The sequence below is a fragment of the Pigmentiphaga soli genome, from assembly GCF_039541095.1.
In the GTDB taxonomy this organism is placed as follows: Bacteria; Pseudomonadota; Gammaproteobacteria; order Burkholderiales; family Burkholderiaceae_B; genus Pigmentiphaga; species Pigmentiphaga soli.
Map to the genome: position 1 here is coordinate 113,694 of NZ_BAABFO010000004.1, position 54,660 is coordinate 168,353.

The window sequence follows — 54,660 nt, forward strand, 5'->3', positions numbered from 1 at the left end:
CGTTGCCGGCCATCGGCACGCCGAACCACCAGCGCGCGATCAGCACCACCAGCAGCGATTGCAACAAACCGATGGCGATCGCCGGCAGCGCCTTGCCGATCATGATCTGCCCGGGCGTGGCCGGCGTCACCAGCAGCAGGTCGAAAGTGCCCTGCTCGCGCTCGCGCGCCACCGACAGCGCCGCCAGCATCATCACCTGGATCATGCTCAGCGACGCGATCAGGCCGGGCATGATGTTCCAGCGGGTCTCCAGGTTGGGATTGAACCAGGCGCGCGCCTGCACCGTGACGGCGGGGCGCGCGGCAGCGGGCAATGCGGCATTGAAGTCGGCCACCACCGCGCGGACCTGCGCGGCGGCGTTGCCGGCAGTGGTGGAGTTGCGGCCGTCGAGCACCACCTGCAGCGGGGCGGCGCCGCCCGCGCCGAGCCGGGTCTCGAAGTCGGCCGCGAATTGCAGCACCAGCAAGGCGCGGCCCGAGTCGATCGCGCCGGCGATCTGGTCCGGCGACTGCAGCGTGGCCACGCGGTGGAACACGCCGGTGCCGTCGAGCCGCGCCAGCAGGCGCGCCGACTGCTCGCCGCGGCTCTGGTCCAGCACCGCATAGGGCACGTTGGTGAGGTCGAAGTTGGCGCCGTAGCCGAACAGCAGGCTTTGCAGGATCACCGGCACCACCAGGATCACGCGGTTGGCCGGGTCCTTCAGCACGGCCAGGAATTCCTTGCGGCACAGGTTGGCGAGCTGGCGCAGGTAGTCGAGCAGGATGTCCACGCTGGCAATCATAGTGCTACGCCCCACCCAATGCATGCCCCCAGACCGCCCCTCCAGGATGCGGCGGATCCGGCTCCGCCGGTCCGCCCGCATCGCCCCTTGAGGGGCGCGCGAAGCGCGTAGGGGTGGGCTTTCCCCCCGGGCGCGCGAAGCGCGTAGGGGTGGGCTTTCCCCCCGGGTGCGCGAAGCGCGTAGGGGTGGGCTCTCAATCCAGCCGCTTGCGGGTGACCGCCAGCGCCAGGGCCAGCAGGACCACCGCGTACAGCGCGAGTATCCCGCAGTCCTTGAGCACCAGCGGCCAGTAGGTGCCGGCCAGGAACAGCGTCCTGACCAGTTCCATGAAATACGTGGCCGGCAGCAGGTGGCCCACCGTCCGCACGGCCGGCGGCACGTTGCGCAGGTCGAACACGAAGCCCGACAACATCAGCGACGGCATGAAGCTGGCCAGGATGGCGATCTGGCTGGCCAGGAACTGGTTGCGGGTGAAGGCCGAGATCAGCAGGCCGATGCCGAGCGACACGATCATGTAGAGCATGCTGGCCGCCAGCAGCACCAGCAGCGAACCGTGGATCGGCACGGCGAACAGCAGCCGCGCCGCCACCAGGCACAGCGCCAGCCCGGCCAGGCCGACCAGGAAGTAGGGCACGATCTTGGCCAGCAGCACCTCCACCGGCCGCACCGGGGTCACGAACAGCGCTTCCAGCGTGCCGCGCTCCCATTCGCGCGCCATCACCAGCGCGGTCAGGAAGGTGCCGACCAGCGTCATGATGAGCACCACCAGGCCGGGCACCAGATACCAGGTGCTGGTGTTGGCGGCGTTGAACCACATGCGGTCCACCACCGTCACGCCGGCGCCGGCCGCCGGGCCGCCGGCGCGGTCCTGCCGCTTCTGCGCCCATATCGCCACCGCGCCTTCCACGTAGCCCTGGATGGCCGCCGAGCGGATCGGGTCGCTGCCTTGCAGCAGCAGCTGCACGCGGGCGTCGCCGGCGGCCAGCCGGCGGGCGAAATCGGCCGGCAGGTGGACGGCCGCGTCGGCCTCGTGCGTGTCCATCAGGCGGCGCGCCTGCGCCAGCGAACGCACGACGGTGGCAGACATGTAGGTCGAGCCGTCCAGGGCGGCGGCGATCTCGTGCGCCTCGGGCGAGCCGTCTTCCAGCGCCACGGCCAACCGGGCGTCGCGCACGTCCAGCGACAGGCCATAGCCGAATATCAGGATCAGCGCGATGGGCAGGCCGACGCCGATCAGCAGGTTGCTGCGGTCGCGCAGCAATTGGCGGAACTCCTTGCGCGCCAGCGCGCGCAGCCGCAGCCAGAAATGCCCGCGCTGGCTGCCGCCGGGGCGCTGCGTGGGCGCGCGGCGCCCGCGCATCAGGCCGTCCTCCGCGAGCCGTCCGCCGCGCGCGCGGCGCGGTTGCGTTCGACGATGCCGATGAAAGCCTGTTCCATGTCGAGCCGGCGCTCGGCGGTTTCGCCGGCCTGTCGGCGCACCTCTTCCGGCGTGCCCAGCGCCAGCAGGCGGCCGGCGTCCTGGATGACGATGCGGTCGCAGTATTCGGCCTCTTCCATGAAATGGGTGGTGATCACGATGGTGGTGCCGGCGGCCGCCAGCGCGGTGATGCGGCGCCAGAAACCGCGGCGCGCCAGCGCGTCGGCGCCGCTGGTGGGTTCGTCCAGGAACAGGATGTCGGGCTCGTGCAGCAGGCCCACGGCCATCGCCAGCCGCTGCTTGACGCCGCCCGGCAGCTGGCCGGCCGCCTGCTGCTGGTGGCCATGCAACTGGAACTGGCTTACGACTTCGGCCATGCGCGCCTGCAACCGCGCGCCGTGCAGGCCATAGGCGCCGCCGAAAAAGCGCAGGTTCTCGCGCACCGACAGATTGCCGTACAGCGCGAACTTCTGCGACACATAGCCGATGCGGCGGCGCGCCTGGGCGCTGGCGGTGCGCATGTCCAGCCCGGCCACCCGGGCCTGGCCGCCGCTGGGCGGCAGCAGGCCGCACAACATGCGGAAGGTGGTGGTCTTGCCGGCGCCGTTGGGGCCCAGCAGGCCGAAGATCTCGCCGCGACGGACACTGAAGGTGGTCTTGTCGACGGCGGTGAAATCGCCGAAGCGGCGGACGAGGTCTTTGACTTCGATGACGGCGGGAGCGTCGGCGGAGGCCGCGCCCGATCCGGCAGGGCCGGACGGCGCGGCGGCCGTTGCCGCCGGCGCCCCTTCGCTGCGGGCGCGCAGCAGCACCATGAAACCGTCTTCCAGCGCCTCGGCCACCGACCGCACGCGGTCGGCGGCCAGACCCAGCGCCGCGGCGTCGATGCCGGGCCGGCCGATGAAGTGCACCCGCCCGCCATGCGGCACGGCATCGATGACGGCCGCATCGTTGTCGAGCAATCGCGCCTGCAGCCTGCGCGCCGGCTCATCCGGCGGCGGATCGGCCTCGAAGCACAGGCCGCGCGCGCGGGCGGCGATCTCGCCGGGACTGCCGCCGGCCAGCAGGCGGCCTTCCTGCAGCACATAGACCCGGGCGCAGCGCGCGGCCTCGTCCAGGTAGGACGTGGCCAGCAGCACCGACAGCCGTTCCTCGGCGATCATCTGCTGCACGATCTCCCACAGCTCGCGGCGCGACAGCGGATCGACGCCGACCGTGGGTTCGTCCAGCAGCAGCAGGTCGGGCGAGCGCACCAGCGTGCAGGCCAGGCCCAGCTTCTGTTTCATGCCGCCCGACAGCTTGCCCGCCGGCCGCGACGTGAAGCGCGCCAGGTCGGTCATCTCCAGCAGGCGGGCGAAACGCTGGCCGCGCTCGGCCGCCGGCACCGCGTGCAGGTCGGCGTACAGGTCGAGGTTTTCCTGCACGCTCAGGTCTTCGTACAGGCCGAAGCGCTGCGGCATGTAGCCGATGCGGTCCTGCACCGCCTGCGGCTGGCGCGCGACGTCCATGCCCAGCACCGACAGGCTGCCGGACTGCGGGCGCATCAGCCCGGCCACCAGGCGCAGGAAGGTCGTCTTGCCGGCGCCGTCGGGGCCGACCAGCGCGGTCAGCTCGCCTTCGGCCGCCTGCACGCAAAGGCCGGCGAGCGCATCGACGGTGCGCCGGGTGGCGGCGTCGTGGAACTGCTTGCCGAGATCTTGGGCGTCCACGACCAGCGGCCGGGCGGCTCCGGTCATGAACGATCCTTGCCGTCCGCCGCCGGCGCCAGGTCGATGCGCACCGTGGCCGGCATGCCCAGGCGCAGCGTGTCGTCCGGATCGTCGACCAGGATGCGGATCTCGTAGACCAGGTCGGTGCGCAGATCTTCGGTCTGCACGGTCTTGGGCGTGAACTCGGCCACCGACGAGATGAAGCCGATGCGCCCGGCGATCGGCGAGCCGGGCGCGCTGTCGGTGGTGACCGACGCCGCCATGCCTTGCCGGATGCGGCTCAGGTGGGGTTCGTCGACATAGGCCCGGACCCACTTGGGATCGGTCAGCGCCAGGGTGTAGGCGGGCCGCTGCGGCGAGGCCATGTCGCCCGGCTCCAGCAGCCGCGCCCGCACCACGGCCGCCTGCGGCGCCTTCAGTTCGGCCAGGTCGATGCGATGCTGCAGCAGGGCCTGCTCGGCCCGCGCCGCTTCCAGCTGCGCTTCGGCGCGGGCGATGTCTTCGCGGCGCGGCCCGACCCGGGCCAGCCGCTCGGCCTGGCGCTGCGCCTGGAGCCGGGCCTGCGCCACCTGCATCTGGGCGCGGGCGTTGTCGAGCTCCACCCCGGCGACCGCCTGCCCGCCGGTGCTGGCGGCGGCTTGTTGCAAGCGGTCCAGCTGCAGGCGGCTGCGTTCGACCTCGGCCCGCGCGGCGGCGACCTCGGCGCTTGCCTGCCGGATCTCCTCCGGCCGGCTGCCATTGCGCAACGCCAGCAGCGACTGTTCCAGCACCGCCACCTGGGCCGCGGCCTGCGCCAGTTGCAGACGCGCGGTGCGCGTGTCCAGCACCGCCAGCACCTGGCCGGCCTGCACCCGGTCGCCCTCCTCCACCCGCATCTGCGCCACGCGGTCGCTGCCTTCGAACGCCAGGGAGATCTGGCGGATGTCGACGTTGCCGTACAGGGTAAGGCTGCCGTCGTCCGGCCGGGAGCCCCACAGAAACCAGACGGCGGCGATGCCGGCCGCCAGCAGCACCGCAAGGACAAGAAGCTTCTTGATCATGAAGAAAGGATCCAGGTATCCGTCAATCCGAATACTAATGGGCCAGACGCCCTCGCGGGCGGGCTGCCCCGCGGGAAGGCCGCATGCGGCGGAAGGCGGCGATAAGAATCAGGCGAAACGCATCGAGACGACATTGCCCTTTGCATCGCGCGCGGACTTCAATATATTAATGAGAACCATTCCCAGCCCAATGCACGGCAATCGTCCGGCCCTTGACGCCGATCAAGACCGGCCCGGACGCCCTGACTGACCATCCGGTACGCGCCGCGCAGCCCATCCGCGGCGGCCGCCGCCGGCCATACTCCTGAAAGAGGATCGAATCGACCCATGACGATGCCCGTCCAGCCCCTTCCTTCAGGCGAGCCGCTGCCGCCCCGGAAGATCCTGCGTTCCTGGCTGGAACCGCAATCCCGGCGCACGACGGCCCGGCCCATTGCCCTGCTGCTGCTGGATTACGTCCTGCTGGCCGGGCTGCTGGCGCTGGTCATATTCGCGCGCAGCACGGCGCTGAAACTGGCCGGCGCGCTGGCCGCGGGCTTCGTCATCGGGCGGCTTTTCATCATCGGCCACGATGCCTGCCACCAGAGCCTGACGCCGCACCGCGCCCTCAACAAATGGCTGGGCCGCCTCGCCTTCCTGCCGTCGCTGACGCCCTACAGCCTGTGGGAAGTCGGGCACAACGTGGTGCACCACGGCTACACGAACCTGAAGGGCGTCGATTTCATCTGGGCGCCGCTCAGCCTGGCGGAATTCCGCGCGCTGCCGCGGCCGCGCCAGTGGCTGGAACGCCTCTATCGAAGCGGGTGGGCGCCGGGCCTCTACTACATGGTGGAGATCTGGTGGCGCAAGATGTTCTTTCCGGGCAAGGCGGCGATGCCCAGCCGGCGGCCGGTATTCTTCAAGGACTGCTGGCTGGTGGCGCTGTTCGGCGCCGGCTGGCTGGGCGTGCTCGCATGGGCCGCCGTCGCCACCGGCCAGCCGGTGCATTGGCTGCTGGTATTCGGGTTTCTGGTGCCGTTCCTGTTCTGGTGCTCGATGATCGGCTTCGTGGTCTACGTTCACCATACCCACGAACGCGTGCGCTGGTACGACGACCGGTCGGCCTGGAGCCGCGCGCAGCCCTTCGTGACGACCACCGTGCACCTGACCTTCAGGTGGCGTGTAGGAGCGCTGCTGCATCACATCATGGAGCACACCGCCCATCACCTGGACATGGGCATTCCTCTGTACAAGCTGAAGGAAGCGCAGGCCCGGCTCGAAGAACTGCTGCCGCAGCGCATCGTGATCCAGCCTTTCTCGTGGCGCTGGTACTTCGCGACCGCCCGCCGCTGCAAGCTGTACGATTTCAAGGCCGAGCGGTGGACGGGGTTCGACGGCTCGCGGCCGCCAGCGCAGCAGCTCCGGCCCGAGTAGCGCCGCCATCACCTGCGCGGCCCTGCCCGACCTCGCTCGATGAAGTCCACGCTTATGAAAGGACAGATATGGCCAAGACATCGACTCTGCTCACTATCGGAATACTGGGACTTGCGGCTACGGCCATTGCCGCTTGCCAGAGCGTTACGGGGCAGGATGGCGCAGGGCCCGGCGTTTGCCGACGTGACGCCGCCACCTCCTTGAAGGGCAAGGATCGACTGACAGACGAGCAAGCCAGGCAGGCAACCGGCGCAACCATTGTTCGCCAGGTCACGCCCGGCCAAGCCGTAACGATGGACTATCGTCAAGAGCGTGTGACGATAGAAACCGATCCTGAAACGGGCAAGATCGTTCGCGCCATCTGCGGTTAGGGCAGGAAGTCGTTCTGGGCTGACGTGGATATCGAATCGTTCTGCCGACTCGGAGGCATCAGCCTCTGGCCGCGATCCATTCCTGGATCGCGGCCAGGGAATTTCGGTAGTAGTGCTCGAGATTTTCCATGTTCACGTAGCCCAGATGGGGGGTCAACGTGACATTGGGAAGGCTCCGCAGGCGGTCGTGGCGCGGCAGCGGCTCGACCGGGAAGACATCCAGGCCCGCTCCCCCGATGCGCCGCTCCCGCAGGGCAGCATACAAGGCCTCGTGATCGACCAGGCCGGCCCGCGAGGTATTTACCAGGAAAGCGCCCGGTTTCATCCATCCGATGGCCGTCGCGTCGACCAAATGGCGGGTGCTTTCCGCCAGCACCATGTGGATGCTGATGGCGTCGCAGGTGGAGAACAGCGTCTGCTTGTCCACCCATGCGAAGCCCGCATCGGCGGCACGCTGGACATCCAGGTTCGGACTCCATGCGACGACCTCCATGTCGAAGGCCTTGCCGACCCTTCCCACCGCCTTTCCCAGGGGGCCGAGGCCGACCACGCCTAGCCGCTTGCCAGCCAGCCTCACGGGTATGCCAGTCTGCCAATGGCCGCGCCGCATGGACGCGTCTTCGAGGGTGAGGTTCTTGAACAGCGCCAGAAGGTGGGCCCAGGCCAGCTCGGCCGTCGCATGGGCCGATACTGCATGCCCTAGCGCGAATTTCAGGGTCACGCCGTTGTCCGCGCATGCCTGGGCGTCGATGGCCAGGTTGCGCTTGCCCGTGCTGACGAGCAAGCGCAGCCTGGGCAGGGCCTCGATCACGGCACGCGGAAACCTCGTTCGCTCGCGCATGGCCACGATGACGTCGAACGGTTGCAGCTCTGCCACCAGGCCCGGGCCGTCGATATGCTCCGTAAAGACCTGTACTGACGTTGCGCTTCCGAGCACGGACCAGTCCACGAGCTGGCGCGACAGGCCGTGGTAGTCGTCAAGAATCGCTATATGCATTTCCCGCTCTCAGTACCGGGACGAGCCTGATCAATGCCATTCCGGACGCAAAGGCCGCCGTGCGCGCCTGGAATGAGCAGCGCTATTCGTTTGCGGTCAGGCCGGTTGCCTTGACGGCCGCCGCCCATTTGAGAAGTTCGTCGTGGATACGTTGGCCAAACGCTTCCGGCGTCGAACCGGCGGGTTCGAGTCCGTTGTTGCTTAGAACATTGATGAATTCGGGATCGCTTTTTAGCGCGCGGTTGATTTCATTGTTCAGCCGGGCCACGATTTGCTTGTCCATGCCCGCGGGGCCAAGCAGACCGTACCAGGTCGCTATGTCGTAGTCCTTGAAGCCGGACTCGATCATGGTCGGCACATCGGGGAGCGACGGCAGACGCGTCGCGGTGGTCACCGCCAACGGGCGCAGTTTGCCAGTGCGGATATTGGTTACGGACGACAGCATGTTGTTGAACATGAAGGAAACATGCCCGGCGATCAAATCGACGGTCGCTGGTGCTCCGCCCTTGTAGGGAATGGTGGTGAAGTTGACGCCGGATTCCGCCTTGAACATTTCGCCGGCCAAGTGCGGCAAACTGCCAAGATCCATTGCCGCATAACTGGGAGGAGCAGGCTGCTTCTTCGAGTAATCGATCAGTTCCTGCACCGAGTTGACTGGCAGAGCGGTCGGCACGACAAGCACGAAGCCACCCGTGGCGACCAGATTGATGGGCGTAAAGTCGCGCTCCGTATCGTATTTCATGTGCTTGTTCACGGCCGGACTGATCACGTGGGTCGCCGGTACCATCAGCAGCGTATAGCCGTCGGGTTTCGCGCGCGCGACGGCCTGAGCGGCGATCATGCCGGCCGCCCCGGGGCGATTCTCGACGATGAACGGCTGGCCGAGGGCCTCGTTAAGTTTCTTGGCAACGATTCTGGCCACGGCGTCGGTTGGGCCGGAGGCCGCATTACCTACCAGGATCTGCACGGGTCTTGCAGGGTATGCTTGCTCTTGAGCAAATGCGGAAGATCCCAGGACACCAAGGCCGCAGGCGGCAATAGTCGTTAAGACGCGTTTCATATCTCTTGTCTCCTTGATTATTCAATGGCTGCAATGCAAGGACGAGGAAAATCTTCAGATTTTCCAGCCACACCAGTGCGCAGCGGACTTTCCCATTATCCAATCCACGTCTTGCCGCGTGAGAAAGGCCAGTCCTTCTGTGAACAGCCGGATGTTTTGCTCGTACGGAACCGTCAACCGGGTGAAATCGCTGCCCCACAACATCCGCTGCGCGCCGAATGCCTCGTATATTTTCCGAATCGGCTCATGGAGAACGGGAAACGGGTAAGGCTGGCTTGAAAAACACGGAAGGGACGAAACCTTGACCGATACATTGGCGTAATCCGCGAGCGCCAGCGTGTCGTCCAGGTCGGCCCAGGCCGCCTCATCCTGCTGGCCGCGCGGGTCGCGTGCCGAATGATCCAGGATGATGCGCAGTCCGGGATGGCGGCCGAGGAGCGGATGGATATCCTTGCCCCGGCCGGCAAGGAATACCTTCAGTGGCATCTGCGTACGTTCGCATTCCGCCCAAAACCAGTCGTGGCGGGGGTCGTTGGCCAAGGCCAACCCCTTGTCGTCGTTCAGCATCATGCGGATGCCGAGCATGCCTGGCTCGTCGAGCCAGGATGCCAACCGTTGCCTGGCATCGGCCGCGGTGATGTCGAGCCGGCCTATGACGGCGAAGCGATCGGGGTGCTGCCTGGCGGCCTCAAGCGCATAGCTGTTGTCAAAACCGACCCAACTGGGCGGCACGAGTATCGCCCGGCTCACTTCATGCTCATCGAGCAGCGCGAGCGCCTGTTCAATCGAATAAGCTTCGCCTTGGCGGCTGATTGCTCCAGGCGGCCAGGGCCGGTCCGGCGTATTCGGCAGCCAGACGTGGATTTGAGAATCGATGAGTTGCATGTTGCTCCAGTATTGAATACTGTGGTGCCAGCTAACGCGTTTCGATATCCATTGAATAGGTAAAGCGGCTGGATACGCTGATGGTGTTGGAGATTTCTATCGGGTCACCGGAAGCATTCAAATAATGCCTAATGATCTGCAATACCGGAGCCCCCTTCTCCAGGCCAAGCAGCGACTCCATCTGCGCCGGCACCGGAACAGCGGAGATCGTTTGCTTGAGCGATGCAACCCGTTCGCCGTGCATTTCTTCGACCAAGGAATAAATTGGCCCCGAGCGCTTGCCGACACGGTCGGCAATGTCGGCGAACGCCGGATTTACGTGCAGTTGCACCAGTGAAATCGGATCCTTGCTCTTGGGCACCAAGCGCAAGCCCTCGAGCAGAAGCCATGGCTTGCCGAAATTGGGCAGCGGTATGTCCGCCTCCGAGGGCTCTATAAGGATTTTTCGCAAGATCTTGAAACCCGTGGACCGGGTGAACTGTGAAATCTCTGCCAGCGATCCCAGTGAAAGCAGCAGTCGCTCGGACATATGCGACCGTTCCACTCGAGTCCCGACCCCGTGTTCGGGCGAGACCAAGCCTTTCTGGTTCAAGCGGCTCAGTGCATTTCGCACCGTAAACCGGCTGACTTTGAACATGTCGCACAAGTCGGATTCCGTCGGCAAGCAACTGCCGACCTGATAAATACCGTTCTGGATTTGCTGCGCCAATTCGTCAGCGACTTGGATATAGCGCGGTGTGACCACAATGAACCCTGTCAAATGACCTGTCGGAAAGTCATTAAACCACCCGACGAACGTGCTTGGCGCGATCGAACGCGCTGAATACCTCCCCCGGGTCCTGGCCGGTAGCCAGCCGGCGGCCGATTTCGGCTTCGATATCGGCCAGCTGTTGCGCGTCTTCGGCAACCGTTTGCACGCAGGCCTCGGGGATGACGATGACACCGTCTCCGTCGGCCACGATGAAATCGCCCGGGTTCACGGTGACATACGACGAAGATTGGCCTTTGAGTTTCAAAGGGACTTCCAGCTCGGTCATCAGCCATTGGCCTCCCGAGCTCAAAGGGGTGGTGAAACGTCCGAAAACCGGCATTCCCAACCCGGCCATCGCTTCGCGGTCACGGATTCCGCCGTCGGTCACGATGCCGGCGCATTGCCTGACCGCGAACCCGTGCGCGATGTTGTCCCCGAACATCACCGCGTCTTCATAGCCGCCGCTTTCCACGACCACCACAGCGCCGGCCTGGACGCGACGGTACATCTCGAACCGCGGATTGGCTGACGAACGCTTGGGCACGCCGCCAAGGATTCGTTCACCGCGCACGCAGAACGCGGGGCCAACCACCATCGGGCCGGGGACCAGCTTTTGAATGCTGTGATGCAGCACCTGGTGCGGCGCGCCCGCGGTGCGCAGGACATCGCTGATCAACGCGGTAGAGACCCTGGAAAGCCTGCTCACCCACTCTTGGTGTGACATGTTTGCCGTCGTTCCTTGTTGTACGTACAACTCGGATGATATACAAACACAGTCATACGGACAACAAAAATTTCTACCCCTCAAGAACCGAGCACTTTCGGTGGTATCTATGTAGTCTCTCTACGTGGCGCATACAAAGCTTTGCGTTAGTTGTACGGACCTATATTGAAGTTTCTCTTTTAAGTTGTCCGTACCAGTGATATGCTGGCGGGCGATAACGGAGGAGACAATGAAGCCAGCGGTTGAAGCGGAAAGAATGAGAACGGCGATGACTCAAGCCGTCGGCCGGCTCGCGGCGCGATGCGGCGAATTGCTCAGCAGCTGGGGGCCGGTCGCAGTGGATCCCATTATCGTGGAACGGTTCCGGGAGGCAATAGGCTGGCCTGGCGACACGACGTCCACGGCAGTACCACCTACCATCCTCATACACCTGAAGGAAGTTCGGGTGAACGTACATCAGGATGAGCGCCCACGAGAGGTCATCGACGACACCTTGGTCAATCCCGTGAATGGCGGCACTCGCTATGAATGGATGCGGCTGATCGAAGTGGGCGAAACCATCAAGGGCCAGGTGCGGCTGCATGCCGCCACCATGCGCGAGGGCAGATCGGGGCCGTTGGCGATCATCGTTACCGAAACGCGCTATCTGGATGCCCGCGACCAAGTCGTTGCGCGCATGGAAAAGACGATGGTCTACCGGGGGGCGGCGTCATGAGCGACAAGCGCCTTGATCTGTCCGCAGCCCGGTCGCTCAAGGCCGGCGAGGTCATGCGCCGGCTGGCACTGCCTCCGGTGACGATGACGCAGATCGTCTATTACTGCGCGGCCGCGCGCATCACCGACCCCATCCACTTCGACCGTGACTACGCACGAACCCACGGCTTCCCGGATGCCATCGTCAACGGCTCGCTGCGCGTTGCGTGGCTGGCCCAGATTCTGTGCGACCTGGTGGCATCGCCCAACCGGCTGGCAGACCTGCGGTGCACGCACAGCGGTCTGTTGCGCCTGGGACAGCCCGCGCAGATCGAGGCCCGCGCAAGTGGCGGACTCGAGGCTTGCGAGGGAGGATGGCTGCTGCCATGCGAAGCGGAAACCACGGTCGACTCGAAAGTGCTGGATCGCGCCGAGGGAAAACTGTTCTTCAAACAAATCTGATCGCGAGACACCCATGAATGGACAAGAGGCCATGACCTGCCTGCCGTTTCAGTTCACCCCTGAACAGGTCGAATTCCAGCGCGAGGTTGCGGCGTATTTCCGGGACGAGGCCCGGCCCGAGTGGTACAGCCTGGATCCGGAGTCGGAAGCGTATCGCGCGCTAGGCCGGGAAATGGACCGCAAGCTGATCGAAAAGGGCTGGTACAACCTGCACTGGCCGAAGGAGTACGGCGGAGACGGCGACCCGTTCCGCTACGGCATCCTGCGCGAAATGAGCGGCTATTTTCGCGTCCCGACCCAGGGCGGACATGGCCGCTATATCGTCGGGCCGGCCATCATGGCCGTAGGCACCGAGGAGCAAAAGAAGCGTTACCTGCCGAAGCTGGCGAAGGGCGAACTGGTGATGTCTCTGGGCTTCACCGAGCCCAACGCCGGGAGCGACCTTGCCGCGCTGCAGACCAAGGCCGAGCTCGACGGCGACCACTACGTCGTCAACGGCAGCAAGCTCTATATCACCTACGGCACCTATGCCAACGCCATGTTCCTGGCCGCGCGCACCGACCTCTCGGCGCCACGCTACAAGAACATGAGCCTGTTTCTGCTGGACATGACCCTGCCAGGCATCACCAGCAGTCCGCTCGAATGCCTGAACGGCCATGTCGTCACCGAAGTGCATTTCGACAACGTCCGCATCCCGAAGGACTGCCTGATCGGGGAGCTCAACCGGGGCTTCTATCACATGGCGCTGGCGCTGAACTACGAGCGCGCCGGCGTCGATCGGCCTGCGCTGTACATGGCCCATCTCGAAGACCTTGCCGAGTACTGCCGGCAGAATGGACTGTGGGAACGGCCCCGCGTGCGCCAGCTCATAGGCGCGCTGGCCGCGCAGCTGCAAGCCTGGCGCATGGTTGGCTGGCGCGTCGTGTACCTGCAGTCGCAGGGCAGGATGCCGACCTGGGAAGCCTCGATGTCGCAGTTCTATCGCAAGGAGGTCAACCCGCCGTTCGGCCGCGCGATCCTGGAGATCCTCGGCCCTCGGGCCTTGATCGAGCGCGGCGATCCCGAGTCGGTGCTTTATGGCCGCTCGGAATGGTACCTGCGAGAAGGCTTCGACAACCACGGCCAGGGCGGCCGCTTCGTGACGCGCAACGTCATCGCGCGCCGAGGCCTGGACCTGCCGAAATAACCAATGAACAGAGTCTCCTGACCATGCATATTGAAATCAGCGATACCCAAGAGATGCTGCGCGATTCCGCGCGGGACTTCTTCCGCGGCAATCCCAAGCTCGTGTCCGCGGAAAGCCGCGCCGCGGCCTGGAAACAGTTCGCGGATCTGGGCTGGCTCGGCGTGGCGGTACCCGAGACGCTCGGCGGCGTCGGCGGCTCCCTGCTCGACGCCGGCGTGCTTGCCGCCGAAATGGGACGCGGCGGCGCGTTTTCCGGCTTTGCCGAGACCGTGGCGATCAGCTACGCGCTGGCCGAGCACGCCGATGAATTGAACGATGCCGGCAGGGCATTGTTCGCCGACGTGATCGAAGGCAAGGTCGGATTGGGGTTCCCGATGTCCTTGCAAGCCGAAGATCCTTTGTCGCACCAGGCATGGGGCCAGGCCGAGAGCAAGCGCCTGGTGTTCTCTTCGTTCGCACCGAAGACGCTGATCGCCTCGCTGGTCGACGGCAGATTCGTCTTGGCCGACGGCCGCGATGCCCAGGCGCGCGAAATCGCGACCACGGCCCGCGGCGACGTCCGGCTGTTGACCACGCTGACGCCCGGCGGGCTTTCTCCTCTGGCCGATGGCGTGGACGGCGCCCGCCTTTGGCGGCGCGCGCGACTGATCTATCAGTGCCTGGCCGGAATGCAGTTGGCAGGCGCGGGCCGGACCCTGGTGGATGTCGCGATCGATTATTCGCGGGTGCGGGCCCAGTTCGGCAAGCTCATCGGCAGTTTCCAGGCGGTGCAGCACGCGATCGTCGACGAATTCTCGGCGATCGATGGCGCGGAGCTCGCATTGTGCCGGGCGCTTTCCGCGATCGCGGAGCCGGGCGGCGACGCCCTGGCCGGGCCTGCCGCGGTGGCATTCGCGCGCGAGGCGGTCTGGACTGCGCTGATGAAATCCTACGACGTGCTCGGCGGCGTGGGTTTCATGGAGGAGCACCCCATCAGCAGATTCACCCGCGACATTCTTCCGGTATTGGCCAGCCTGGGCACGGCCGAGACCTGCGAATCCGCCGTGGCTCAAACCGTACGCAAAGGATGCTGGCTCTCATGAACGAACGGACCAAAATCGCCGATAAGCCTCCCTACAACAAGCCGCTGCCGACCCCCTCGGCGATGGCCAGGCCGTTCTGGGACGCGCTGCGCAATGGCGAACTGCGCCTGCAGCATTGCCCCGCGTGCGGGCACTTCAATCATCCGCCCAGGCTGCTGTGCTCGAAGTGCCACAACCGCGACCTGAAATGGGACAAGGTCGAACCCAGCGGAACGGTCTACAGCTACACCATCGTGCACCGCCCGCCCTTCCCCGTCTTCAAGGAAGACGTGCCCTACGCGGTGGGGCTCGTCGATATCGACGGCACCGATGTCCGCATGCTTGGCAGCCTGCTCGCGCCGCTCGACGCCATCTCGGTTGGCATGAGAGTCAAGGTGATCTTCGACGACGTGACCGACGATTTCACATTGTTCCGGTTCCAGTCCATGGACGCCACCGCGGGAGCGCAATCATGAATGCAATCGATACCTGCGCGGTTGACGTCGCCGATACCCGCCGCCTGTTGCGCAAGGCCGCGATCGCCGGCGTGTACACCACTGAAGTCGGCAACCTGACCGGGCGTACCGCCGACGACCTGATTCTGGAGGCCATCAGCGGCGCGGCGGCGGATTCGGGGCTGACCCTGCACGACATCGACGGCATCGTCGGCGGCCGCAGCCCGACTCCCAGCGCAGCTTCCGCCTTCCCCGGCTATTGGTCGGAGATGCTCGGGCATTCGATTCGCTATCACACGACGCCCGATGTCGCCTCGGGCGGCCATTGCGGAAATATCCTGCATGCCGCGCTGGCGGTCGCCTGCGGATTGGCGAACAACGTCGCCGTGATCGGTGGCGGCCATCGAGGCGGCGACCGCAAGGCTGCGGTGGAGAAAATGGCGTCGGCCCATGGCGAGTTCGACACCTCCTGGGGCACGCTCGTGCCGTCCTGGTTCGCCCTGGTGGCGCGCCGCCATATGCACGAATTCGGCACGACCTCGGAGCAGTTGGCCGAAATCGCGGTTTCCACGCGCAAGTGGGCCAGCATGCATCCGCAGGCGATGATGAAGGATCCCATCACCATCGACGACGTGATCAACTCGCGCATGATCTCCGACCCCTTGCATTTGCTGGATTGCTGCCTGTCCAGCGACGGCGCGGGCGCGATGATCATCTCGCGCGCCGCACAGGTGGCCGATGGTCCGAAGAAGCCTGTCTACGTGCTTGGCGGGGCCGAGGACTACAGCTTCCGCGGCTATGTCAGCGTCTGCCACGATTGGCTCAAGTCCGGCGCGCTCGAGACAGGGCGGCGTGCGATGGAAATGGCCGGCGTCAAGCATTCGGAATTCGACATGCTCGGCTTGTACGACTGCTTCACCATTACCGTACTGCGCACCCTGGAGGACCTGGGCTTCTGCAAGGTGGGCGAGGGGGGCGACTTCGTCAGCGGCGGCCGGCTCGCCCCGGGCGGCGCGTTGCCGACGAACACGCACGGTGGCGGGCTGTCCTGGGGGCACAACTATTCGGGTCTGGCCCACGCCATTGAAATCACGCGCCAGATGCGGGGCGAGGCCGGGCCTCGCCAGGTGAAGGACGTGGAACTCGCCCTGGCGCATAGCCAAGGCGGGCCGCTGGCCCTGCACAGCACCGTGGTGCTGTCCTCGGTGCTGTAACGGTAAACGGAAAGGCAGGCGACCAAATGGAATTGCTGAAAGGAATTCGCGTCCTCGATCTGAGCCGGTATGTGTCGGGGCCGAATTGCACGATGATTCTGGGCGATCTTGGCGCGGATGTGATCAAGATCGAACACCCCAAGACCGGCGACGGCACGCGGCGCTGGGGCATGGTGGGAATGGGGATGGACAACCCGTATTTCCTCTCGGTGAATCGCAGCAAGCGCTCCGTGGCGATCGACATGAAGCACCCGGAAGGCCGGAAACTTCTGAAAGAGCTGGCCAGCCACAGCGATGTCATGATCCATAACTCGAAGGCCGGATCGCTCGATGCGATCGGCCTGGGCTGGGACATTCTGCATGAGCTGAATCCACGCCTCGTGCTGTGCGAAATCACCGGCTATGGCGACACCGGTCCGAACCGCGATCGGCCCGCGTTCGACTTTCCCACGCAAGCCGAGTCAGGATTGATGAGCGTCATTGGCGAGCCCGACGGCACGCCGATGAAAGTCGGGGTGCCTATCCTGGACGTTGCAACGTCGCTGTTTGCCTGCAACGGCATCCAGGCGGCGCTGCTGCACCGGGAGCGCACCGGCCAGGGGACGCGCATCTCGACCTCTCTGCTGGAGTCGGCCCTTGCCTGCATGACCAACGTCATGAGCGACTACCTGGTCGGCGGCACGGAGCCCGTGCGCTGGGGCAACGGCCATCCAAACCTGGCGCCGTATGCGGCCTTCCGAGGCTCGGACGGCTGGTTCACCATCGGAGTGGCTACCGAAGGCCAATGGGCCAAGCTGTGCGACGTGATCGGGCGTCCGGATCTGGCCGTCGACGAGCGGTTCGCGGTCAATCAGTCCCGCTTGGCGCACCGCGATGCATTGAATTCGGTGCTGCAGCCGGAATTCGCCAAGGGCTCGCGCGAGCACTGGCTCGGCCGGATGAAAGCCAGCGGCATTCCCTGCGCGCCGATCAATACCGTGCCGCAGATCGTCGAGGATCCGCAGGTCCATGCGATTGGAATCATCGAAAAGACGGATCACCCTACCCTGGGCGGGATCCGCATGGTGCGATCGCCGATTTCGGTCAATCGAGAGGCTCTCCCGATCCGCCGCCCGCCGCCGACCTTCGGCCAGCACACCGAGGAAGTATTGACGGGCTTGCTCGGCTTGAGTCACGAACAGTTGGAGAATCTGCGCGCTGAAGGCGCGATCCGCTAACCCTTGGAGACAGGCATGACCCTCAGCCGGGATCTCATCCGAGTACTTTTGGAAAAGCGTGCGCACATCCCGTCGAAAATCCGCGCCAAAGGCTTGTTGCACATCATCGACAATCTGGGTATTGCGGTCGCTGCCTCGCGGCGCTCGAGCGTGGCGGCCCAGATGGTGAAGTCGCTCGGTTTTGGCGCCAATCGTGGCAACTGCCGTGTCTTCGGCCAACCGGATGGCGCCCCCCCGGTGCTGGCCGCCCTGGTGAATTCGGCCATGGCGCACAACCTTGACTACGACGACATCCACGATGTCGCGCGCATCCACCCGAGTTCGGTGACTTTGGCGGCATCGCTGGCGGCGGCGGAAATCGCACAATGCAAAGGGGATGCGGTCGTCGACGGCGTCATCCTGGGCAATGAACTGATGTGCCGGCTCGGGCGCACGATCACGCCTTTGGGAAAGGGGCCGGGCGCCGATTGGTTCCTGTCGCAGTTGTTCGGATATCTTGGCGCGGCGTTCGCGGCGGGGATGATTCTGGGCCTTTCCGAAGACGAGCTCGTTTCGGCGTTCGGCCTGGCCTATATGCAGATGGCAGGCGGCAAGGAGCCGGCCTTCACCATCGGCGCCAACTCGCGCGCCATCTATACCGGGTTCGCCGCGCAAGGCGGGCTGCAGGCTGCGATCCTGGCCAAGAGCGGCCTGCTGGGGCCGGCGTCGTCGCTCGATGGCGTGGCGGGCGTGTTTCCGCTCTACCTGGGCACCACTCCATCAGAGGAAGACATTCGCAAGTTGACGTCCCCCGAGGACTGGATATGGGAGGACACCGCGGTCAAGCCCTGGCCGTGCTGCCGCAGCGCGCATCCGTATGTCGCAGTCGCGCTGTCGCTGAAGAGGCGGATCGGCGACGTTCGCATCGGGCGCGCCTTGGTGGAGGTGAATGCCCGCGCAGGTTTCCTGTGCCGCCCACTGGATGAGCGGCGCCGCCCCACCACGCTGGCCGACGCCAAATACAGCATTCCATTCATGGTGGCTTTTGCGCTGGCCAAAGGACGGGTGGACATGCTGTCGCTGGAGGATGCGAGCATCGCGGACACGGCCGTTCTCGAGCTGGCCGAACGCGTCGAAATCGAGCAGTCTCTGCCCGACCTGCCTGGCCCGGCGCCGGCAAAGATCACGCTGACGCTGGCTGACGGTTCTATCGTCAGCGAACAGTTGAACGGAGGACTCGTGCTCGATCCGGAACAAGTACGCGAGAAATTCCTGAGTTGCATGGAATACGGCGGCTTGGGCCGGCACGCAGAAGCCTTGTGGGTCAGGCTGCAGAAACTGGACACCATGATGGCTTCGGAAATCGTGCCGGCCTTCGATTGATTTCCGTGGATCGGTGCTGTGGAGCGGGTGATGGGAACATCACGCCGCACTCAAATCGTTGATTGATAACGGGTTTATTCCGTTGGCGCTACGGATTCAGGCCAGATTATGTACCTGTAGCGAGCCCTCGGCAACTCGGCGTGCCCGCTACTGCCGCATTGGCCTACCCAGAGCCGTCAGACGCTGCCCTGTGCCAAATGCAAGAGCCCCCAGCCAATCCCAGGCTCATCCAGCCACCTCACGTCTCACGCAGGGGCAACGCCGTCCGGCAGGAAGCCACCATGTTCATCGTCATGCAGGCTGAGGTACTCAAGTCGCCATTGATCCACACGCCGAAGGTCGGCGAGGGTCATGTGTGTATCTGGGACTGGCTCGCAGGCGTCGAGGGCGATTTCCGTTGCCGCATCGGGAGGGCCGTACGCTTCGATGAAAAGCTCTCGCAATTGTTGTACTACGCTCTCGGCGGACTCACGCGCACCTGGCCCACCTTCGATGGCGTCATAGGCCACCGATATGGACAACGCATAGGGTTCACCATCAGAAGCCTCAATGCCCCGCTGCTCACCCAGATCGAAGAACAATCCCACCAGATGTCGGGCTTCGGGAGCGAGGATGCGGGCGATCCGGCTCTTGACGTCTCTCTTGCCGACACGCTTCGCAAGCCGGTTCTCGAAGGCGTTGGGGAACGCGGGCCGGCCATAGCGTGCCGCCAGCCATTGCTTCAGGGTGCGCTTCGATTCATCCGAAAGCGACGCCTCAAGAAACCGAGACGCACTCTGGCCAAACTCGACTCTCGGGATGGATCTCTTCTCTGCATGCCGCAACTCCAGCACCATCGAGCCTCCATCCGCCTTGTCATACGCAAGATGCAGCCGCCGGGGGTTCTTGGCATGGGACAGTTGCGGATCCCCACGGGCATCGCCGATCAAGTCCGCCACGATGACCTCAATGCAGGGTTCGTGCGGGTGGGGGATGTCACAGTCGTGGGAGATCACGACAGCGAAACGGCCATCCTCCAGTGACTCGACCAATCCCAGTTGCAGCGATCCATCGCTGGTCAGCAAATCTCCCTGCCGCCATGACGTCTCCCGGTCCAGCATCGCGCGATCCCCGAATCACTGCTCGGGATAGCCAGGAATGGAAGCAGCGGAACGCCAATCATCCGTTGGCGCGGCCTTGCTCTTGGCCAGTCCCGACCTTTCGTATGCCGCATCCATGGCCTGAGCCTCTGAGATCAGCGTTTGGACATGCTCCATGACAGTCTGGTTTGCAGCGATGAGATCCAGGAGAGACCTGCCGTCAAACGCCTTCATCTTCAGCATCATTGGCCCCCGTTTGACGCCTGCTTCGCGAAAGGCGTCGGCCACTTGGCTGAGTGCCTGTATCCGAGCGAAGTTGTCCGCTTCTGGCGTCGACTCTCCCCCCAGCCATTTGTAGATCGCTTGCCGGGAAACGCCAAAGGTCCCGGCGAGATCGGCGATTGCTGGATTGAGCACCTCACGGATGTTGGCCAGATGCTCCGAAGCGCTTCGCAGATCGGGACGAGCTGCCTCCTCGCCATCCACCTCGATTTCGACGTGAATGGGAGTCCGCGCCTCCACCAGCCTGCGCCATTCCCCCGCCCGGGTCACATCGAACACGCTGCCAGTACCGCCAACCAACTGCGTGATCCCCATCAGGGCGAAGGCGGCCGTGGCCGCGACCCGAACGGGCACGATCGACGGCGAAGTCCTGATTGTTGGAAACGTCTCGGTGTACATGCGGGTCTCCAGTGCTACGCCCATGCCCGGCGCGCATGATCCGTGATGGTTGCCTTGAACACGGACTTGATCGGGGCATGCAACGAGCGCAGTTGTTCTTCGAGCTTGCCGAGGTCGATAGGCATGCGACCTTCGCAAAAATGGTCGGTATCGAGCACACCATGCTCGCGTGGCGCGGTCATGGCGAAACGCGGATTCAGTGCCAGCCCGTTCGGCAACATATCGGGAGGAAAACCAAGCTGCGCCGTTGCCCTGTATACCCTTGCAACCAAGGTTCCGCCGGGAACGAGTGGACCAACATCGGTCGAGAATACGGATTCGCTCATTGCGTGCCGGCGAACCGCGTCGAATCCCACCCCATGGACGCCACCGACAAGGTACTGTTCGACGGACTCCCCGTCTGCCGGCACCACCGCATCCAGGTAGCGCAACCCAAGCCGACCCACATGGTCAAGGCTGACTGCTTCATGCACGGCATCCAACCCCCGCAGTAATTCCGGAATGAATGTCTTGTGGGTGTCGTAATGCGTCGTATGAAACGTGATTGTCGAAGGGGACAGGATAAAGCCCGCAGATCGATCGCTCCTGGTCAGGAGCCAGGATACCGTTTGCTGGATCTTTGGTTCGGCTTGTTGTGCCTGGCCTGGCCCGGACACGACCAAGTGAGTGACCTGCTGCGGCTCGAACAAGGGGTACCCTTCACGACGCAGTCGATCTTGTATTTGGTCGACATACTTGACCATGGCCGCCACCGGATTGAAATGCGCCTGTGCCAGCGCGTAGTACACCGGCGCATTGGACATTCGTTCGCTCACAGGCCGCTCCATCTTCTCGGTTGACACTTCAGTTGCCAGTTTACACCATGGTTGACATCCATTCCAGGGGACTTGCTCAATGCGGCTGGATCAGGGGGACGCAAGCCAAGGAGAAGGCGCCGTCAAAAGCCTTCCAGTACGTCGACACTCCCGCTCGCGTCACCATCGCCGGCTCCCGAAGTTCGCCCAGCCGGCTGCCCTTGCCAGCGGGAAACGCTGCGCACCCGCTGTGGCAACGATTCCCGCACCAGTTCCATGCCAAGGGCGTCCTTCTCCAGGGTCATCGCCCTTGACAGGTCATCGAGCCGGCCCAGCATGTGCAGCGCGCGCAGGAAGGTGTGCAGCGCGGTGCCGGGATAGCCGTCTTCCATGCGCCTGACGGTGCTCAGGGACGTGCCGATGCGCTGAGCAAGGTCTTCCTGGCTCAGGCGGCGCATGCGCCGTGCCGCCGAGATGTCCTGCCCCAGGCGATGCAGCGCACGCGCGACGGGCTGCGGCATGGCTACCTGGGCACCGGAGCGCTTCTGACCGGAAGAGGACATAGCTTAAGCCTCAGATATGAACTTAATTCAGCAATAAGCATTCAAATTTGAATGCATAAGTATGGTCTGGTCAACAAGCCCAAGCTTGGAATCAGTAGGCCATGAAAAGGCTGGCTGCTCTCGGTCCGTTACCCTGCTTGCAGTTCTGGGGACCGCGCTACGCCATCGTGCTGTCCTGATCTTGCACGACGATCAGGCCACCAATGCCCAATGAGACCCGACAGGCAATCCCCTCGTCATCGCTAGTCCTGTCGTCGGAACCACCCAATCGCTCCTTCCCATGAGTGCGGAACCGGACTGTCATGCTTTGTCGATCTGTAGGCAGACCCCTCGGGTCTTGCCCGAAACCTGGTTGCACCCCGTCGAGGCGGCATCGCCACACCTGTTTCCGCCCGCACTGCGTCTGCTGATGGACCGTCGCTGTCTTGCACGCCGGTAACGCCCTGGCTCGAACGCGAGAAGACCGAATCCGTCTTTCGCCGCGATGGCGTCTGTAGCAAAACCTCGGTATCGAGCCATCCTGCCATGTGCAGTCAACCGCTTGAAGCATACCGCCACGCAGAGGCTCGGTGCTGGTGGACAAGCGCCATATCGACAGAGCGGCTGCTCTGCCGAACATCCGTCATCCTGGCCTTTCCCACAAGCCAAGCCGCCACCGTCTCGCGCCGTGAAGGCGCGTCCCGGCAGCGATTCCAATCAACGAGGGAAGCAGATGTCCTGAATCCGGTTACCAGGGAGCAGTCATGCGCAAGTCATCTTCTTCCGGCGCCCACGCCAAGGTCTTCTACCGTCCGATCGAGGCGGCCATCCAGTGGGCAGGGCTGTCGCGTTTCGAGCGTCGCATCCTCGATGTCGCCAAGGGGATGAACCGCTTGCCGGAGCACCCCGAACTGGCACGCTGGCCACAGCTTCGCCTGAACGCGGAACGGATCTACGACGCACTGGTGCATCTCGACCTTCCCTACGGCAAGGACGGCATCACGAGCAACGACCCCGCCTTGCTCGATGACCCCAGCCTCACGATCCGACATGTCGATCTGAAGGCCTGGATGATCCGCTTCTATCCCGACCAGCGACCGGCCTTCCTGTTCGATGCCTTCGAGCGTCACCTGCATCCGGCCGTCAGTGTCGATGCTGTGCAGGCACTGGTCATGGATCGCGAGGCATTGAAGCTCCAGCTTGCCGACAGGGTGCAAGCCTGGGATGCGCTCTATGCCCAGTTCCAGACGCTCAGCCAGGAGCACCAGGCGCGCACGGAGCGCGAGAAGCGTTCCGGGGTGCCGGGCGCCCGCAGTGAGTCCACCTACTTGAACATCGTTGGCGGTCTTCTGACCCTGCTGCTGGGCAAGTCGCCCAATGGCGTTCCCTATTCGTCCTTCGAGACGCTGGAATCGGTCATCAGTGCGCTGGTTGCCCATTACGGCGACAAGTCCGGGATCAGCGAGCGAACGCTGTGGGCGAAGTTTTCGGCAGCCAGGCGTCATCTCGCCACCCAGGACCGCTGACTGCAAGTGCAGACGCCGAGCCTGCACTTGCGGTGACTGCGCGGGAACCGCGCTATTGAATACGGGGCACGTCCATCACCGCCGCTACACAGCGCCAAGGAGTGCCCCTCGTGACTGCCCAGACCATCGCCACCGCGACGCCGAACGAACACCGCATCCTGCGCCGCGCGGAAGTCGAGGCCAAGACCGGCTTCAAGCGCGCCCACATCTACAACCTGATCAAGGAGGGCAAGTTTCCCAAGCCCCTGCGCCTCGGGGTACGCGCCATCGGCTGGGATTCGGTGGAGATCGATCAGTGGATCACCGATCGACTCAGGGAACGGGCGTGAGCCCGCGCTCCGTCGGAATCCCTTCCACGAGGAGTCGCGCCATGCAGGTGGTATCCATCATCTCGACCAAGGGTGGCGTCGGCAAGACGACCACCGCAGCGAACCTGGGCGGCTTCATCGCCGATGCAGGGCTGCGCGTGCTGCTGCTGGACCTGGACGTACAGCCCACCTTGTCGAGCTACTTCACGCTCGGCACGCATGCGCCTGCCGGCATCTACGAGATGCTGGCCTTCAACGAGCAGCGTATCGAGCAATTGGCTTCGCAGACCGCTGTGGCGGGTCTCGACCTAGTGGTGTCGAATGACCACCGCGGCGAACTGAACACACTGCTGCTGCACGCACCCGACGGCCGGCTGCGCCTGCGTCACCTGCTCCCCGCGCTGGCGCCGCACTACGACCTGCTGCTGATCGATACCCAGGGAGCGCGCAGTGTGCTGCTGGAGATGGCGGTACTGGCCTCCAGTCTGGCGCTGTCACCTGTGACGCCGGAAATCCTGGCGGCGCGTGAGCTGAGGCGCGGCACGCTGCAACTGATCGAGGACATCGCTCCGTATCGGCACCTCGGCATCGAGCCGCCACCGCTGCGCTTGCTCATCAACCGTGTGCATCCGGTTTCGTCGAACGCCCGACTGATCCAGCAGGCCCTGCGACAAGTGTTCCAGGCGCACGCTGGCATACAGGTCCTGAACACCGACGTCCCGGCCATCGAAGCCTACCCACGTGCCGCAACACGGGGGCTGCCAGTGCATCGCGTCGAGTATCGGCAACCAGTAGGCCGCAACGCGCCTGCGGCATTGGAGACGATGCGTGCGCTGGCGGGAGAACTGTTCCCGGCCTGGCGGGAACGCTTTGCGTGCGTTACCGGCAGAGGTCACGCAGCGGGAGCCAGTCATGGCGAACGCGCATGAACTGGCGCGCGGCCATGCGCGGCTGCGTACCCTGATCGAGTTCGCGCTGGGCGAAGGCTGGCACGTAAAACGCACGCGCGGCGGGCACCTGGTGTTCACCAAGCCCGGCTGCGCCGCGATCTACACCAGCTCGACCGCGAGCGATCACCGCGCGAGCCGCAACGCTCGCGCGCAGCTTCGCCGCGCCGATCGTCAGGCACCAGCGGCATCTCGGGAGAGCAGCGATGGCTGAGCCGACGCCTCAGGACATGGCCGCCAAGCTGCTGACCAAGGGCTTCGACCGCAGCGGCCCGTCGGCAGCGATCTTGAGCGACCCCATCGCCGACACGCCGATGGTGGTGACGCTGGACGAGCTGCGCCCCTATGAACACGACCCACGCGTGACGCGCAACCCGGCCTACGAGGAAATCAAGGCCTCGATCCGCGAGCGCGGGCTGGACGCCCCGCCCGCGATCACCCGCCGGCCGGGCGAGGCGCACTACATCATCAGGAACGGCGGCAATACGCGGCTCGCCATCCTGCGCGAACTGTGGAGCGAAACCAAGGAAGACCGCTTCTTCCGGATCGCGTGCCTGTTCCGCCCGTGGCCGGCGCGCGGCGAAATCGTGGCGTTGACCGGGCACCTGGCCGAGAACGAACTGCGCGGTGGGCTGACCTTCATCGAGCGCGCCCTGGGCATCGAGAAGGCGCGCGAGTTCTACGAGCAGGAAAGCGGCCAGGCGCTGTCACAGAGCGAACTCGCACGGCGGCTGACGGCCGACGGCTATCCGGTGCCACAGTCACACATCAGCCGCATGAACGATGCGGTGCGCTATCTGCTGCCGGCGATACCGAACCTGCTCTACGGCGGCCTGGGACGACATCAGGTGGACCGGCTCGCGGTACTGCGCAAGGCGTGCGAGCGCACCTGGGAGCGGCGTGCGCTGGGCCGCACCGTGGCCGTGGACTTCGCCACCTTGTTTCAGGACGTGCTGGCGCAGTTCGACACGCAGCCGGATGACTTCTCGCCGCAGCGGGTGCAGGACGAACTGGTGGGCCAGATGGCCGAACTGCTGGAGGCGGACTACGACACGCTGGCGCTGGAGATCAACGACAGCGAAAGCCGCCAGCGTGCGCTGACCAGCGAACCGGCGGCGCCGACGCCTCCGGCAGCGCCTGTCGTGCCTGCTGCTACTTCCGCACCGGTCTCCGCGCCTCAGCAGCCACCCGGGTCGTCCGTACCGCGCGACACCACGCCGGTCGCGCCTTCGGCGCCAGCAGCGACACCGCCTGCATCGCCCGAAGCGCTGGAGGACCAGCACGGACCACGCGACGAGCGCCTGCAAGGGCACATCGTGACACCGGCGCCGACCACCGAGCGCCTGCAATCCATCCAGCGGATGGTTGCCAACCAGCTTGGCGACAAGCTGCCCGACTTCGAGGCCGATGCGCTGCGCGCGATCCCCGTACAGGTCGGCGGGCTCTATCCCATCTCGGACGTCTGGTACGTCGAGCCGGGGCTGGACGTGCCGGATCGCCTGCGCGTGCACATCGCGCAGTTCGCGCGCGAGATCGCCGAGGAAGCGGCCGTCGCCGACCACATCGAGGCCAGCGTCGGCGGCATCGGCTTCGTCTGCGCGGCGCCGGCCGTGGGCCACGCGAAGGCGCTGCCAGCATTCGCAAGGGCGGTGCTGACCCTGCTGGATGCGCTGAGTTCGGCGCCACCCGCCGCGAACGGATTGGACCGCGCGCGGCTGGCCGACGAACTGGCGGCGCTGCTCCATGGCCACGGCGGCTCGGCTACACGTCTGAGCGATGCTGCGCTGGTGAAGCTGTTCCGTCTGCTGCGCTTGGCGCGCCGGCTACTGGATCTGGAAGCCGGCGTAGCGAGCCAGGATTCCTGAGCGCAGGAGGCTCCCGCATGTCGGCACCGCACCCACTCAACCAGGCCGTGATCGCCCAGGCCCTGCATGACCTGCGCAACGGCCAGTTGCGCCGCTGCAAGGCCATGGGCTTCGGCGAGGAGGAACTGGATGCGCTGAAGCACCCCGAACTCGTGAGCATGCTGGTGAATGCCACGGTGTCGTGGTGTTCGGTGTCGGTGAACCGGGAAGTGTTGAAGCGGCTGCTTAGCCAGGTGCACGACGTGGAGCGGGAGATCGCTACGGTGGACCGCATGCTGCGCCTGGGGGCGAGCACGGAGATGGTCAGCAAGTTCTACGGCCTCACGCATCAGGAAGTGGCGCTGCGCCGCGACATCCTCGGGCTGCCCAAGCGCAAGGGTCGGCATCCGGTGCTCGACGAGGCGCAGGACGTGGCCTTGTGGGAACGCTGGAAGGCCGGCGTCGCCGAGCGCCATGTCGCCCTGACCGACGACATGGCGATGCTGGCACTGACCATGGACCTGGCCGAGGCCATGAGCCTGCCGATGTCGGTGATCTGGTCGGCGATACGGAACTGGATCGACCAGGGGCTGGTGTAGCCATGGCCACGTCCGGCACACCACGGCGCGAAGGTCCCGTTGCGCTGTCGGCGGTGTTCGACGAGGCGCTGCGGCACCTTGGGCCGCAGGAACCGGCACAGGGCACCGCGCCGGCCGCCGACGGATTCCTCTACAGCGGCAACCGCCATGAGAGCGTGCCGCGCCGACTGTTCCTCGACCGGCGCCTGACCCCGCTGGAGCGCAACGCCTGGCAGGTGTTCCGCCTGCAGCTCAACGACGACGGCGTGACCGCCTTTCCCACCTACGACCAATTGCGCCCCTACCTGGCCTCGATGCCCTGCGGGGCGCAAGCCTCGCACGAGACCGTGGCGCGCGCCCTGACGCTGCTGCGGCTGACGCGCTGGCTGAGCCTGGTGCGACGACGGCGCGACCCGAAGACCGGCCGCATCCAAGGCAACCTCTACGTGCTGCACGACGAACCGCTGTCGCCCTTCGAGGCGATGCAACTCGATGCCGACTACCTCGGACTGGTCAGCCAGGCGCTCACGCACGCGGCGAAGGCGGTGCAGATCGTGGGCATGAACACGCTCAAGGAGATTGCCGAAGACCCGCTGCTCAGCGGCCGCACGCTGCCGACCCGCCTGCAGGTGCTGGCGCAGCGCATGGCGCCGCATGGATGGACGACGCCAGGTTATCCACAGGAGGGTGCGGACCACGAATCCGAAGAAGGCCAGGAAGCCCTTCTTCGGAATGCTGCGCGCCCGTCTTCGGAATCCGAAGCAAGGCCGAAACCCGCGCCGGATAGCTCTCTTCGGATTCCGAAGGAGGACCGTACAGTACGTAATGATCGTATAAATGAAGTACGTACAGTACCGCGCGCGAGGGCCTTGCAGAACCTGCGGCTGCCAGACCGCTTCCAGCGTTTGAAGCACGAGCAGCAGTCCGGCGCGCTGGTGGCCCTGCGGCAGGTGGACGAAGCCCAGCGGCAGGCGGTGCTGGACGAATGGGAGGCGCGCTGCTGCAACAGCTCGGTGCGCAACCCGGCTGGCTACCTGTTCGGCATCATCCAGAAGGCGATCCGTGGGGAGTTCAAGGCCTGGGCGGGCGACAGCGCCACGGTGTCGCCTGCTTCCCGTCCACCCGCGCCGGCACCGGCGCCATCAGCACCGCCGGTATCCCCCGAAGTGGCGCGCGCCCACCTGGCGCGGCTGCGGGCGGCCCTGCGCGACCCGTGACCGGCCGAGCTATCCCCAGGGGATAGCTGGGACAGGGAGCCTTCTGGCCGGCAGTCGGCCCGGCCCTGGCTCTTGCGCGAGTCTCAATTGAGATACAAAATACAGCCTGATGCACAAACAGGAGAGCCGAGATGGCCGCACAGACTTCGATGCTGCATATCCGAGTGGACGACAAGCTCAAGGCCGATGCCGCCGAGAAGCTCGCCGGGGTCGGCCTCACGGTTTCGGATGCCGTGCGCATCCTGCTGACCCGCGTGGTCAAGGAAGGTGCGCTGCCGGCCGGCCTTACGGTCGACCCGGACGCCTACGACGCCTGGTTTCGGGCGAAGGTTCAGGAGGCGCTGGCCGACACACGGCCGCCGGTGCCGCACCAGCAGGTCATGGACGAGGCGCAGGCCCTGATCGACAGGAAGCGGCGTGCGCGTACTTGAGTGGCGGCAAGCTGCCCGCGCCGACCTGCTGGCGATTGTTGACTACATCTCGGACGACAACCCCGATGCCGCGCAGCGGTTGAAGGACGACATCGAGGCCAAGGCCGCGAAGCTGCCGGAGCGCCCGAAGCTCTACCGGCCTGGCCGCGTGGCCGGCACGCGGGAGATGGTCGTGCGTGCGAACTACGTCGTGGTCTACATGGAGGACACCCGCGCGGTGTCCATCCTGCGCGTGTTGCACGCCGCGCAGCAGTGGCCGCCGGCACGGGAGTGAAGGCGGTTTTCCTCACTGGAGATTCACCATGAATGCCAAGGAGCCTGAAGCAGCCAAACTCAAGGCGCTGCAGGAAGCAGCTTGCATGGGCTGGGCCGACATCGCCGCCGGCCGCCATGCCGGTGTCGCCGACGGCCAACTCGAAGGTTTCATTGCACAGTTGGGACAGCAGACGGCGCTTGCCGTCGCTACCCGCCGCGAGGCTATCCCCAGGGGATAGCTGGGACAGCCAGCCTTCCCGGCACGGACAAACCAGGCGCACGCCGATTGCGGTTTGTTGACTGACGGCCTTCCGGTCGGTGCCGATGCTGGCGACTCGTTCCGTTAATGCGAGTCGTCACCCATGGCCAATGAACCCCTGCAATTGAATCTCGGGTCGCTGCGTAGCGCGATGTCGCTGACGCTGCACACGCACCACGCCTCGCGCATCTGGCATGGCCGAGCGCCAGCGGAAGGACGCGCCGGCATCATCGGCCTCAACGGCTTCATCAGCGCGATGAACAAGATGAAGCGCGGCGCCGAGCAGGACGATCCGTACTCCGATTTCTGGATGCTGCGTATCGAAGACAAGCTGGAGCAGACTAAGAGCACGCTGCAGGCGCTGCGCGAACAGGTGGATCAGGCCTTGGCCGACGTGCCAGCGGCGCTGTCTCTGGGCGAGAACATGAACGTGCAGCCGGTGAAGCTGCCGCTGTTCGTGAATGCCCAGCTCGGCTTCATGGCGGTGTATTTGCTGGCCGACTACGACGACCTGGCACGCAAACTCATCTTGGCGCACCACACGGCGCTGATCGACCGCAGCACCTTGGAGCGCTGGCTCAATGACGGCGCGCACGCGCTGCGCAGCCTGTTCTCGCTGGCCCAGCAGTACCGCTACTCGGGCACGACGCGCGACGACTTCGCTGCGAAGAACGCCGCGGCGCGAGCGGCGCTGGAGGAGTTCGGCGAGTTGCCGCAGGACGTGCTGGAAGGCACGCGCCGCTCGCGCTTCGCGCCACCCATCGCACGGCGGGCGAACCGGCCCGGTGCGCCGGCTGCGGCGCCTGCCGCCGATGCGGTGAAGCTTGCACCGAAAGATGGCGCATCCGATGGGGCACCAGACGAGGATGCCACGACATGACGGCATTGACCCCTTCCGCGCACTTCGTTCCGCTGGAACAGACGGACTTCCGGCGGGTGGAACATGCGGCCTACCTAAAAGGCCTTTTACAGCCCTTTAAGGGTAAGGGGAGTCTGGAGACCTGGGCCAGCCAGTGCGCAGCGCTGCGCGACGACCTGATTGGCCTGGCGCAGCGGCGCGTGCTGCCCCAGGCGCGGGCCTACCCCTTCAGCCTGCTCGACGTGCAACTGGCCCAGCAGGCCACTGGCGCAGGGACGACCTTCCTGCGCTGGCGCAACCTCGACCGTTCCTCCATGGGCGTGGCGTTGTGGGAGGCCCTGCTGGCCAACCCCGCGACGCCGGCCTCGCTGATCGACGAACTGTACGCGATGGAACTGCAGCGCATCGTGCTGAACATGCAGATCAGCCTGACCCACAGCATCGCTCGCCAAGCCCTGGAATGCGCCAACAAGGCCGCGCAGGCGGAAGCGGCCTACCTGCGGCGCGTCCACGGGCATACCGCGTCCGTTCCACCCACCACCAAGGAGTCACCATGAGCACGCACTTCGTCGGCGAGGGCAACATCGGTTCTGCGCCGGACTACCGCGAATTCCCGAACGGCAACGACGAGCCACGCCGGCTGCTTCGCTTGAACGTCTACTTCGACAACCCGATCCCGAAGAAGGACGGCGAGTACGAAGATCGCGGCGGCTTCTGGGCGCCCGTGGAGCTGTGGCACCGCGACGCCGAGCACTGGAAGACGCTGTACCAGAAAGGTATGCGGGTGCTGGTCGAGGGCCGTACCGTGCGCGACGAATGGGAGGACGCCGACGAGAACGAGCGCGTCACGTTCAAGGTCGAGGCGCGGCGCGTGGGCATCCTGCCGTACCGCATCGCGTCGGTGGCGCTCAGCGCCAAGCCAGCCGGCGGACAGTAGCTCGCCAATCGCCGCCGCCCCGAGGGCGGCTGTAGCAACTGTCATGCGCCCGCGATGCACCAGCGAGCTATCCCCAGGGGATAGCTCCAAGGTCGTCCACGGCGTTCCAGCCGCCCTCCCGAAACGACGCTCTTGCTGTGCCAGCTCCTGCGGTCTATGCGCACCGCTGCGGCAACGGACCGCCTGCCGATCACAAAGCGGCGTCTGCATCAATCGGCTTCCTTGCTGCCGGCATCTCCTGGCCCTGCCAAGCTGGCGCCCATCCAATGAACCGCACATTTTCAAGGAGGCTTCATGCGCGTGTTCCTGTGCGAGAAGCCGTCCCAGGGCAAGGACATCGCCCGTGTGCTGGGCGCTGGCCAACGCGGCAACGGCTGCTACAGCGGTGCGGGTGTCGTCGTGACCTGGTGCATCGGTCATCTGGTGGAGGCAGTTCCACCCGAAGGCTACGGCGAGCAATACAAGCGCTGGGCCATCGAGCAACTACCCATTGTTCCTGAGCGTTGGCGTGTCGAGCCCAAGGCGGCGACTGTGGCGCAGTTCAAGGTCGTGCAGCAACTCGTCGCCAAGGCGGGCGAACTCGTGATCGCGACCGACGCCGACCGCGAGGGCGAGATGATCGCCCGCGAGATCATCGACCTATGCGGCTACCGCGGGCCGATTCAGCGCCTGTGGCTGTCGGCGCTCAACGATGCGTCGATCCGCAAGGCGCTGGGTGCGCTCAAGCCGTCCGCCGAGACGCTGCCGCTGTATTTCTCCGCACTCGCCCGATCGCGCGCCGACTGGCTGATCGGGATGAACCTGAGCCGCCTGTTCACGCTGCTGGGCCGCCAGGCCGGCTACAACGGCGTGCTATCGGTCGGGCGCGTGCAGACGCCGACGCTCAAGCTGGTCGTGGACCGTGATCGCGAGATCGCGCGCTTCGTCTCGGTGCCGTTCTGGGCGACCGAGGTCGCACTGTCGCATGCAGGCCAGACCTTTGTCGCAAGCTGGACGCCCCCCCAGGGCAGCACCGACGAAGCCGGCCGTTGCCTGCGGCAGCCGGTGGCGCAGCAGGCCGCCGAACGCCTGCGCGCGGCCGGCACCGCCCAGGTGCTGTCGGTGGAGACCGAGCGCGTGCGCGAAGGCCCGCCGCTGCCGTTCGACCTGGGCACCTTGCAGGAAGTGTGTTCCAAGCAGTTGGGCCTCGACGTGCAGGAGACGCTGGACATTGCCCAGGCGCTGTACGAGACGCACAAGGCGACGACGTATCCGCGCTCGGATTCGGGCCACCTGCCTGAGAGCATGCTGGCCGAGGTGCCGGCCGTGCTCGACAGCCTGGTGAAGACCGATCCCAGCCTGCGGCCGCTGATCGACCGCCTGAACCGCCAGCAGCGTTCGCGGGCCTGGAACGACGGCAAGGTCACGGCGCATCACGGCATCATCCCCACGCTGGAGCCGGCGAATCTCTCGGCGATGACCGACAAGGAGTTGGCCGTCTACCGGCTGATCCGTGCCCACTACCTCGCGCAGTTCCTGCCGCATCACGAGTTTGACCGGACGGTGGCGCAGCTCACGTGCGGCGGGCAGTCGCTGGTGGCGGTCGGCAAGCAGATCGCGACGGCCGGATGGCGCCAGGTGCTGGCGGCGCCGGCCCTTGACGACACGGACGGAGAGGATGCACGGCGCGGCCAAGTATTGCCAGCGTTGAAGGCTGGCGATGCCTGTCAAGTCGGTCAGGTCGAGCTGAAGGCATTGAAGACGCTGCCGCCCAAGCCCTACACGCAGGGAGAACTGGTCAAGGCCATGAAGGGCGTCGCCAAGCTCGTGACCGACCCGCGCCTGAAGCAGAAGCTGAAGGACACCACGGGCATCGGCACCGAGGCGACGCGCGCCAACATCATCAGCGGGCTGCTGGCCCGCGGCTATCTCTTGAAGAAAGGCCGCGCCATCCGTGCATCGGATGCGGCCTTCACGTTGATCGACGCCGTGCCGGCGGCCATCGCCGACCCGGGGACCACGGCGGTGTGGGAGCAGGCACTGGACATGATCGAGGCCGGCCAGATGACGCTGGACACCTTCATCGCCAAGCAATCGAGCTGGGTCGCCCGGCTCGTGCAGCAGTACCGCGGCGCCACGCTGGACCTCAAGCTGCCGCCCGCGCCGGACTGCCCGCAGTGCGGCGCCCCGATGCGCCAGCGTAGCAGCAAGAGCGGCGTGTTCTGGTCGTGCAGCCGCTACCCGGACTGCAAGGGTACGCAGCCGGTCGAAGATGCCGCGGCAGGCAAGCGCGGCGCATCCAGCCGCACCTACAGGGCACCGCGCCGGCGCCTCCAGGCGAACTGACGCCCACGTCTCCCTCTGCCACGCCGGCTCTTGCGGACGGCGGGGCAAACCTCCCGCGCCCCGCGGGACTCCCCAGCGCGCGTTCCCTTCTGCAACGGTGCGCGCGTCCTGCACAGGCCAATCACGGCTTGCAGGGCGAGAAGGTCATTGCTCCGTCGAATCGCGCTCGCCGCGATTCCGCTGATCGACGTGCTTCCGTCCATCCGCGAGCGGTCTCCTGACGCCTCGGCCCGCAAGGCTGCGAGGTGCCAGGAGACCGCTTGCGGTCGACGGTATTCGGTGCCGGTGCCCGCCGGCGGAACAACGGGTTCCCTTTGTGTGTGGATGCACGCCAGAGGATGCCGGCCCCAGCCACGAAACGGGCCGGGTGAGATTGCTGACGCAGCGAATGGCTTTGACGACGGCCTGGCCTGCTTGCAGCCCACAGGTGGATTGATTCTTCTCCAGCCGAAGCCCTACGTGGCTTCGGCGCCTTTGTCGTGGGCGGACAGATCGTGCACTGCTGCTGCCGGCAGTGCTCGGGCCAAACCGGACGGCGGGCGGTTCCGTTTGATCGGCGACGGTGCGCCGCCGCGCTTCCATCCTTCCCGCATGTGTCGCTGACGGTCGTCAGCACCATGCCCTGGCAGCTCCGGTCTTCAAGGCTGCAACGCGCCTCGCCGCGTTGACCGATCCAGTCCGCCTCGCACCGACCACCGCGGACGCGCGTCGCCACGACGCGGGTGCTTTCGATGTTCAACCTTTCGGGAGGTCTCCGCTCCCGACAGGGCGTGGTGCTCCCGGTCTTCAACCAGCAGGAGAAACCATATGTCCCTCGCGTTCGCATCGGCACCTTTGAGTGCTGAACAGGCCCGCGCCGAATCCATCGGCTACCAGGCCCTGGCCTACGTTGGCAAGCGCCTGCCCCTGCAGGTGCTCTGCAGCGCAGCCGGCCACTACATCGGCACCGCCGATGCGGATGGTCCCGTCTCGCGCGAGTCGGTCAGCTTCTTCCGCTCGCACCACGCTGCCGAGCACGCCCTGCAAACGGGCCGCTGGCAGCAGCGCCTCCACCCCTGAATCCCATCATCAGGAGCCCCCGTCATGAACCGCGCTCTGCCTCAAGAGGTACTTGATCAGATCAAGCTGGAAAACCAGCACTTCGCCGCCGCGCCCCAAGCCTTCTTCGAGGCGTGGAAACGCGGCGTCAACATCGCCGGTGCCGAATGGTTCGGCGACGGCACACGCGAAGGTCTGCAGCGTGCCACCACCAAGTGGGACCTGCGGCCCAACATGCTGATGCTCAACGACGCCCTGGGTGTGCTGAGCAGCGGTCAACACATGTTCCTGTCCGCAATGGTGAGCTTCTACAACGCCCGCGAGGGCGGCGCGATGCTCAAGCGTTGCGGCTTCGAGGGGCTGTCGGACTTCGGCGGCCTCGACCTGGAGCGGCGCAAGGTCATCGCCGACCTGACGCTGCACTACAGCGGCTGGTGAGCCGCGCCTGGCAACCCACCGTCCTTTCATCCCACCCCACGAGGGACATGCGTCCCCGTTCGGGGCCATGTCCCTCCTTCTTTTCGCAGGAGCGGCCATGGCCCGAATCAGCATCTTCCACTGACCTGCACCGCCCGCCACCAGGGCGGCCCGACGCCGCGGCCGGTTGACCGGCTGCCACTTCATCCACCCGCTGGGGTTCAATCCCCGGCAGGGGATTGCCTCGGCCATCCTCTGCTGGAGTAATCCCATGTCCCGTTCCAACAACCCCTTCGTCCGCGGCTACGATGGCCTGTCCGTGCACCGGCTGCTGGCGATTTCCTACGACGACGATTGCCCGCTGAGCTATCTGCCGCTACACGTCTCGCAGTCGCACCTGCCGGACAGCCAGGTCGAGCGCCATGCCTGCGTCTTCTGCGACGACTTCGCGCTGATCACGGAAGGCCAGAACGTGCCGCCCGAGCTGGGCGCGCAGTGCCCCAGCCACGGCATCGCCCGAAACCTGGTCTACGCCGTCATGGCCGAAGAAGCCGGCCAGCCGCTGCACGTCGGCGATACCTACTCCGAGGAAGCCGCGCGCGAGGTGGTGCGCCGCCTGCGCTTCGAGACCGGGTTCTACAGCCGTGCCTGGGAAATCAGTTCGGCGCACATCACCGAGGAGGCCGGTCGGTTCCTCGCCGAACTGGCGGACATCGCCACGCCGACGCGCTTCCTGTTCATCGCCTTTCGCATCCCATACTCCCCGGCAATTGGCGTGAAGCTGATCTCCACTCCATGGACGGATGACAACCTGCAACAGGTTGAAGGCATCACCGCCGCGCGCCTGCGGCAGGAGCACCGCAGGAAAGGCATGCCCGAATGCCTCGTCGATGTGCTGCACCTGGCCACACTGGCCGACGTTCGCATTCTGGTGTTCGACGCCGATGCGCCGATCCTCGAAGGATTGACGCTGTACGAAAACGAGTAACCCCCTCTTGAGCCCCTGCGCGGGGCTCACTTTTTGGTGGAACGCGGTGCCGGCGCATTGCAGATTCCCGGCGGACGACCGCCACCATGTGCCGCACGCTGGCCGCAAGTTCGCTGGCGTTGCCGGCAGCATGCCCGGACAGTCGAGACCATCGAGACTGCGGCGCGATTCGCCGTGCTGGTTGCTTCGTTCTCCGGGCGCCCCCCTGGACCCCGATCCGGGGCCTCATTCTTCCCGGCAATGCGGATAGCCGCGAGTGCCGATTGCCGCTCGCCTGCGCACCGTCCCGGCGCCACGCTTTCGGCCATGTTCCGCTGACGTCCGTCAGCGACATGCCCAGGCAGCCACGATCTTCAAGGCTGCGACGTGGTTCCGACCGCGTTGATCACCCCAGTTCGCACCGGCATCCATGCGCGAACGGCCATCGGTTCTCGATGGCGATGCCACCAGGCTGCTCCATCAACCCACGCGGGGGTTCCACACCTTCCCCGCCTTGGGTCGGGTGTGTCTCCGCCTCATTGTTCCCAGGAGATTCACCATGACCACTTCCAACGAAAAGTCCTACTTCGATCTGCACATCACCGGCCTCGGGTATCTCAATCGCATCCGCGAAGTGAAACCCAGGAAAGGCGATGCGTTCCTGGCCTGCGACATCGCGGCTCTGAACGGTCCCAGCGATGACGTCTCGTATGTGCGTTTCGACACGCGCGTATCGGGGTCGGAAGCGCAGCACCTGGTGCGCCGCTGCATCCAGGCGGTCGACGCCGAGAAGAAGGTGATGATCGGCTTCCGCCTGGGCGACCTGTGGACCGACACCTTCACCTACTCCAAGGGCAAGCGTGCCGGCGAGCAGGGGGTGAGCCTCAAGGCCCGCCTGCTGTTCGTCAGTTGGATCAAGGTCGACGGCAAGCTCGTCTACAAGGCCGAGCCCAAGCCGACCGAGACCGACGAGCGCGACCCGGAAGTCCCTGCGACGTCCGATGCGCACGCCGCGCAGCAGGCCTCGGCACTGGAGCCTTCCAGGCCCGACGCCGATGCTGCCGACGAAGCAGCCGATGCCCCCGCATTGGCCGTTGCCGAGTCGTTCTGATCCGCAAGGCCCCATTCCTGGGGCCTTGTCTTCTCTTCGTCAGCAGGAGACCTTCATGATCACCATCCCCGGCCAACTGGCCATCAAGACCATCCACGGCAGGAACGGCGACTTCAACGTCGGCCGCCTGGCAACCTCGATCGGCGAGTTCGTCGTGAAGAACGCCGAACTCGATCAGTACCACGAGGGCAAGTACGACGGTGATTTCGTCATCGTCGAGATTCGCCCCTCCACGTACAACGCCAACGGCCGCATGGTCATCGAGATCCGCGCCCATCTGGGCGGGATGACGCTGTCCAACATCGACGCCCTGAGCCGCGACGAGGCCCGCCGGCTGAGTCCGCAGGAAGTCGATCCGATCGACGAGGAAGCGCAGGCGCCCGTGCCGGCATCGCCCCCGGCCAAGCCGAAGGCGAAGCCGCGCAGTCCGCGCGATCCCCTGGTCGATACCACGCCGTTCGGCAGCGAACCGGCTCCCGTGTCCGCTGCGGCCTCGGCCGAGGCAGACGACGCGGCGCTGTTCGGTGCCTTGTGGCCCCTGGGCGAGACCGTGAAGCTCGATGCGACCGTGGATCGTCGTGTGCTGCGTCAGCAGCGCGACCGTCTCGACAAGCTGGGCTACGAGTTCGCTCCGTTGTCCCAGGACTGGCACCTCAAAGCTGCCTGATCCATCCACCGCCTTGCGCGGCATTCCGCCACCCGCCGGGGTTCTCCCCCGACGGGGAGGGCTCCGGCCATTTCTTCAAGGAGACCTTCATGGGCTGGACCTTCGTTCGTCAGACGCGCGATCAGGTGATCCGCGAGCTGCTCGCTCCGCAGGCGTCCGAACGCGCTTGCTGCGAAGTCATCGACCACACGCTGGACGGCGACGTTCTGTGGACCGTGGTTCGCGTCACCGCCAGGCAGGCGGGCGTCATGGGCCTCGCGGCCGGTGAGTCCGTCTGCTACATCGGTTGCCATCTGTTGGAAAGCGCGGGCCTTGAGTGGGGCTACAAGTCACTCGATGAGTCCGTGCATCCGTACTACTACTCGTGCCCGCTGCGCTATCTCGACATGGCGCCGGTGCAAAGCCCCGAGTGGCGCGAGCGGGTTCACCGCTTCCACGCGGGGCGCGCTGTCTAGCGGCACGCATCTTCCTTCACCCAACCGGGGCGAGCATGGCCCCACGGGCTGTGGTTGCTCCTTCTTTTCCAAGAGGACATCACCATGCCTGCACCTTCTTCCGCGAAACCGTTGTACCGCATCGACGAATGCCCCGACCTCATGGCCGACGCTTGCGTCGGTGACGAGCAGGGCAATCTCGTCTTTCTCTCGATCTGGGCGCGCGACACCGCTGTTCAGGAGTTCCTCGCCCGCCTGACCCTCGGCCGGGATGAGCAGGGACTGGATCAGTTCCACGTCATCACCGAGCAGGGCGCATCCATCCCGGTCTTCGTCGGCAACGTCGAGGACCTGGAAAAGCGCATCACCCGCGCCTATCGGCGAACGCTGTTCGGTTCGCTGACGAACGTGTGGCTGTTCGATCGTCGCTGCGTGAAGCCAGACAAGGCCAACGCCAGCGCGCTGGCGCTTCTGCCCAGGGATTCCGCGCACCGGCTCGACCGGCTGTGGACGCTGGTGCAGGAGACCTGCCCGCTGCCACTGCTCGACCACTGGCGCGACACCGTGCTGGCGCTGTTGCAGACACGGCGGATGCTGACCGGTCTTCCCTTGGCCCTCGGGCCGCTGGAAGGCCATCGGCTGGCCCTCGATGTCCCGGCGCTGACGAAGGCGTTGGGCGAGCTGATCCGCAACGGCACCCTCGGCGCCACGCAGTACGAACTGGCCGCGAACGCACCGCTTCGGCGTGTGGCGTGAGCCATCCCAACGGGCGGGCATGCGCGCCGCGCGTGCCCGCCTTCCCTCATCCATCACCAGGAGAGATCCATGGCACTCATGTTTCCGCGCCTGGCGCGCAACTTCATTCGTAATGGCTACTTCCCCACCGACGAACCGACGCTGGAGCGGGCCTTGTCCGCACTGGCGCCGTCTCCCGGCTCCATGTCCATCCTCGATCCCTGCGCTGGCGAAGGCGTGGCAATTGCGGAAGCGGCCCATGCCCTCGGGCGCGAGCAGGTCCAGGCCTTCGCCGTCGAGTACGACGCCGAGCGTGCCCGCCACGCACGGCAACTGGTCGATCGCTGCATCCACGGCGACCTGATGGACACGCTGATCTCGCGCCAGTCCTTCGGGCTGCTGTGGCTGAACCCGCCGTATGGCGACCTGAGCAAGGACGTGAACGGCAACATCGGCTATCAAGGCCAGGGCCGTGCGCGGCTGGAAAAGCTGTTCTATCAGCGCGCGCTGCCGCTGCTGCAGTACGGTGGCGTGCTGGTCTTCATCGTGCCGTCCTACGTGCTCGACGCCGAGCTGGTCGGATGGCTGACGCGCCACTTCGCCGACCTGCGCATCTACCGTGCGGTGGAAACGCAGTTCAAGCAGGTGGTGATCTTCGGTCGCAGGATTCGTCAACGCGACCAGGCATCGGATTCGGTCAAGGCCACCCGCGGTCTGCTGCTGCAGATCGGACAGGGTGACGCCGAAGCCGAGGAACTGCCGCTCGAATGGCCGTTCCTGCCGTACACCGTCCCTGCCAGCCCGGCCGAGCCGGAGCACTTCTATCGCGTGACGATGGAGCCCGAGCAGTTCGCCGATGAAGTCGGCCGGCTACAAGGTCTCTGGCCGGCGCTCGATACGCACCTGGGCGCCGCGCAGCAATCGCTGCGTCCGCCCGCGCGGGCCTTGTCGCACTGGCATCTCGCCCTGGCCTTGGCCGCAGGCGCGATCTCCGGCGTAGTGACGTCCAAGAGCGGGCGCGTGCTCGTCGTCAAAGGTGATACCCACAAGGAGAAGACCCTCCAGACGGAGTACACCGAACGCGACGACGGCTCCGTGGCCGAGACGCGCATCCTCACCGACAAGTTCGTGCCGGTCATTCGTGCATGGGACTTGACGCTGGGCTCGCCCACGTGGGGCGAAGTGCTGACCATCCGCTGATCGCTGTTCCCTGACGGTTCGCCGTCGCTTTCATCCACCCACCGGGGTCACGCTGCCCCGATGAGGTGCCGTGGCCCCTTCTTGCAGAAGGAGATACCACCATGGCACTCGCAGTCCTCAACCTCGCGTCGCACGCACGCTTTTCGCCCGGGCAGGTGGTCATGACCGCCGGCGTCGACGAACTGGTCCGACAGGGCCGGCTCAACCCCACGCCGTACCTGCGCCGCCATCTTCATGGCGACTGGGGCGACCTGGACGACAGCGATCGGCGGCAGAACGACGCCGCGCTGAAGTCCGGCGAGGATCGTCTGTTCTCGTCCTACCAGGTCACGTGCGACCTGAAGCTCTGGATCATCACCGAATGGGATCGCAGCGTTACCACACTGCTGTTGCCCAGCGAATACTGATCCGCATCCAGCGGCACCTACACGTTTCTTTGCCGCGTCTTTCTTCGCACCCAGGGGCATGTCACCGCCCCGTGTGGGAGGTGCATGCCCCATTGCCTTGGAGCATCACCATGTCCCTCGATCTCGAAACCGTTCCCGAAACCGCTGTGCAGGGCGACCTGCTCGAAGCGGCCGCTTCACCCCTCACACTCAGCCTGCAGGACTTCGTGTCCGAGTTCGGCGACGAACTGCTCGACTCACTCAACCGCGCCAATCCGCCGGTCTACACCGGCCAGGTGCGGGCGCATCGGCAACTGATCCTCGCCGCGCTCAAGCGCAAGCTGTTCCCGGCGCAAGCCGATGTGGTCCACGCCGTCACCGAGTTGTTGGTCGACCGCGGCGAACGCGCCGCGATCGTCAATGGCGAGATGGGCTGCGGCAAGACGACCGTCGGCATCGCCACGGCCGCCGTGCTCAACGCCGAAGGCTACCGCCGCACCCTGGTGCTCTCGCCACCCCACCTGGTCTACAAGTGGCGGCGCGAAATCCAGGAAACGGTGGCCGGTGCCAAGGTCTGGGTGCTCAACGGCCCAGACACGCTGGTCAAGCTGCTGAAACTGCGCGAGCAGTTGGGCGTGCCGGCCCAGGGCCAGGAGTTTTTCGTCCTGGGCCGCGTGCGGATGCGGATGGGGTTCCACTGGAAACCTGTCTTCGTTCGGCGGCGCACGCCTCACGGTGACGTGGCGGCGTGCCCGGATTGCGGCCACATCATCACCGACCTCGACGGCGAGCCGATCAACCCGGTCGAGCTGGAAGCCGAGGAGTCCCGCCGCAAGTGCAGCCACTGCCGTGCACCGCTGTGGTCGTTGATCCGTCCCAGAGGCCTGTCCGCCAGCGACCAGTCCTCGACCGTGCTCAAGGCACTGAAGCGCATTCCTACCATAGGCGAAGTCACCGCGCAGAAGCTGATGCAAAAGTTCGGTGACGCCTTCCTCGCGTCGATGCTCGGGGACAACATCCACGAGTTCATCAACCTGATGGATGGCAACGGCGAGCTGGTCTTCTCGGACCGGCAAGCCCACCGGATGGAACGCGCGATGGCCAACATGGAGTTCGGCTTCGGCGAGGGCGGCTACCAGCCGTCCGAGTTCATCAAGAGGCAGCTTCCCCAAGGCACGTTCGACCTGCTCATCGCCGACGAGGCGCACGAGTACAAGAACGGCGGCTCCGCACAGGGCCAGGCCATGGGGGTGTTGGCGGCCAAGGCGCGCAAGACGCTGCTGCTCACCGGCACACTGATGGGCGGCTACGGCGACGACCTGTTCCACCTGCTGTTCCGAGCCCTGCCGGGGCGGATGATCGAAGACGGCTACCGGCCGACGAAGAGCGGCAGCATGACCTCGGCCGCGATGGCGTTCATGCGCGATCACGGGGTGCTCAAGGACATCTATTCCGAGAGCACCGGCACGGCGCACAAGACGGCCAAGGGCACCAAGGTATCGGTGCGCACCGTCAAGGCGCCGGGTTTCGGTCCGAAGGGCGTACTGCGTTGCGTCCTGCCGTTCACGGTCTTCCTCAAGTTGAAGGACATCGGCGGCAATGTGCTTCCGCCCTACGACGAGGAGTTCCGCGAAGTCGCGATGGACACGGCGCAGGCCGCGGCCTACCGCGATCTGGCCGGTCGCCTGACCCAGGAGCTGAAGCAGGCCCTGGCGAAGCGCGACACGACGCTGCTCGGCGTGGTCCTCAACGTGCTGCTGGCCTGGCCGGACTGCTGCTTCCGGTCGGAGACGGTGGTGCATCCGCGCACGCGCAACACCTTGGCGTTCGTACCGGCTCAGTTCAACGAACTGGAGGTGATGCCCAAGGAACGCGAACTGATCGAGATCTGCAAGCAAGAGAAGGCGGAAGGTCGCAAGACCCTGGTCTATTCGGTCTACACCGGCACGCGCGACACCACGTCGCGCCTGAAGGTGTTGCTCGAGCAGGAAGGCTTCAAGGTGGCGGTGCTGCGCGCGAGCGTGGATGCCGCCCGCCGCGAGGACTGGATCGCCGAGCAGTTGGACCGTGGCATCGACGTGCTCATCACCAATCCCGAGCTGGTGAAAACCGGCCTGGACCTGCTGGAGTTCCCGACCATCGTGTTCCTCCAGTCGGGCTACAACGTGTATTCGCTGCAGCAGGCCGCCCGGCGCTCCTGGCGCATCGGCCAGAAGCAGCCGGTGCGCGTGATCTACCTCGGCTACGCCAACTCCTCGCAGATGACCTGCCTGGGGTTGATGGCCCGGAAGATCATGGTGTCGCAAAGCACGTCGGGCGACGTGCCGGAATCGGGGCTCGATGTCCTGAACCAGGACGGTGATTCCGTCGAGGTGGCATTGGCACGACAACTCGTGGCGGCATGATCCATGCCTCTCATGCCGGCGGCCCATGGTCGCCGGCATTTTTCCTGGCAAATCGGGAGCCGATGGATTCGCTTTGTTTGCTGCGGCAGAGGGCCGGCGCGGCGATGGTGATGGCTCGTTGTTTCAGGACACCGATCCATGCGCCCATCCCGCCAGCCCTTCCGTATCGCCGGACGCAGCCACCTGATCCGTCTGCCCGGCTTGCTCCTGGCCGCCATGGCCAGCGGCTGCGCGATGACGCACACCGTGCCGCCAGCACCGGCATCCGAAGCCACCGACATCGCGCCCGAGGCCGTGGCGGAGTTCGTGCCAGTGACGCGGTATGGCCGCTACACCCTGGTCGAACTCGCGCCCACGGCGGCCCAGCACGACCTGTTGCTGCAGGTGGTGGATGTGGAGATCCCCGGCACGCTGGGCGCCACCGTCGGGGATGCCCTCAGGCACCTCGTCCTGCGTTCCGGCTACCGGCTGTGCGATGAGCAGTCCGCCGATCTGCTGGCCTTGCCGCTGCCGGCGGCTCACTACCGGCTCGGCCCGGTCCTGCTGCGCGATGCGCTCTTGACACTGGCCGGCCCCGTCTGGGATCTGCAGGTCGACGACGGCGAGCGGAAGGTGTGCTTCATCCGCAGCCTCAGGGAGGCTCATACGCCGCACGAGCCCAAGCCACCGAAAATCAACCGTTCGGCGGAGCCCCCTCCGCTGATCCGGGAGGTTTCGCCATGACCATCCGGGATTCAGCGACGGGCCAGCGCACGACGCTGCTGCGGGTCACGACCGCAACCTGGTTGTTGCTCGTCAGCGCGGTGGTGCTGGTGGATCACATGGCCCTGTCCGGGCTGGCGGAACAGGCTCAGGCCTCCGCGCCCACCGCGCAGGTGTCCCTGCTCGAATCCAGACTGGAGGGTCTCTCGCATCGGATCGAACAACGCCACACTCAACCCGCCGCCTTGCCGCAGGCACGCTACGAGCAGGACACCGCGGCGTTGGACCAGCGGCTGGCGGCGATCGAGCTGGCGCAAGCCCAATACGCCGCCACCGATGCGCTGCACGCATTGGAAACCCGCGTCACGCGACTGGAAGCCCGCCCGGTCTCGCGCCAGCCCAAGCTGCCCGCACCACGGCCATCCCAATCCGTGGCGGCCCAACCCAAGCCTGTTGAGCCTTCATTCCGCCTGATCGGAGTGGAACTGCGTGCGGGAGAACACTTCGTGTCGGTGATGCCTGCCGATGGCACCGGGCTGGCCGATGTCCGCCTGCTGCGCGCCGGAGAGTCGGAGGGTGGCTGGCGACTGGACGGGATCGAGCGCGATGGTGCCGTCTTCCGGCAGGGAGACGAGATCCGCAGGCTGCCCATCCCGCCCCGATAGAGAGGTTCACGCCGATGGTCCCGCGCCACTTGATCCCGCCATTGATGGCCGTGTTGCTGGCCGCCTCCGCCATGCAGGCGGCGCTCGCGCAGCCCACCGGCGCAACCACCGCGGCCAGGACGGCGCCGAGCCGTGAAGCGCCTGCGGCCATCGCTCGCAGCGACGAACAGCGGGCGCAGGACTGGGGGCTGCGCACGGACGAATGGACGCGCTACCGCGATTTGATGCAGGGGCCGCTGGGCGTCTACTCGCCCAGCCTCGACCCGCTCACGGCCCTCGGCATCGAAGCACGTTCCGACGAGGATCGCCGCCGCTACGCGGAATTGCAGGTTCGGGCCGAAGCCCGGCGGGTCGAGAAGACGCTGGCCTACCAGCGTGCCTACGACGCCGCCTGGCAACGGATCGCGCCGGGCATGGCGAGGGTCAACCTACCCGGTGCCAAGCCGACCGGCGCGGGCACCGCCATCGCATCAGGCACCGACCGAACCGCCGTCTTCGTGAAGGATGGCTGTACCGCCTGCGACCAGGCCGTGCAGCGGCTGCAGGCGTCGGGCGTCGAGTTCGATGTCTATGTCGTCGGCAGTCGCGCCGACGACGCGCGCATCCGTGAATGGGCACGCCGGGCCCGTATCGACCCGGCGAAGGTGCGCGCCCGGCACATCACCCTCAACCACGACGGCGGCCGCTGGCTGTCCCTCGGCCTGCAGGGCGAACTGCCCGCCGTCGTGCGCCAGGTCGGCGGCCAATGGCAGCGACAGTAGGCCTCGCGCGTCTCCCGCTCCTGCTGCTGGCCTGCTGGCCACTCGGCCAGGCGAATGCCGGGGAGGTCCCGCCGCCGGCCTACCAGTTCGCGGCACAGCGTGCGGGCATTCCGGCGGCGGTGCTCTACGCGGTGGCCTTGCAGGAGAGTGGCACCCGGTACCACAACCGCCTCGTGCCCTGGCCCTGGACGCTCAACGTGGCCGGGGCATCGCATCGATTCGCCACCCGTACCGAGGCCTGCGCCGGTTTGCACCTGGCACTGCGCAACGTGCCGCGCACCCGCATCGACGCCGGCCTGGGCCAGATCAACCTGGGCTACCAGCGACACCGCTACGACCATCCCTGCGAACTGCTCGATCCCTATCGGAACCTGGCGCTGGCCGCGCAGATCCTGCGCGAGCAGCACGCGCCGGGCCAGGACTGGCTGATCACGATCGGACGCTACCACCGTCCCGCCGGTGGCGCACCCGCTGCGCGCTACCGCCAAAGCGTTGGACGTCACCTGGCCCGCGTACTGGGCGAGCCAGCGCGGGGCTCGGATACCCGGAGAACCCTGCCATGAAGCCTCGAATCTTCCGTCCGGCTACGCGGTGGCTGATCGGCTTGCTGCCGCTCGTGTCCGTGCCAGCCGCTTTCGCACAATCGCCGCCCTTGATCGTCGTCGAGGATCACGGCGGTGCCTCCGCACTGCCTTACTACCAAGCCCTGGACCTGCAACCGCGCACCGGAAGCAGGCCATCTCCCAGGATCGAGATGCCACGCCTGCCCGAAGGGCCTTCTGGCGAGGCGGCCATGCTGCCGGTGCGTTCTGCCCATTTGGCCCCTGGCGATGTGGCTCCCCGGGCGATCCAGGCGCCGGGGCTCACGCCGATGTTCCTGGTGGGTGATGACCAGCGCTCCCATGCCTGGCTGCGCCAGCGTGCCCCGGCGCTGCGCGAGCTCGGGGCCGTGGGGTTGGTGGTCCAGGTCGAGTCACCGCAGGCACTGGCGTCACTGCGTGCCCTGGCGCCCGGGCTGATGCTGGCACCGGCGTCCGGGGACGAACTGGCCGGGCGCCTGGGGCTGCGCCACTACCCGGTGCTGGTGACCGCCACCGGCATCGAACAGTGAGAACTGCCCGATGGCCCAGCCGCACGCCGTCGAAGTCCTGCTGCGGCCAGCGGTGGAGCTATACACCGTTGCCGTATGCGCAGGCGCCGCGGTGGTGTGCGTGGTGGCACCGTGGTCGCTCGCGTTGAATCCGGTACTCGGCCTCGGCAGCGCGCTGGCCTTCCTGGCCTTCGGCGCGATTCGCCTGCGCGACGCCTGGGCCATCCTGCGGTACCGCCGCCACATCCGTCGTCTACCTCGCTACGTGATGACGAGCCGCGACGTGCCGGTGAGCCAGTACCGCCTGTTCGTTGGGCGTGGCTTCCGCTGGGAACAACGACACACCCATCGGCTGACGCAGACCTACAAGCCCGAGTTCCGGCGCTACGCCGAACCGACGACGTTCTACCGCCTGGCGCGCCGCTTGGAGGAGCGGCTGGAGTTCGCGCCGCCGCCGCTGCCCAGGCTGGCGCGGGCATTGGCCTGGGACAGCCCGCTCAACCCGGTCCGGCCGCTGCCGCCAGTGGGTGGCATGCCGCGCCTGCATGGCATCGAGCCGCACGAGACCGACGTCACCCTGCCGCTGGGCGAGCGCGTCGGCCACACCCTGGTGCTCGGTACCACGCGCGTGGGCAAGACGCGCCTGGCCGAACTGTTCATCACGCAGGACATCCGCCGCAAGGTCCATGGCGAGCACGAGGTGGTGATCGTCTTCGATCCCAAGGGCGATGCCGACCTGCTCAAGCGCATGTATGTCGAGGCCAGGCGCGCCGGACGCGAGGGCGAAATGTACGTGTTCCACTTGGGCTGGCCCGACATCTCGGCACGCTACAACGCCGTGGGCCGGTTCGGGCGCATCTCGGAGGTCGCCACGCGCGTTGCGGGGCAGCTTTCCGGCGAGGGCAACAGCGCCGCGTTTCGCGAGTTCGCCTGGCGCTTCGTCAACATCATCGCGCGCGCCCTGGTGGAACTGGGGCAGCGGCCAGACTACCTGCTGATCCAGCGGCACGTCGTCAACATCGACGCGCTCTTCATCGAGTACGCCCAGCACTTCTTTGCCCGAACCGAGCCCAAGGCCTGGGAGGTGATCGTCCAGCTCGAAGGACGCCTCAACGACAAGACCATCCCGCGCCACATGGTCGGGCGAGAGAAGCGGGTGGTGGCACTGGAGCAGTACCTGTCGCAGACGCGAACCTATGACGCGGTGCTCGACGGCCTGCGCTCCGCGGTGCGCTACGACCGCACTTACTTCGACAAAATCGTCGCTTCGCTGTTGCCGCTGCTGGAGAAGCTCACCACCGGCAAGATCGCGCAACTGCTCGCACCGAACTATTCCGACCTGTCCGACCCGCGGCCGATCTTCGACTGGATGCAGGTGATCCGCAAACGCGCGGTGGTCTACGTGGGGCTGGATGCGCTGTCCGACGCCGAAGTGGCGGCGGCGGTGGGCAACTCGATGTTCAGCGATCTGGTCTCGGTGGCCGGCCACATCTACAAGTTCGGCATCGACGACGGGCTGCCCGGCGCTGCGGCGGGCGCCAAGATTCCGATCAACGTCCACGCCGACGAATTCAATGAACTCATGGGCGACGAGTTCATCCCGATGGTCAACAAGGGCGGCGGTGCCGGCGTACAGGTGACGGCCTACACGCAGACCTTGAGCGACATCGAGGCGCGCATCGGCAACCGTGCCAAGGCCGGCCAGGTGGTCGGCAACTTCAACAACCTGTTCATGCTGCGCGTGCGCGAGACCGCCACCGCCGAACTGCTGACGCGACAACTGCCCAAGGTCGAGGTGTACGCCACGGCACTGATGAGCGGCGCCACCGACAGCTCCGACCCGCACGGCAATACCGCATTCACGTCCAACACCCAGGACCGCATCAGCACGTCGAGCGTGCCGCTCATCGAGCCTGCGCACGTGGTCGGCCTGCCCAAGGGGCAGTGCTTCGCCCTCATCGAAGGCGGTAACCTGTGGAAGGTCCGCATGCCGTTGCCGGCGCCCGATCCGGACGAAGCCATGCCTCGGGACCTGCAACAACTGGCCGGCTACATGCGCCAGCACTACGCAGAGGCGGGCGAATGGTGGGAGGGCAACGGGCAGCCCCCGTTGCACGACGACGACGCGTTGCCAGCGAATCTGGCCGAGGAAGTGCAAGAAGGCACGCTGGATGAAGAGGCGCCATCGTGAAAGAGCCCGCCGCGACCGCCGAGCGACAGCAGGCACGCCAACGCGGCTTGGTCGCCAGCGTGGTCACGCTGCCATGGCTCCTGTTCGGCGTGCTGGTCGCCTCGCTGCTGCTGTCCATCGTCATCGAATGCGTCGGCATGCACCTGTTCTGGCCAGACCAGGGCTGGCGCCACGCGCAGGGCATGCTCGACTACGAACTGAACCAGCTCTCCACCCATTTCACCCGGAGCGCCGTTGTGCAGGAGCCGGGACGCACCGCGCGCTGGCTGGTGAAGGGCACCTACGAGTGGGTTTTCGTGAAGACGGGCTTGCTGGACTGGATGCGCGACGCCTCGGCGCGGGCCAGCGCACCCAGCCGAGGCGCGCACCGGGACGTCCGCTATTACCTCGCCCAGGTCTATGTCTGGACCGAGCGCTATCTGATTGCTGCCGGCTTCACCGTTCTGACGTTCATCGTCCGCCTGCTGGTCTTGGTGCTGACACTGCCCCTGTTCCTGCTCGCGACCTTCGTCGGCCTGGTCGACGGACTCGTTCGCCGCGACATCCGCAAGTTCGGCGCCGGGCGGGAATCGGGCTTCGTCTACCACCGGGCGAAGGCGGCCTTGATGCCGCTGGCGGTGTTGCCGTGGGTGACCTACCTGGCGTTGCCGGTTTCCTTGCACCCATTGGTGATCCTGCTCCCGAGCGCGGCGATGCTCGGGGTTGCAACCAATATTGCGGCCAGTAGTTTCAAGAAGTACCTGTGATCTGTGCGCCGCTACGATGGAATATGCTTCGTCGAGTTCATCGAGACATGGGGATCAGTTTGAACATGTCTCCGCTGTACGTAGCAGCCACTCAATCTGCCGCCGCGCGGTGGAGATGACCTGACTTAAAATCTGTTTTGTCAAGTCCTTCCTGCTAGAACTGCCGAGCCAGAAGGTCAATAGTGACAACGGTTTGCGGGCATCCGAGCTGTAGCTTTGCAGCTAGGCTTGACGGCCAGGGGCCAGCTAGGCGCCAGTAGATGGAGGTAGGTGTTTTCAGTGTGTTGAGCACTACGCCCGAGTGGTGAAATCGGTAGACACAAGGGACTTGAACAATTTGAGCCTTCGGGGGGAAACGCCCGAAGTGAAGCCCGTCAAAGTCGGCGAACGCCCTGGATGCTTTTGCATCCGAGCCAACGCCGAGCCAAGCCCAAGCTACAGCTTGGGAAGGTGTAGAGAGCAGACGGCGGGCACCTACGGCCGCAAGGCTATGGTGAAGGCGTGCTCCAGACCACGAACGCCCTGCGTTGAGCAGGGCGGCGGCGAAAGTCGAAGTGGTAAGAAAATCCCTCGCCGAAAGGCGTGCCGGTTCGATTCCGGCCTCGGGCACCAATCCAAAGCCGCCCCTGTTCACGCAGGGGCGGCTTTTCCGTTCTTGGGCTGTGTGCGCTTGAATCCCCGATCCCCCACCATGAACGCCTCCAGCATGTGCGGGATCAGCGTCACGGCATCGACCGCCTCGCCATACGCCTGCGCGTGCAGCGCGGCGTAGCGGTCGAGGTCGGCTTTCAAGCTGGCCGGGCAGGCAAAGGTCAGTTTGACGCTTTCGGTCTTGGGCAGCGGCCCGAGCCGCAGCTTCTTGGTAGTGCTCATTGCGAAGCTCCCCGATTGAAGAACAGCGGCTGGTACGGCCGCAGCACCAGATCCCGGTTGACGATGATTCGCACGGGCAGGCCAGGCCGCTCGGTCAGCGTCGGCTGGATGTTCATGTTGCGTCGGGTGATCTCCTGGCCGACCTGATTGATGCTGTCCTGGGCGCTGTCACGCCCGGCAATGACGATGCGGTTGCCGTCCTGGCGGTTCTCTGGCGCGGCCAGCTCTGCGCCGACGCCCAGCAGCGTCGTCAGCACCGCACCGGCAAAGATGCGGTTCCAGTGCCAGTCCACGTCATCCTCCAAGCCCGCGTAGCCGGCCGGGTCGGTGCCGACAAGGTTGTCGAGCGTCAGCGAGGACGTGTCGGGCAGGATGATCCGGTTCCACACCACCTGCACGCGGCTCTGTCCGTAGCTGACCTGGCTGTTGTAGCGCCCGAGGATGCGCGACCCCTGCGGAATCAGCAGGAACTTGCCGGTGGCTGTGTCATAGACCGGCTCCGTCACAGTGCCGATCACGTCGCCCGGCAAGTCCGACTTGATGCCTGTCACCAGCGCACCGGCGATCACCGTTCCGGCCATCACCTGATACGGCGACGCGGGCAGCGCCAGATTGCCGGAATTGCGGGTTTCCGTAGAACCGGCTTTCAGGAACGACTCTTTCTGGTCTTGCCGGTTCTGCACGGCGGTCGGGTCGGCGGGCTGGGCCGCCGTCGAGGCAGGCCCAGCAGCGAGCGGATCGAAGGCCGCAAGCGTACTTGCAGCCCCCGGCGCTGCCTGCGCGACCGTGGCGGCGGTCTGCCCTTGGCCGCCCGAGCGGAAGAACACCGACGAGGCCGCCGCCGCGTCCGCCTCCTTGCGCAAGGCATCTTCGGGATCATGGCCTGGCGGCGAATAGCCCGGCGTCACCTGCTGCTGCGAAGCGACGATGGCCGGGCCAAGGTCGCCGGGCAACGGCGGCCCCAGCTCGGGCACATCGGGCGGTAAGGCTGGTGGCAGCTTCGAGTAGTCCGTCGGCAGCGCATCCAGCCCTTCGGACTTCGAGACGCGATCGACGTTGTAAAGCTCGGTTTGCTCGCCCGTACCGCGCCGCTGCGGTTGCAGCGACCAGATCGTGGCCCCAAGGACGGCGACCGACAGGCCGCCGACGAGGATGGCAAGCGTGCGCCGGTTCAGGCGAGTGACCGGACGCGGCTGGGCGCGCAGCGCCACCGCTTCCGGCACGACCTTGCCTGCCTGCGGCGTGGCGAGGTCGGGGGTGTCGTCCTGGCTCATGGTCAGTTCCTCCGCGCAACGCCGTCCGTGCGCTCAATTCGCACCACGTCGCCCTTGTCCCCGCCCAGGCGCAGTTCGGCGGCACCGAACAGCCGATCCACGATGTAGTACGGCGAGCGGAAGCGGTAGTTGACCAGTTGCCCGTCGCCTTCCGGCCCGATCACGAACAGCGGCGGCAGCTCGCCTTGCGCGATGCCGGCGGGGAACTGGATATAGACCTTCTACCCGTCGTCGAAGGCGCGCAGCGGCTTCCACGGCGGGTTGCTACCGCTGACCGCGTAGCGGAAGCGCAGGTTTTCCAGCGACAAGCCGGAGTCCACCGGCGCGGCGGCGCTGGCCGCCTGCGCCTGGCGCTGTAAGGCCAGCATCCGGTCACGCGGATACTCCCAAGAAGCCGACGCCATCCACGTCTTTTCCGTCGAAGCCAACTCCAGCAGGTACGTCCTGCGGTTGGTGGTGATGACGAGATTGGTCTTGAGGCCCGAGCGGATCGGCTTGACCAGCACATTGACGCGCAGATCAGCACCGCTGCCGCTCGACGTATCGCCCACGATCCAGCGCACGGTATCACCAGCGGCCACCGTCACCAGCTCCTCGCCCGGCTGGAGCGAAATCACGGTCACGCGGCCCACGGCCGCATAGACCTGATAGAGCGCGCCATCGGTGAATGGCCACACCTGAATTGCGTTGACGTAGCCCTCGCGCGCGGGCGCGACGCGGGCCTCTGCATTGGCGCGCGAGACGCGCACCTTCTCGTCGGCTGGCTCCGGCGTGGGCTTGGCGTCCTCGGCTTCGGGCAATGGCTTCAACTGCGCCGGCATCGGCAGCACCTCGGGCACCGCCACCACCTCCACCGGCGCGGGTGGCTCGGGTAGCGGCTGGGCCTGCACCGGCTCATCGAGCGAGATGGTCGGCGGTGGCTTGCCCTGCGTGGCGCAGCCCGCCAGGGCAAGCAAGATCACCGGCAAGGCGGATTTACGGAAAAGATCATTCATGGCTTGGCTCCTTCGGAAGAATCCAGTTCGCGGCTCCACGACAGGCCGTTGACGTAGATGCCCAGGGGGTTCTTGCGCAGGCGTTCTTCGGTGCGCGGCGGCTGGAGCACGATGGACACCACGGCCGTCCACCTCTCCAGGCCCGCCGCGGCGCCGCTGACGTAGCGGCGCTCCGTCCAGCGCACGTTGAAAGACGTGTCGCTGGCGCGCACGACACTGGTGATCTGCACCGTCACCGACTCCTTGCCGATGCGCGCGAACGGGTCGTTGACCCGTGCATAGTCGTTGAGCACGGCCGCGCCCTTGTCGGTCGTGTAGTCGTAGGCGTCGAGCCAGTTCTGGCGGACGACGATGGGGTCGATGGACAGCGAGCGCACCAGCGTCACGAAGCGCGCGATGTGGTGCGCGGTCTGCGCATCGTTGGGCCGATACGGCGTGGCGGCTTCGCCCACGGCGCGCACCTGGCCCGCGTTGTCCACCTCCACGACGTAGGGCGTCACGAAGGACTGCGCCGAGCGCCACACCAGGCCGCCGGCCATCAGCAGCGCGAGCGTCAGGCAGCCGAACGCCATCAAGCGCCAGTTCTTCGCCTGCACGCGCGGCGAACCGATACGGTCGTCCCACACCTGGCCGGCAGCTTGGTACGGCGTGGCAGGCTGCGGCGTGTCGGCGTAGCGCACCTGCGGTTTCTTGAATCGCATGGTCAGTTCTCCTTATGAATCTGAATCGCGCAGGCTCGGCCCCTGGCCGGAGCCGCCGCCATCGCCACCGCGCAGTGCGTGGGCGGTGGTGGTCGCGGCGTGGGTGAGTTGCTGGCGGCGATGCAGGCGCTTGGCCCAAGCGGGCTGTTCCTGTGTCTGCGCCGTAGCGGCGCCGGATGCGGCCTCGCCTGCGGCACCCTGACCGGATGCCGCACCCGCGCCGCCATCGGCAGCAGCGCCATTCCAGCCAGCGCGGAAGGGAGCGGCCATGCGTTGCCCGGCAGCGGAAGCGCGGGATGCAGCGCCTCGCCCGGCTGCCTGCGCGCCGGTCTTGGCGACGTTGCCCAAGCCCGCCATCGCGCCCTTTGCGCCGCCGCCAGCGGCGGCGGAACCGGCCTGGAACGCTGACTTCGCACTGCTGGCCGCCGACGTGGCGGCGCGCGCGCCGCTACCGGCCAGCTTTGCGGCAGCCGGGGCCATGCGCGCGCCAGCCGCCACGGCGCCACCCACGCCCGTCGCGGCGGCGCCGATGGCGACGGCCGTGCCGGCAGCGCCGACAGCAGCACCGGCCATTGCGCCCGCGCCGAGCTGCGGCGCACCGGACACGAGGCCCGTGGCGATGCCGGGGCCGAAGATCCCGAGCGCCAGCAAGGTGAGCGAGGCCAGCATGATGACCAGCGCGTGGTCGATAGACGGCTCGGCGGGATGGACTTGGAACTGAGCGAACAAGCCCGAGCCGATACCGACGATCACGGCCAGCACCAGAACCTTGACGCCGGAGGCCACCACGTTGCCCAAGACCTTTTCGGCGAGGAACGCGGTCTTGTTCCAGAGCGCGAATGGCACCAGCACGAATCCGGCGAGCGTGGTCAGCTTGAACTCGATCAGCGTGATGAACAGTTGGATCGCCAGCACGAAGAAGCACAAGACCACGACCCGCCACGCGAGGAACATCACCACGATGGGGTCGAGGTTCACGAACACTTCGGGAAAGCCCGCCATCTCGCCGATCTGCTCCAGAATCGGCGCCCCGGCGTCGATGCCGGTTTTCGCCAGCCGGCCCGGCTGCAAGAAGTTCTCCATCGTGATGGCCGAGCCGGTTGCGGTGATGCCCAATCCCGCAAACGAGCGGAACACGATGCTGGCCAGCCAGTTGAAGTTATTGATGATGTAGGCGAAGGCACCGACGTAGAGCACCTTGCGCAGCAGCTTGGCGATCACGTCCTCGCCCTGGCCGGTGGCATGGCTCATGGCCCAATACAGGCCGGCGATCGTCATGTCGATGACGATCAGCGTGGCCGTGAGGAACGCCACCTCGCCCCGCAGCAGCCCGAAACCCGAGTCGATATAAGCGGCAAAGGTGTTGAGGAATTGGTCGATGATGGTCACGTCATTCATGGCGTGTCCTCCGGTTCGGCGGGAACGGCCGGCGCCATGCCATCGGCCGGTTCCTCGAAGCTCGGCGGGATCGGCGGCAGGTCGGCCAGCGTCTGGTATTCATCCGGCCCGGCCTGGCCGGAGAAGAAGCGCCGCCGGAAGGCTTCGGCGGCGGCACGGCAAGCGTCCTCGCCCGTGGCCTGCCGGTCGGCCGCGCATTGCGCGCGCAATGCCTTCAGCCGCACGGGATCGGCGGCCAGGGCATCGACATGGTGGTCGGCCGGCTGCTCGCCGCAAGCGGCCAGCAGCACGACACCAAGGGCGAGGACGCATCGCATGGCGGCCTCCCGTCAGTTGCCGTAGAAATCCACGCGCTGCGGCGTGTACTGCGTGCCATCGCCCAGGAAACGTCGCCGCACCTCGCGGGCGCGCTCGGTGGCCGCCGCCTGCCGCGCCAGTTCCAGCGAGGCCGCACGATCCTGCGTGATCTGGAGCCGTTGCGACTGGATCGACTGCTTGGCCTGCAATGCCAGCAACTGGTTCAT

The 54,660-nt window shown here is 65.9% G+C and carries 60 protein-coding genes and 1 pseudogene (2 of these 61 running past the window's edge); 41 read left to right on the top strand and 20 right to left on the bottom strand.

What is annotated here, in order from left to right; translation table 11 throughout:
* The 4 genes from ABD927_RS05460 to ABD927_RS05475 all read right to left on the bottom strand — a co-directional run.
* Positions 1 to 781 carry the 5' portion of an ABC transporter permease gene (locus ABD927_RS05460; RefSeq protein WP_345247134.1) on the bottom strand. It extends 350 nt beyond the left edge of the window, so the window shows 781 of its 1,131 coding nt (coding positions 1-781); the start codon lies at positions 779 to 781; its stop codon lies off the left edge, out of view.
* A gap of 193 nt (positions 782 to 974) precedes the next feature.
* On the bottom strand, positions 975 to 2,141 hold the full coding sequence (locus tag ABD927_RS05465) for an ABC transporter permease (protein WP_345247135.1): 1,167 nt from the start codon (positions 2,139 to 2,141) through the stop codon (positions 975 to 977).
* Complete coding sequence (locus ABD927_RS05470) at positions 2,141 to 3,934, bottom strand: ATP-binding cassette domain-containing protein (protein ID WP_345247137.1); 1,794 nt, start codon at positions 3,932 to 3,934, stop codon at positions 2,141 to 2,143. The genes ABD927_RS05465 and ABD927_RS05470 overlap by 1 nt, the downstream gene beginning before the upstream one ends.
* Positions 3,931 to 4,947 (bottom strand): HlyD family secretion protein, encoded by a 1,017-nt coding sequence (locus ABD927_RS05475; protein ID WP_345247139.1) that lies wholly within the window; start codon positions 4,945 to 4,947, stop codon positions 3,931 to 3,933. The genes ABD927_RS05470 and ABD927_RS05475 overlap by 4 nt, the downstream gene beginning before the upstream one ends.
* 327 nt (positions 4,948 to 5,274) lie before the next feature.
* Between ABD927_RS05475 and ABD927_RS05480 the strand changes: the two genes are divergently transcribed.
* Together ABD927_RS05480 and ABD927_RS05485 are read left to right on the top strand one after the other, a co-directional pair.
* Complete coding sequence (locus ABD927_RS05480; protein WP_345247141.1) at positions 5,275 to 6,360, top strand: fatty acid desaturase; 1,086 nt, start codon at positions 5,275 to 5,277, stop codon at positions 6,358 to 6,360.
* Positions 6,361 to 6,428: 68 nt separating this feature from the next.
* The gene (locus ABD927_RS05485) at positions 6,429 to 6,731 is read left to right on the top strand and encodes an I78 family peptidase inhibitor (RefSeq protein ID WP_345247143.1); all 303 of its coding nucleotides are present in this window, start codon (positions 6,429 to 6,431) and stop codon (positions 6,729 to 6,731) included.
* Between the two features lie 58 nt (positions 6,732 to 6,789).
* On the opposite strand, the gene ABD927_RS05490 is transcribed toward ABD927_RS05485, so the two are convergent.
* The 5 genes from ABD927_RS05490 to ABD927_RS05510 all read right to left on the bottom strand — a co-directional run bounded on the left by ABD927_RS05490 (position 6,790) and on the right by ABD927_RS05510 (position 11,148).
* Positions 6,790 to 7,728 (bottom strand): D-2-hydroxyacid dehydrogenase family protein, encoded by a 939-nt coding sequence (locus tag ABD927_RS05490; protein ID WP_345247145.1) that lies wholly within the window; start codon positions 7,726 to 7,728, stop codon positions 6,790 to 6,792.
* A gap of 82 nt (positions 7,729 to 7,810) precedes the next feature.
* On the bottom strand, positions 7,811 to 8,788 hold the full coding sequence (locus ABD927_RS05495; protein WP_345247147.1) for a Bug family tripartite tricarboxylate transporter substrate binding protein: 978 nt from the start codon (positions 8,786 to 8,788) through the stop codon (positions 7,811 to 7,813).
* Between the two features lie 54 nt (positions 8,789 to 8,842).
* A complete protein-coding gene (locus tag ABD927_RS05500; RefSeq protein WP_345247149.1) occupies positions 8,843 to 9,673 on the bottom strand; it encodes an amidohydrolase family protein in 831 nt (276 codons plus the stop codon).
* A 31-nt stretch (positions 9,674 to 9,704) separates the two neighbouring features.
* On the bottom strand, positions 9,705 to 10,433 hold the full coding sequence (locus tag ABD927_RS05505; protein WP_345247151.1) for a GntR family transcriptional regulator: 729 nt from the start codon (positions 10,431 to 10,433) through the stop codon (positions 9,705 to 9,707).
* A gap of 19 nt (positions 10,434 to 10,452) precedes the next feature.
* On the bottom strand, positions 10,453 to 11,148 hold the full coding sequence (locus ABD927_RS05510) for an RraA family protein (RefSeq protein ID WP_345247153.1): 696 nt from the start codon (positions 11,146 to 11,148) through the stop codon (positions 10,453 to 10,455).
* A 229-nt stretch (positions 11,149 to 11,377) separates the two neighbouring features.
* Between ABD927_RS05510 and ABD927_RS05515 the strand changes: the two genes are divergently transcribed.
* Genes ABD927_RS05515 through ABD927_RS05550 form a run of 8 tightly spaced genes read left to right on the top strand, consistent with a single transcriptional unit; the run spans position 11,378 to position 18,798 of the window.
* The gene (locus ABD927_RS05515) at positions 11,378 to 11,863 is read left to right on the top strand and encodes an FAS1-like dehydratase domain-containing protein (protein WP_345247155.1); all 486 of its coding nucleotides are present in this window, start codon (positions 11,378 to 11,380) and stop codon (positions 11,861 to 11,863) included.
* Positions 11,860 to 12,303: a MaoC/PaaZ C-terminal domain-containing protein gene (locus tag ABD927_RS05520; protein WP_345247157.1), complete on the top strand. Its 444-nt coding sequence runs from the start codon at positions 11,860 to 11,862 to the stop codon at positions 12,301 to 12,303. Before ABD927_RS05515 ends, ABD927_RS05520 begins: the two co-directional genes overlap by 4 nt.
* A gap of 13 nt (positions 12,304 to 12,316) precedes the next feature.
* Positions 12,317 to 13,489, top strand: coding sequence for an acyl-CoA dehydrogenase family protein (locus ABD927_RS05525; RefSeq protein ID WP_345247159.1), 1,173 nt, complete (start codon positions 12,317 to 12,319; stop codon positions 13,487 to 13,489).
* A 23-nt stretch (positions 13,490 to 13,512) separates the two neighbouring features.
* A complete protein-coding gene (locus ABD927_RS05530; RefSeq protein WP_345247161.1) occupies positions 13,513 to 14,571 on the top strand; it encodes an acyl-CoA dehydrogenase family protein in 1,059 nt (352 codons plus the stop codon).
* Positions 14,568 to 15,026, top strand: a complete 459-nt coding sequence (locus ABD927_RS05535) for a Zn-ribbon domain-containing OB-fold protein (RefSeq protein WP_345247163.1) — start codon at positions 14,568 to 14,570, stop codon at positions 15,024 to 15,026. The genes ABD927_RS05530 and ABD927_RS05535 overlap by 4 nt, the downstream gene beginning before the upstream one ends.
* On the top strand, positions 15,023 to 16,219 hold the full coding sequence (locus ABD927_RS05540) for a thiolase C-terminal domain-containing protein (protein WP_345247165.1): 1,197 nt from the start codon (positions 15,023 to 15,025) through the stop codon (positions 16,217 to 16,219). Before ABD927_RS05535 ends, ABD927_RS05540 begins: the two co-directional genes overlap by 4 nt.
* 26 nt (positions 16,220 to 16,245) lie before the next feature.
* Positions 16,246 to 17,436: a CaiB/BaiF CoA transferase family protein gene (locus tag ABD927_RS05545; protein WP_345247167.1), complete on the top strand. Its 1,191-nt coding sequence runs from the start codon at positions 16,246 to 16,248 to the stop codon at positions 17,434 to 17,436.
* A 15-nt stretch (positions 17,437 to 17,451) separates the two neighbouring features.
* Positions 17,452 to 18,798, top strand: a complete 1,347-nt coding sequence (locus ABD927_RS05550) for an MmgE/PrpD family protein (RefSeq protein WP_345247169.1) — start codon at positions 17,452 to 17,454, stop codon at positions 18,796 to 18,798.
* Positions 18,799 to 19,043: 245 nt separating this feature from the next.
* On the opposite strand, the gene ABD927_RS05555 is transcribed toward ABD927_RS05550, so the two are convergent.
* The 4 genes from ABD927_RS05555 to ABD927_RS05570 all read right to left on the bottom strand — a co-directional run bounded on the left by ABD927_RS05555 (position 19,044) and on the right by ABD927_RS05570 (position 21,915).
* A complete protein-coding gene (locus tag ABD927_RS05555) occupies positions 19,044 to 19,898 on the bottom strand; it encodes a hypothetical protein (protein WP_086071365.1) in 855 nt (284 codons plus the stop codon).
* A 15-nt stretch (positions 19,899 to 19,913) separates the two neighbouring features.
* Positions 19,914 to 20,558, bottom strand: a complete 645-nt coding sequence (locus ABD927_RS05560) for a transcriptional regulator (protein WP_086073471.1) — start codon at positions 20,556 to 20,558, stop codon at positions 19,914 to 19,916.
* 14 nt (positions 20,559 to 20,572) lie between these two features.
* Entirely contained in the window at positions 20,573 to 21,373 is an 801-nt protein-coding gene (locus ABD927_RS05565) for a TIGR04255 family protein (RefSeq protein ID WP_232467736.1), read from the bottom strand.
* A gap of 122 nt (positions 21,374 to 21,495) precedes the next feature.
* The gene (locus ABD927_RS05570) at positions 21,496 to 21,915 is read right to left on the bottom strand and encodes a helix-turn-helix domain-containing protein (RefSeq protein WP_086071363.1); all 420 of its coding nucleotides are present in this window, start codon (positions 21,913 to 21,915) and stop codon (positions 21,496 to 21,498) included.
* Between the two features lie 743 nt (positions 21,916 to 22,658).
* Here ABD927_RS05570 and ABD927_RS05575 point away from each other — a divergent pair.
* The 31 genes from ABD927_RS05575 to ABD927_RS05725 all read left to right on the top strand — a co-directional run bounded on the left by ABD927_RS05575 (position 22,659) and on the right by ABD927_RS05725 (position 48,895).
* The gene (locus tag ABD927_RS05575) at positions 22,659 to 23,420 is read left to right on the top strand and encodes a hypothetical protein (protein WP_086071362.1); all 762 of its coding nucleotides are present in this window, start codon (positions 22,659 to 22,661) and stop codon (positions 23,418 to 23,420) included.
* Positions 23,421 to 23,530: 110 nt separating this feature from the next.
* On the top strand, positions 23,531 to 23,749 hold the full coding sequence (locus ABD927_RS05580) for an AlpA family transcriptional regulator (protein WP_009461157.1): 219 nt from the start codon (positions 23,531 to 23,533) through the stop codon (positions 23,747 to 23,749).
* Positions 23,750 to 23,790: 41 nt separating this feature from the next.
* Positions 23,791 to 24,657: a ParA family protein gene (locus ABD927_RS05585; RefSeq protein ID WP_086071361.1), complete on the top strand. Its 867-nt coding sequence runs from the start codon at positions 23,791 to 23,793 to the stop codon at positions 24,655 to 24,657.
* Complete coding sequence (locus ABD927_RS05590; RefSeq protein ID WP_048939778.1) at positions 24,641 to 24,889, top strand: hypothetical protein; 249 nt, start codon at positions 24,641 to 24,643, stop codon at positions 24,887 to 24,889. Before ABD927_RS05585 ends, ABD927_RS05590 begins: the two co-directional genes overlap by 17 nt.
* Complete coding sequence (locus tag ABD927_RS05595) at positions 24,882 to 26,540, top strand: ParB family protein (protein WP_345247182.1); 1,659 nt, start codon at positions 24,882 to 24,884, stop codon at positions 26,538 to 26,540. Before ABD927_RS05590 ends, ABD927_RS05595 begins: the two co-directional genes overlap by 8 nt.
* A gap of 17 nt (positions 26,541 to 26,557) precedes the next feature.
* Complete coding sequence (locus ABD927_RS05600; RefSeq protein ID WP_020651215.1) at positions 26,558 to 27,118, top strand: DUF2857 domain-containing protein; 561 nt, start codon at positions 26,558 to 26,560, stop codon at positions 27,116 to 27,118.
* 2 nt (positions 27,119 to 27,120) lie between these two features.
* Positions 27,121 to 28,314 carry an STY4528 family pathogenicity island replication protein gene (locus ABD927_RS05605; protein ID WP_345247185.1) on the top strand — a complete coding sequence of 398 codons (1,194 nt, stop codon included), beginning with the start codon at positions 27,121 to 27,123 and terminating at the stop codon, positions 28,312 to 28,314.
* 131 nt (positions 28,315 to 28,445) lie between these two features.
* Complete coding sequence (relB, locus tag ABD927_RS05610; protein ID WP_151181205.1) at positions 28,446 to 28,745, top strand: type II toxin-antitoxin system RelB family antitoxin; 300 nt, start codon at positions 28,446 to 28,448, stop codon at positions 28,743 to 28,745.
* A complete protein-coding gene (locus ABD927_RS05615) occupies positions 28,732 to 29,019 on the top strand; it encodes a type II toxin-antitoxin system RelE/ParE family toxin (protein WP_020651212.1) in 288 nt (95 codons plus the stop codon). Before relB ends, ABD927_RS05615 begins: the two co-directional genes overlap by 14 nt.
* Positions 29,020 to 29,047: 28 nt before the next feature.
* Positions 29,048 to 29,239: a hypothetical protein gene (locus tag ABD927_RS05620; protein ID WP_087837846.1), complete on the top strand. Its 192-nt coding sequence runs from the start codon at positions 29,048 to 29,050 to the stop codon at positions 29,237 to 29,239.
* Positions 29,240 to 29,362: 123 nt separating this feature from the next.
* Positions 29,363 to 30,139: a PFL_4669 family integrating conjugative element protein gene (locus ABD927_RS05625; protein ID WP_345247196.1), complete on the top strand. Its 777-nt coding sequence runs from the start codon at positions 29,363 to 29,365 to the stop codon at positions 30,137 to 30,139.
* The gene (locus ABD927_RS05630; RefSeq protein WP_345247198.1) at positions 30,136 to 30,675 is read left to right on the top strand and encodes a DUF3158 family protein; all 540 of its coding nucleotides are present in this window, start codon (positions 30,136 to 30,138) and stop codon (positions 30,673 to 30,675) included. Before ABD927_RS05625 ends, ABD927_RS05630 begins: the two co-directional genes overlap by 4 nt.
* Complete coding sequence (locus tag ABD927_RS05635) at positions 30,672 to 31,055, top strand: single-stranded DNA-binding protein (protein ID WP_027350504.1); 384 nt, start codon at positions 30,672 to 30,674, stop codon at positions 31,053 to 31,055. Before ABD927_RS05630 ends, ABD927_RS05635 begins: the two co-directional genes overlap by 4 nt.
* Positions 31,056 to 31,349: 294 nt before the next feature.
* Positions 31,350 to 33,380, top strand: a complete 2,031-nt coding sequence (locus tag ABD927_RS05640) for a DNA topoisomerase III (protein ID WP_345247201.1) — start codon at positions 31,350 to 31,352, stop codon at positions 33,378 to 33,380.
* An 807-nt stretch (positions 33,381 to 34,187) separates the two neighbouring features.
* Positions 34,188 to 34,439 carry a hypothetical protein gene (locus ABD927_RS05645; RefSeq protein WP_026353305.1) on the top strand — a complete coding sequence of 84 codons (252 nt, stop codon included), beginning with the start codon at positions 34,188 to 34,190 and terminating at the stop codon, positions 34,437 to 34,439.
* 24 nt (positions 34,440 to 34,463) lie between these two features.
* Positions 34,464 to 34,856, top strand: a complete 393-nt coding sequence (locus ABD927_RS05650) for a hypothetical protein (RefSeq protein ID WP_345247205.1) — start codon at positions 34,464 to 34,466, stop codon at positions 34,854 to 34,856.
* A gap of 250 nt (positions 34,857 to 35,106) precedes the next feature.
* Entirely contained in the window at positions 35,107 to 35,823 is a 717-nt protein-coding gene (locus ABD927_RS05655; protein WP_345247207.1) for a DUF5983 family protein, read from the top strand.
* Between the two features lie 538 nt (positions 35,824 to 36,361).
* Complete coding sequence (locus ABD927_RS05660) at positions 36,362 to 36,913, top strand: STY4534 family ICE replication protein (protein ID WP_345247209.1); 552 nt, start codon at positions 36,362 to 36,364, stop codon at positions 36,911 to 36,913.
* A 55-nt stretch (positions 36,914 to 36,968) separates the two neighbouring features.
* The gene (locus tag ABD927_RS05665; protein WP_086071347.1) at positions 36,969 to 37,580 is read left to right on the top strand and encodes a DUF3275 family protein; all 612 of its coding nucleotides are present in this window, start codon (positions 36,969 to 36,971) and stop codon (positions 37,578 to 37,580) included.
* Positions 37,581 to 37,669: 89 nt separating this feature from the next.
* The gene (locus tag ABD927_RS05670; protein WP_086071346.1) at positions 37,670 to 38,035 is read left to right on the top strand and encodes a hypothetical protein; all 366 of its coding nucleotides are present in this window, start codon (positions 37,670 to 37,672) and stop codon (positions 38,033 to 38,035) included.
* Positions 38,036 to 38,119: 84 nt separating this feature from the next.
* Positions 38,120 to 38,770: a hypothetical protein gene (locus ABD927_RS05675; RefSeq protein WP_345247213.1), complete on the top strand. Its 651-nt coding sequence runs from the start codon at positions 38,120 to 38,122 to the stop codon at positions 38,768 to 38,770.
* A 69-nt stretch (positions 38,771 to 38,839) separates the two neighbouring features.
* Complete coding sequence (locus tag ABD927_RS05680; RefSeq protein ID WP_345247215.1) at positions 38,840 to 39,949, top strand: DUF6094 domain-containing protein; 1,110 nt, start codon at positions 38,840 to 38,842, stop codon at positions 39,947 to 39,949.
* A gap of 101 nt (positions 39,950 to 40,050) precedes the next feature.
* On the top strand, positions 40,051 to 40,356 hold the full coding sequence (locus ABD927_RS05685) for a hypothetical protein (protein WP_086071343.1): 306 nt from the start codon (positions 40,051 to 40,053) through the stop codon (positions 40,354 to 40,356).
* A 110-nt stretch (positions 40,357 to 40,466) separates the two neighbouring features.
* Entirely contained in the window at positions 40,467 to 42,740 is a 2,274-nt protein-coding gene (locus ABD927_RS05690; RefSeq protein ID WP_345247216.1) for a helicase-related protein, read from the top strand.
* Positions 42,741 to 42,878: 138 nt separating this feature from the next.
* Positions 42,879 to 43,463 carry a PFGI-1 class ICE element type IV pilus protein PilL2 gene (gene pilL2, locus ABD927_RS05695; protein WP_345247218.1) on the top strand — a complete coding sequence of 195 codons (585 nt, stop codon included), beginning with the start codon at positions 42,879 to 42,881 and terminating at the stop codon, positions 43,461 to 43,463.
* Complete coding sequence (locus ABD927_RS05700; protein WP_345247220.1) at positions 43,460 to 44,107, top strand: hypothetical protein; 648 nt, start codon at positions 43,460 to 43,462, stop codon at positions 44,105 to 44,107. The genes pilL2 and ABD927_RS05700 overlap by 4 nt, the downstream gene beginning before the upstream one ends.
* 14 nt (positions 44,108 to 44,121) lie before the next feature.
* Complete coding sequence (locus tag ABD927_RS05705) at positions 44,122 to 44,868, top strand: TIGR03759 family integrating conjugative element protein (protein ID WP_425570187.1); 747 nt, start codon at positions 44,122 to 44,124, stop codon at positions 44,866 to 44,868.
* Complete coding sequence (locus ABD927_RS05710; RefSeq protein ID WP_345247224.1) at positions 44,853 to 45,431, top strand: lysozyme family protein; 579 nt, start codon at positions 44,853 to 44,855, stop codon at positions 45,429 to 45,431. Before ABD927_RS05705 ends, ABD927_RS05710 begins: the two co-directional genes overlap by 16 nt.
* On the top strand, positions 45,428 to 45,979 hold the full coding sequence (locus tag ABD927_RS05715) for an integrating conjugative element protein (RefSeq protein WP_345247226.1): 552 nt from the start codon (positions 45,428 to 45,430) through the stop codon (positions 45,977 to 45,979). The genes ABD927_RS05710 and ABD927_RS05715 overlap by 4 nt, the downstream gene beginning before the upstream one ends.
* A gap of 10 nt (positions 45,980 to 45,989) precedes the next feature.
* The gene (traD, locus tag ABD927_RS05720; protein WP_345247228.1) at positions 45,990 to 48,149 is read left to right on the top strand and encodes a type IV conjugative transfer system coupling protein TraD; all 2,160 of its coding nucleotides are present in this window, start codon (positions 45,990 to 45,992) and stop codon (positions 48,147 to 48,149) included.
* The gene (locus ABD927_RS05725; protein ID WP_345247230.1) at positions 48,146 to 48,895 is read left to right on the top strand and encodes a TIGR03747 family integrating conjugative element membrane protein; all 750 of its coding nucleotides are present in this window, start codon (positions 48,146 to 48,148) and stop codon (positions 48,893 to 48,895) included. The genes traD and ABD927_RS05725 overlap by 4 nt, the downstream gene beginning before the upstream one ends.
* A 630-nt stretch (positions 48,896 to 49,525) precedes the next feature.
* Here ABD927_RS05725 and ABD927_RS05730 read toward each other — a convergent pair.
* The 7 genes and pseudogenes from ABD927_RS05730 to trbJ all read right to left on the bottom strand — a co-directional run.
* Positions 49,526 to 49,768: a DUF2274 domain-containing protein gene (locus ABD927_RS05730; protein WP_017677045.1), complete on the bottom strand. Its 243-nt coding sequence runs from the start codon at positions 49,766 to 49,768 to the stop codon at positions 49,526 to 49,528.
* Positions 49,765 to 51,042, bottom strand: coding sequence for a TraB/TrbI/VirB10 family type IV secretion system protein (locus ABD927_RS05735; protein WP_345247233.1), 1,278 nt, complete (start codon positions 51,040 to 51,042; stop codon positions 49,765 to 49,767). Before ABD927_RS05735 ends, ABD927_RS05730 begins: the two co-directional genes overlap by 4 nt.
* Positions 51,043 to 51,044: 2 nt before the next feature.
* Positions 51,045 to 52,037, bottom strand: a pseudogene (trbG, locus tag ABD927_RS05740) (P-type conjugative transfer protein TrbG).
* A complete protein-coding gene (gene trbF, locus ABD927_RS05745) occupies positions 52,034 to 52,738 on the bottom strand; it encodes a conjugal transfer protein TrbF (protein WP_086071342.1) in 705 nt (234 codons plus the stop codon). Before trbF ends, trbG begins: the two are co-directional and overlap by 4 nt.
* 12 nt (positions 52,739 to 52,750) lie before the next feature.
* Positions 52,751 to 54,136: a P-type conjugative transfer protein TrbL gene (gene trbL, locus ABD927_RS05750; RefSeq protein WP_086071341.1), complete on the bottom strand. Its 1,386-nt coding sequence runs from the start codon at positions 54,134 to 54,136 to the stop codon at positions 52,751 to 52,753.
* Complete coding sequence (locus ABD927_RS05755) at positions 54,133 to 54,453, bottom strand: EexN family lipoprotein (protein ID WP_086071340.1); 321 nt, start codon at positions 54,451 to 54,453, stop codon at positions 54,133 to 54,135. Before ABD927_RS05755 ends, trbL begins: the two co-directional genes overlap by 4 nt.
* Before the next feature lie 12 nt (positions 54,454 to 54,465).
* On the bottom strand, positions 54,466 to 54,660 hold the 3' end of the coding sequence (trbJ, locus tag ABD927_RS05760) for a P-type conjugative transfer protein TrbJ (protein ID WP_023087421.1). It continues 531 nt past the right edge of the window; the window shows 195 of its 726 coding nt (coding positions 532-726); the start codon falls outside the window, past its right edge; its stop codon occupies positions 54,466 to 54,468.

Excerpts from the sequence above, each read along its gene's own strand:
- ABD927_RS05465 (WP_345247135.1), bottom strand. The coding sequence starts at position 2,141 with ATGCGCGGGCGCCGCGCGCCCACGCAGCGCCCCGGCGGCAGCCAGCGC.
- ABD927_RS05470 (WP_345247137.1), bottom strand. The coding sequence starts at position 3,934 with ATGACCGGAGCCGCCCGGCCGCTGGTCGTGGACGCCCAAGATCTCGGC.
- ABD927_RS05475 (WP_345247139.1), bottom strand. The coding sequence starts at position 4,947 with ATGATCAAGAAGCTTCTTGTCCTTGCGGTGCTGCTGGCGGCCGGCATC.
- ABD927_RS05480 (WP_345247141.1), top strand. The coding sequence starts at position 5,275 with ATGACGATGCCCGTCCAGCCCCTTCCTTCAGGCGAGCCGCTGCCGCCC.
- ABD927_RS05485 (WP_345247143.1), top strand. The coding sequence starts at position 6,429 with ATGGCCAAGACATCGACTCTGCTCACTATCGGAATACTGGGACTTGCG.
- ABD927_RS05490 (WP_345247145.1), bottom strand. The coding sequence starts at position 7,728 with ATGCATATAGCGATTCTTGACGACTACCACGGCCTGTCGCGCCAGCTC.
- ABD927_RS05495 (WP_345247147.1), bottom strand. The coding sequence starts at position 8,788 with ATGAAACGCGTCTTAACGACTATTGCCGCCTGCGGCCTTGGTGTCCTG.
- ABD927_RS05500 (WP_345247149.1), bottom strand. The coding sequence starts at position 9,673 with ATGCAACTCATCGATTCTCAAATCCACGTCTGGCTGCCGAATACGCCG.
- ABD927_RS05510 (WP_345247153.1), bottom strand. The coding sequence starts at position 11,148 with ATGTCACACCAAGAGTGGGTGAGCAGGCTTTCCAGGGTCTCTACCGCG.
- ABD927_RS05515 (WP_345247155.1), top strand. The coding sequence starts at position 11,378 with ATGAAGCCAGCGGTTGAAGCGGAAAGAATGAGAACGGCGATGACTCAA.
- ABD927_RS05520 (WP_345247157.1), top strand. The coding sequence starts at position 11,860 with ATGAGCGACAAGCGCCTTGATCTGTCCGCAGCCCGGTCGCTCAAGGCC.
- ABD927_RS05525 (WP_345247159.1), top strand. The coding sequence starts at position 12,317 with ATGAATGGACAAGAGGCCATGACCTGCCTGCCGTTTCAGTTCACCCCT.
- ABD927_RS05530 (WP_345247161.1), top strand. The coding sequence starts at position 13,513 with ATGCATATTGAAATCAGCGATACCCAAGAGATGCTGCGCGATTCCGCG.
- ABD927_RS05535 (WP_345247163.1), top strand. The coding sequence starts at position 14,568 with ATGAACGAACGGACCAAAATCGCCGATAAGCCTCCCTACAACAAGCCG.
- ABD927_RS05540 (WP_345247165.1), top strand. The coding sequence starts at position 15,023 with ATGAATGCAATCGATACCTGCGCGGTTGACGTCGCCGATACCCGCCGC.
- ABD927_RS05545 (WP_345247167.1), top strand. The coding sequence starts at position 16,246 with ATGGAATTGCTGAAAGGAATTCGCGTCCTCGATCTGAGCCGGTATGTG.
- ABD927_RS05550 (WP_345247169.1), top strand. The coding sequence starts at position 17,452 with ATGACCCTCAGCCGGGATCTCATCCGAGTACTTTTGGAAAAGCGTGCG.
- ABD927_RS05555 (WP_086071365.1), bottom strand. The coding sequence starts at position 19,898 with ATGCTGGACCGGGAGACGTCATGGCGGCAGGGAGATTTGCTGACCAGC.
- ABD927_RS05560 (WP_086073471.1), bottom strand. The coding sequence starts at position 20,558 with ATGTACACCGAGACGTTTCCAACAATCAGGACTTCGCCGTCGATCGTG.
- ABD927_RS05570 (WP_086071363.1), bottom strand. The coding sequence starts at position 21,915 with ATGTCCTCTTCCGGTCAGAAGCGCTCCGGTGCCCAGGTAGCCATGCCG.
- ABD927_RS05575 (WP_086071362.1), top strand. The coding sequence starts at position 22,659 with ATGCGCAAGTCATCTTCTTCCGGCGCCCACGCCAAGGTCTTCTACCGT.
- ABD927_RS05585 (WP_086071361.1), top strand. The coding sequence starts at position 23,791 with ATGCAGGTGGTATCCATCATCTCGACCAAGGGTGGCGTCGGCAAGACG.
- ABD927_RS05590 (WP_048939778.1), top strand. The coding sequence starts at position 24,641 with ATGGCGAACGCGCATGAACTGGCGCGCGGCCATGCGCGGCTGCGTACC.
- ABD927_RS05595 (WP_345247182.1), top strand. The coding sequence starts at position 24,882 with ATGGCTGAGCCGACGCCTCAGGACATGGCCGCCAAGCTGCTGACCAAG.
- ABD927_RS05600 (WP_020651215.1), top strand. The coding sequence starts at position 26,558 with ATGTCGGCACCGCACCCACTCAACCAGGCCGTGATCGCCCAGGCCCTG.
- ABD927_RS05605 (WP_345247185.1), top strand. The coding sequence starts at position 27,121 with ATGGCCACGTCCGGCACACCACGGCGCGAAGGTCCCGTTGCGCTGTCG.
- relB (WP_151181205.1), top strand. The coding sequence starts at position 28,446 with ATGGCCGCACAGACTTCGATGCTGCATATCCGAGTGGACGACAAGCTC.
- ABD927_RS05620 (WP_087837846.1), top strand. The coding sequence starts at position 29,048 with ATGAATGCCAAGGAGCCTGAAGCAGCCAAACTCAAGGCGCTGCAGGAA.
- ABD927_RS05625 (WP_345247196.1), top strand. The coding sequence starts at position 29,363 with ATGGCCAATGAACCCCTGCAATTGAATCTCGGGTCGCTGCGTAGCGCG.
- ABD927_RS05630 (WP_345247198.1), top strand. The coding sequence starts at position 30,136 with ATGACGGCATTGACCCCTTCCGCGCACTTCGTTCCGCTGGAACAGACG.
- ABD927_RS05635 (WP_027350504.1), top strand. The coding sequence starts at position 30,672 with ATGAGCACGCACTTCGTCGGCGAGGGCAACATCGGTTCTGCGCCGGAC.
- ABD927_RS05640 (WP_345247201.1), top strand. The coding sequence starts at position 31,350 with ATGCGCGTGTTCCTGTGCGAGAAGCCGTCCCAGGGCAAGGACATCGCC.
- ABD927_RS05645 (WP_026353305.1), top strand. The coding sequence starts at position 34,188 with ATGTCCCTCGCGTTCGCATCGGCACCTTTGAGTGCTGAACAGGCCCGC.
- ABD927_RS05650 (WP_345247205.1), top strand. The coding sequence starts at position 34,464 with ATGAACCGCGCTCTGCCTCAAGAGGTACTTGATCAGATCAAGCTGGAA.
- ABD927_RS05655 (WP_345247207.1), top strand. The coding sequence starts at position 35,107 with ATGTCCCGTTCCAACAACCCCTTCGTCCGCGGCTACGATGGCCTGTCC.
- ABD927_RS05660 (WP_345247209.1), top strand. The coding sequence starts at position 36,362 with ATGACCACTTCCAACGAAAAGTCCTACTTCGATCTGCACATCACCGGC.
- ABD927_RS05665 (WP_086071347.1), top strand. The coding sequence starts at position 36,969 with ATGATCACCATCCCCGGCCAACTGGCCATCAAGACCATCCACGGCAGG.
- ABD927_RS05670 (WP_086071346.1), top strand. The coding sequence starts at position 37,670 with ATGGGCTGGACCTTCGTTCGTCAGACGCGCGATCAGGTGATCCGCGAG.
- ABD927_RS05675 (WP_345247213.1), top strand. The coding sequence starts at position 38,120 with ATGCCTGCACCTTCTTCCGCGAAACCGTTGTACCGCATCGACGAATGC.
- ABD927_RS05680 (WP_345247215.1), top strand. The coding sequence starts at position 38,840 with ATGGCACTCATGTTTCCGCGCCTGGCGCGCAACTTCATTCGTAATGGC.
- ABD927_RS05685 (WP_086071343.1), top strand. The coding sequence starts at position 40,051 with ATGGCACTCGCAGTCCTCAACCTCGCGTCGCACGCACGCTTTTCGCCC.
- ABD927_RS05690 (WP_345247216.1), top strand. The coding sequence starts at position 40,467 with ATGTCCCTCGATCTCGAAACCGTTCCCGAAACCGCTGTGCAGGGCGAC.
- pilL2 (WP_345247218.1), top strand. The coding sequence starts at position 42,879 with ATGCGCCCATCCCGCCAGCCCTTCCGTATCGCCGGACGCAGCCACCTG.
- ABD927_RS05700 (WP_345247220.1), top strand. The coding sequence starts at position 43,460 with ATGACCATCCGGGATTCAGCGACGGGCCAGCGCACGACGCTGCTGCGG.
- ABD927_RS05705 (WP_425570187.1), top strand. The coding sequence starts at position 44,122 with ATGGTCCCGCGCCACTTGATCCCGCCATTGATGGCCGTGTTGCTGGCC.
- ABD927_RS05710 (WP_345247224.1), top strand. The coding sequence starts at position 44,853 with ATGGCAGCGACAGTAGGCCTCGCGCGTCTCCCGCTCCTGCTGCTGGCC.
- ABD927_RS05715 (WP_345247226.1), top strand. The coding sequence starts at position 45,428 with ATGAAGCCTCGAATCTTCCGTCCGGCTACGCGGTGGCTGATCGGCTTG.
- traD (WP_345247228.1), top strand. The coding sequence starts at position 45,990 with ATGGCCCAGCCGCACGCCGTCGAAGTCCTGCTGCGGCCAGCGGTGGAG.
- ABD927_RS05730 (WP_017677045.1), bottom strand. The coding sequence starts at position 49,768 with ATGAGCACTACCAAGAAGCTGCGGCTCGGGCCGCTGCCCAAGACCGAA.
- ABD927_RS05735 (WP_345247233.1), bottom strand. The coding sequence starts at position 51,042 with ATGAGCCAGGACGACACCCCCGACCTCGCCACGCCGCAGGCAGGCAAG.
- trbF (WP_086071342.1), bottom strand. The coding sequence starts at position 52,738 with ATGCGATTCAAGAAACCGCAGGTGCGCTACGCCGACACGCCGCAGCCT.
- trbL (WP_086071341.1), bottom strand. The coding sequence starts at position 54,136 with ATGAATGACGTGACCATCATCGACCAATTCCTCAACACCTTTGCCGCT.
- ABD927_RS05755 (WP_086071340.1), bottom strand. The coding sequence starts at position 54,453 with ATGCGATGCGTCCTCGCCCTTGGTGTCGTGCTGCTGGCCGCTTGCGGC.